At 65.4% G+C, this 54005-nt stretch carries 63 protein-coding genes and 5 pseudogenes; 38 read left to right on the plus strand and 30 right to left on the minus strand.

All coding sequences use genetic code 11. The annotated features are described in order from the left end of the window. Positions 1–363: transposase (locus ABIB45_RS11335; protein WP_354215962.1), on the plus strand; the 363-nt coding region annotated here is incomplete at its 5' end. Between the two features lie 179 nt (positions 364–542). Here the strand turns inward: ABIB45_RS11335 and ABIB45_RS11340 are convergent. The 3 genes and pseudogenes from ABIB45_RS11340 to ABIB45_RS11350 all read right to left on the minus strand — a co-directional run bounded on the left by ABIB45_RS11340 (position 543) and on the right by ABIB45_RS11350 (position 2511). Beyond that, positions 543–761 (minus strand): helix-turn-helix domain-containing protein, encoded by a 219-nt coding sequence (locus tag ABIB45_RS11340; protein WP_354215963.1) that lies wholly within the window; start codon positions 759–761, stop codon positions 543–545. 44 nt (positions 762–805) lie between these two features. After that, the gene (locus ABIB45_RS11345) at positions 806–1060 is read right to left on the minus strand and encodes a hypothetical protein (protein ID WP_354215964.1); all 255 of its coding nucleotides are present in this window, start codon (positions 1058–1060) and stop codon (positions 806–808) included. A 383-nt stretch (positions 1061–1443) separates the two neighbouring features. Then, positions 1444–2511: pseudogene (locus ABIB45_RS11350) on the minus strand (IS110 family transposase). Between the two features lie 513 nt (positions 2512–3024). Between ABIB45_RS11350 and ABIB45_RS11355 the strand changes: the two are divergent. The 5 genes from ABIB45_RS11355 to ABIB45_RS11375 all read left to right on the plus strand — a co-directional run bounded on the left by ABIB45_RS11355 (position 3025) and on the right by ABIB45_RS11375 (position 6237). After that, positions 3025–3432, plus strand: coding sequence for a hypothetical protein (locus tag ABIB45_RS11355; protein ID WP_354215965.1), 408 nt, complete (start codon positions 3025–3027; stop codon positions 3430–3432). A gap of 219 nt (positions 3433–3651) precedes the next feature. Beyond that, positions 3652–4407: a hypothetical protein gene (locus ABIB45_RS11360; RefSeq protein ID WP_354215966.1), complete on the plus strand. Its 756-nt coding sequence runs from the start codon at positions 3652–3654 to the stop codon at positions 4405–4407. A gap of 24 nt (positions 4408–4431) precedes the next feature. Further along, complete coding sequence (locus ABIB45_RS11365; RefSeq protein ID WP_354215967.1) at positions 4432–5154, plus strand: class F sortase; 723 nt, start codon at positions 4432–4434, stop codon at positions 5152–5154. A 109-nt stretch (positions 5155–5263) separates the two neighbouring features. Beyond that, entirely contained in the window at positions 5264–5728 is a 465-nt protein-coding gene (locus ABIB45_RS11370) for a cupredoxin domain-containing protein (protein ID WP_354215968.1), read from the plus strand. A gap of 29 nt (positions 5729–5757) precedes the next feature. Next, positions 5758–6237 (plus strand): hypothetical protein, encoded by a 480-nt coding sequence (locus tag ABIB45_RS11375; protein ID WP_354215969.1) that lies wholly within the window; start codon positions 5758–5760, stop codon positions 6235–6237. 289 nt (positions 6238–6526) lie between these two features. Here ABIB45_RS11375 and ABIB45_RS11380 read toward each other — a convergent pair whose 3' ends face one another. The 3 genes and pseudogenes from ABIB45_RS11380 to ABIB45_RS11390 form a co-directional block, all read right to left on the minus strand. Continuing rightward, positions 6527–6778 (minus strand): MDR/zinc-dependent alcohol dehydrogenase-like family protein, encoded by a 252-nt coding sequence (locus tag ABIB45_RS11380; RefSeq protein WP_354215970.1) that lies wholly within the window; start codon positions 6776–6778, stop codon positions 6527–6529. 156 nt (positions 6779–6934) lie between these two features. Next, complete coding sequence (locus ABIB45_RS11385; protein WP_354215971.1) at positions 6935–7177, minus strand: MDR/zinc-dependent alcohol dehydrogenase-like family protein; 243 nt, start codon at positions 7175–7177, stop codon at positions 6935–6937. After that, positions 7174–7508, minus strand: a pseudogene (locus tag ABIB45_RS11390) (alcohol dehydrogenase catalytic domain-containing protein). The gene ABIB45_RS11385 and the pseudogene ABIB45_RS11390 overlap by 4 nt, the downstream one beginning before the upstream one ends. Positions 7509–7748: 240 nt before the next feature. Here ABIB45_RS11390 and ABIB45_RS11395 point away from each other — a divergent pair. Beyond that, a pseudogene (locus tag ABIB45_RS11395) lies at positions 7749–7853 on the plus strand (YnfA family protein); the annotation flags it as partial. On the opposite strand, the gene ABIB45_RS11400 reads toward ABIB45_RS11395, so the two are convergent. The 3 genes from ABIB45_RS11400 to ABIB45_RS11410 all read right to left on the minus strand — a co-directional run bounded on the left by ABIB45_RS11400 (position 7822) and on the right by ABIB45_RS11410 (position 10788). Then, complete coding sequence (locus ABIB45_RS11400) at positions 7822–8574, minus strand: YkvA family protein (RefSeq protein ID WP_354215972.1); 753 nt, start codon at positions 8572–8574, stop codon at positions 7822–7824. The pseudogene ABIB45_RS11395 and the gene ABIB45_RS11400 overlap by 32 nt on opposite strands. A 71-nt stretch (positions 8575–8645) precedes the next feature. Continuing rightward, the gene (locus ABIB45_RS11405) at positions 8646–8777 is read right to left on the minus strand and encodes a hypothetical protein (RefSeq protein ID WP_354215973.1); all 132 of its coding nucleotides are present in this window, start codon (positions 8775–8777) and stop codon (positions 8646–8648) included. A 508-nt stretch (positions 8778–9285) separates the two neighbouring features. After that, positions 9286–10788, minus strand: a complete 1503-nt coding sequence (locus tag ABIB45_RS11410; RefSeq protein ID WP_354215974.1) for an esterase/lipase family protein — start codon at positions 10786–10788, stop codon at positions 9286–9288. A gap of 357 nt (positions 10789–11145) precedes the next feature. Between ABIB45_RS11410 and ABIB45_RS11415 the strand changes: the two genes are divergently transcribed. Together ABIB45_RS11415 and ABIB45_RS11420 are read left to right on the plus strand one after the other, a co-directional pair. Further along, positions 11146–12279, plus strand: coding sequence for an alkaline phosphatase family protein (locus tag ABIB45_RS11415; protein WP_354215975.1), 1134 nt, complete (start codon positions 11146–11148; stop codon positions 12277–12279). Positions 12280–12310: 31 nt separating this feature from the next. Then, positions 12311–13903 (plus strand): S53 family peptidase, encoded by a 1593-nt coding sequence (locus ABIB45_RS11420; protein WP_354215976.1) that lies wholly within the window; start codon positions 12311–12313, stop codon positions 13901–13903. A gap of 299 nt (positions 13904–14202) precedes the next feature. On the opposite strand, the gene ABIB45_RS11425 is transcribed toward ABIB45_RS11420, so the two are convergent. Next, the gene (locus ABIB45_RS11425) at positions 14203–14340 is read right to left on the minus strand and encodes a hypothetical protein (protein ID WP_354215977.1); all 138 of its coding nucleotides are present in this window, start codon (positions 14338–14340) and stop codon (positions 14203–14205) included. On the opposite strand from ABIB45_RS11425, the gene ABIB45_RS11430 reads away from it, so the two are divergent. After that, positions 14275–14436 carry a hypothetical protein gene (locus tag ABIB45_RS11430; RefSeq protein ID WP_354216103.1) on the plus strand — a complete coding sequence of 54 codons (162 nt, stop codon included), beginning with the start codon at positions 14275–14277 and terminating at the stop codon, positions 14434–14436. The genes ABIB45_RS11425 and ABIB45_RS11430 overlap by 66 nt on opposite strands. Before the next feature lie 333 nt (positions 14437–14769). Then, positions 14770–15075 (plus strand): transposase, encoded by a 306-nt coding sequence (locus tag ABIB45_RS11435; RefSeq protein WP_502909116.1) that lies wholly within the window; start codon positions 14770–14772, stop codon positions 15073–15075. 217 nt (positions 15076–15292) lie between these two features. Here the strand turns inward: ABIB45_RS11435 and ABIB45_RS11440 are convergent, their stop codons facing one another. After that, positions 15293–15883 (minus strand): dihydrofolate reductase family protein, encoded by a 591-nt coding sequence (locus ABIB45_RS11440; protein ID WP_354215979.1) that lies wholly within the window; start codon positions 15881–15883, stop codon positions 15293–15295. Positions 15884–15895: 12 nt separating this feature from the next. Further along, complete coding sequence (locus ABIB45_RS11445; RefSeq protein WP_354215980.1) at positions 15896–16270, minus strand: hypothetical protein; 375 nt, start codon at positions 16268–16270, stop codon at positions 15896–15898. A gap of 110 nt (positions 16271–16380) precedes the next feature. On the opposite strand from ABIB45_RS11445, the gene ABIB45_RS11450 reads away from it, so the two are divergent. Continuing rightward, positions 16381–16707 carry a hypothetical protein gene (locus tag ABIB45_RS11450; RefSeq protein WP_354215981.1) on the plus strand — a complete coding sequence of 109 codons (327 nt, stop codon included), beginning with the start codon at positions 16381–16383 and terminating at the stop codon, positions 16705–16707. A gap of 48 nt (positions 16708–16755) precedes the next feature. Further along, entirely contained in the window at positions 16756–16944 is a 189-nt protein-coding gene (locus tag ABIB45_RS11455; protein ID WP_354215982.1) for a hypothetical protein, read from the plus strand. A 40-nt stretch (positions 16945–16984) separates the two neighbouring features. Here ABIB45_RS11455 and ABIB45_RS11460 read toward each other — a convergent pair whose 3' ends face one another. Continuing rightward, on the minus strand, positions 16985–17185 hold the full coding sequence (locus ABIB45_RS11460; protein WP_354216108.1) for a hypothetical protein: 201 nt from the start codon (positions 17183–17185) through the stop codon (positions 16985–16987). Here ABIB45_RS11460 and ABIB45_RS11465 point away from each other — a divergent pair. Together ABIB45_RS11465 and ABIB45_RS11470 are read left to right on the plus strand one after the other, a co-directional pair. Further along, positions 17099–17335, plus strand: coding sequence for a PadR family transcriptional regulator (locus ABIB45_RS11465; RefSeq protein ID WP_354216104.1), 237 nt, complete (start codon positions 17099–17101; stop codon positions 17333–17335). The two genes, ABIB45_RS11460 and ABIB45_RS11465, sit on opposite strands and share 87 nt — an antisense overlap. Then, positions 17332–17724 (plus strand): hypothetical protein, encoded by a 393-nt coding sequence (locus ABIB45_RS11470; protein WP_354215983.1) that lies wholly within the window; start codon positions 17332–17334, stop codon positions 17722–17724. Before ABIB45_RS11465 ends, ABIB45_RS11470 begins: the two co-directional genes overlap by 4 nt. Here ABIB45_RS11470 and ABIB45_RS11475 read toward each other — a convergent pair. Beyond that, the gene (locus tag ABIB45_RS11475; RefSeq protein WP_354215984.1) at positions 17685–17891 is read right to left on the minus strand and encodes a hypothetical protein; all 207 of its coding nucleotides are present in this window, start codon (positions 17889–17891) and stop codon (positions 17685–17687) included. The two genes, ABIB45_RS11470 and ABIB45_RS11475, sit on opposite strands and share 40 nt — an antisense overlap. A 95-nt stretch (positions 17892–17986) precedes the next feature. Beyond that, positions 17987–18505: a DUF4386 domain-containing protein gene (locus ABIB45_RS11480; protein ID WP_354216105.1), complete on the minus strand. Its 519-nt coding sequence runs from the start codon at positions 18503–18505 to the stop codon at positions 17987–17989. On the opposite strand from ABIB45_RS11480, the gene ABIB45_RS11485 reads away from it, so the two are divergent. The 3 genes and pseudogenes from ABIB45_RS11485 to ABIB45_RS11495 all read left to right on the plus strand — a co-directional run. After that, entirely contained in the window at positions 18504–18731 is a 228-nt protein-coding gene (locus tag ABIB45_RS11485) for a hypothetical protein (protein WP_354215985.1), read from the plus strand. The genes ABIB45_RS11480 and ABIB45_RS11485 overlap by 2 nt on opposite strands. A gap of 25 nt (positions 18732–18756) precedes the next feature. After that, positions 18757–19537 (plus strand): annotated as a pseudogene (locus ABIB45_RS11490) (rhodanese-like domain-containing protein); the annotation flags it as partial. Between the two features lie 28 nt (positions 19538–19565). Beyond that, a pseudogene (locus tag ABIB45_RS11495) lies at positions 19566–19763 on the plus strand (hypothetical protein); the annotation flags it as partial. Here the strand turns inward: ABIB45_RS11495 and ABIB45_RS22615 are convergent. Then, complete coding sequence (locus tag ABIB45_RS22615) at positions 19737–19970, minus strand: hypothetical protein (protein ID WP_502909117.1); 234 nt, start codon at positions 19968–19970, stop codon at positions 19737–19739. The pseudogene ABIB45_RS11495 and the gene ABIB45_RS22615 sit on opposite strands and share 27 nt — an antisense overlap. 270 nt (positions 19971–20240) lie before the next feature. On the opposite strand from ABIB45_RS22615, the gene ABIB45_RS11505 reads away from it, so the two are divergent. Both ABIB45_RS11505 and ABIB45_RS11510 read left to right on the plus strand, forming a co-directional pair. Continuing rightward, entirely contained in the window at positions 20241–21497 is a 1257-nt protein-coding gene (locus tag ABIB45_RS11505) for a GmrSD restriction endonuclease domain-containing protein (protein WP_354215986.1), read from the plus strand. A gap of 46 nt (positions 21498–21543) precedes the next feature. Next, complete coding sequence (locus ABIB45_RS11510; RefSeq protein ID WP_354215987.1) at positions 21544–22215, plus strand: excalibur calcium-binding domain-containing protein; 672 nt, start codon at positions 21544–21546, stop codon at positions 22213–22215. Positions 22216–22402: 187 nt separating this feature from the next. Here ABIB45_RS11510 and ABIB45_RS11515 read toward each other — a convergent pair whose 3' ends face one another. The 5 genes from ABIB45_RS11515 to ABIB45_RS11535 all read right to left on the minus strand — a co-directional run bounded on the left by ABIB45_RS11515 (position 22403) and on the right by ABIB45_RS11535 (position 28404). After that, positions 22403–23497, minus strand: coding sequence for a glycerophosphodiester phosphodiesterase family protein (locus tag ABIB45_RS11515; protein ID WP_354215988.1), 1095 nt, complete (start codon positions 23495–23497; stop codon positions 22403–22405). Positions 23498–23708: 211 nt separating this feature from the next. Beyond that, positions 23709–23945 (minus strand): hypothetical protein, encoded by a 237-nt coding sequence (locus tag ABIB45_RS11520; RefSeq protein WP_354215989.1) that lies wholly within the window; start codon positions 23943–23945, stop codon positions 23709–23711. A 150-nt stretch (positions 23946–24095) separates the two neighbouring features. Next, positions 24096–26918 (minus strand): DEAD/DEAH box helicase, encoded by a 2823-nt coding sequence (locus ABIB45_RS11525; RefSeq protein WP_354215990.1) that lies wholly within the window; start codon positions 26916–26918, stop codon positions 24096–24098. Continuing rightward, positions 26893–27585, minus strand: coding sequence for an SWIM zinc finger family protein (locus ABIB45_RS11530; RefSeq protein ID WP_354215991.1), 693 nt, complete (start codon positions 27583–27585; stop codon positions 26893–26895). Before ABIB45_RS11530 ends, ABIB45_RS11525 begins: the two co-directional genes overlap by 26 nt. A 66-nt stretch (positions 27586–27651) precedes the next feature. Next, positions 27652–28404, minus strand: coding sequence for an ArsR/SmtB family transcription factor (locus tag ABIB45_RS11535; RefSeq protein WP_354215992.1), 753 nt, complete (start codon positions 28402–28404; stop codon positions 27652–27654). A gap of 132 nt (positions 28405–28536) precedes the next feature. Here ABIB45_RS11535 and ABIB45_RS11540 point away from each other — a divergent pair, with 132 nt between their 5' ends. From ABIB45_RS11540 to ABIB45_RS11555, 4 genes are all read left to right on the plus strand, one after another. Beyond that, entirely contained in the window at positions 28537–29142 is a 606-nt protein-coding gene (locus tag ABIB45_RS11540) for an SOUL family heme-binding protein (RefSeq protein WP_354215993.1), read from the plus strand. A 388-nt stretch (positions 29143–29530) separates the two neighbouring features. After that, positions 29531–30922 carry an OFA family MFS transporter gene (locus tag ABIB45_RS11545; protein WP_354215994.1) on the plus strand — a complete coding sequence of 464 codons (1392 nt, stop codon included), beginning with the start codon at positions 29531–29533 and terminating at the stop codon, positions 30920–30922. Position 30923: 1 nt separating this feature from the next. Next, positions 30924–31067, plus strand: coding sequence for an MFS transporter small subunit (locus tag ABIB45_RS11550; protein WP_354215995.1), 144 nt, complete (start codon positions 30924–30926; stop codon positions 31065–31067). Between the two features lie 46 nt (positions 31068–31113). Further along, the gene (locus ABIB45_RS11555) at positions 31114–31296 is read left to right on the plus strand and encodes a hypothetical protein (protein WP_354215996.1); all 183 of its coding nucleotides are present in this window, start codon (positions 31114–31116) and stop codon (positions 31294–31296) included. A gap of 39 nt (positions 31297–31335) precedes the next feature. Here ABIB45_RS11555 and ABIB45_RS11560 read toward each other — a convergent pair whose 3' ends face one another. Both ABIB45_RS11560 and ABIB45_RS11565 read right to left on the minus strand, forming a co-directional pair. Beyond that, a complete protein-coding gene (locus ABIB45_RS11560) occupies positions 31336–32181 on the minus strand; it encodes a fumarylacetoacetate hydrolase family protein (RefSeq protein WP_354215997.1) in 846 nt (281 codons plus the stop codon). Positions 32182–32516: 335 nt separating this feature from the next. Further along, a complete protein-coding gene (locus ABIB45_RS11565; protein ID WP_354215998.1) occupies positions 32517–33101 on the minus strand; it encodes a histidine phosphatase family protein in 585 nt (194 codons plus the stop codon). 24 nt (positions 33102–33125) lie between these two features. Between ABIB45_RS11565 and ABIB45_RS11570 the strand changes: the two genes are divergently transcribed. Beyond that, positions 33126–33341, plus strand: a complete 216-nt coding sequence (locus tag ABIB45_RS11570; RefSeq protein ID WP_354215999.1) for a nitrilase-related carbon-nitrogen hydrolase — start codon at positions 33126–33128, stop codon at positions 33339–33341. Between the two features lie 48 nt (positions 33342–33389). Here ABIB45_RS11570 and ABIB45_RS11575 read toward each other — a convergent pair whose 3' ends face one another. Continuing rightward, positions 33390–34358 carry a LacI family DNA-binding transcriptional regulator gene (locus tag ABIB45_RS11575; protein WP_354216000.1) on the minus strand — a complete coding sequence of 323 codons (969 nt, stop codon included), beginning with the start codon at positions 34356–34358 and terminating at the stop codon, positions 33390–33392. A 121-nt stretch (positions 34359–34479) separates the two neighbouring features. Between ABIB45_RS11575 and ABIB45_RS11580 the strand changes: the two genes are divergently transcribed. The 9 genes from ABIB45_RS11580 (at position 34480) to ABIB45_RS11620 (ending at position 43110) form a co-directional block, all read left to right on the plus strand. After that, positions 34480–35298, plus strand: coding sequence for an ABC transporter permease (locus ABIB45_RS11580; protein ID WP_354216001.1), 819 nt, complete (start codon positions 34480–34482; stop codon positions 35296–35298). Then, positions 35295–36179: an ABC transporter permease gene (locus ABIB45_RS11585; protein ID WP_354216002.1), complete on the plus strand. Its 885-nt coding sequence runs from the start codon at positions 35295–35297 to the stop codon at positions 36177–36179. The genes ABIB45_RS11580 and ABIB45_RS11585 overlap by 4 nt, the downstream gene beginning before the upstream one ends. Continuing rightward, positions 36176–37192 carry an ABC transporter ATP-binding protein gene (locus ABIB45_RS11590; RefSeq protein ID WP_354216003.1) on the plus strand — a complete coding sequence of 339 codons (1017 nt, stop codon included), beginning with the start codon at positions 36176–36178 and terminating at the stop codon, positions 37190–37192. Before ABIB45_RS11585 ends, ABIB45_RS11590 begins: the two co-directional genes overlap by 4 nt. Before the next feature lie 27 nt (positions 37193–37219). Next, complete coding sequence (locus ABIB45_RS11595; RefSeq protein WP_354216004.1) at positions 37220–38293, plus strand: ABC transporter substrate-binding protein; 1074 nt, start codon at positions 37220–37222, stop codon at positions 38291–38293. Next, the gene (locus ABIB45_RS11600) at positions 38290–39279 is read left to right on the plus strand and encodes a nucleoside hydrolase (protein ID WP_354216005.1); all 990 of its coding nucleotides are present in this window, start codon (positions 38290–38292) and stop codon (positions 39277–39279) included. Before ABIB45_RS11595 ends, ABIB45_RS11600 begins: the two co-directional genes overlap by 4 nt. Continuing rightward, positions 39276–40403: an adenosine deaminase family protein gene (locus ABIB45_RS11605; RefSeq protein WP_354216006.1), complete on the plus strand. Its 1128-nt coding sequence runs from the start codon at positions 39276–39278 to the stop codon at positions 40401–40403. The genes ABIB45_RS11600 and ABIB45_RS11605 overlap by 4 nt, the downstream gene beginning before the upstream one ends. A gap of 459 nt (positions 40404–40862) precedes the next feature. Then, complete coding sequence (locus tag ABIB45_RS11610) at positions 40863–42026, plus strand: methyltransferase (RefSeq protein WP_354216007.1); 1164 nt, start codon at positions 40863–40865, stop codon at positions 42024–42026. A 191-nt stretch (positions 42027–42217) separates the two neighbouring features. Further along, positions 42218–42529 (plus strand): helix-turn-helix domain-containing protein, encoded by a 312-nt coding sequence (locus ABIB45_RS11615; protein ID WP_354216008.1) that lies wholly within the window; start codon positions 42218–42220, stop codon positions 42527–42529. A gap of 41 nt (positions 42530–42570) precedes the next feature. Then, positions 42571–43110 carry an IS630 family transposase gene (locus tag ABIB45_RS11620; protein ID WP_354216009.1) on the plus strand — a complete coding sequence of 180 codons (540 nt, stop codon included), beginning with the start codon at positions 42571–42573 and terminating at the stop codon, positions 43108–43110. Between the two features lie 94 nt (positions 43111–43204). Here ABIB45_RS11620 and ABIB45_RS11625 read toward each other — a convergent pair whose 3' ends face one another. Together ABIB45_RS11625 and ABIB45_RS11630 are read right to left on the minus strand one after the other, a co-directional pair. Beyond that, positions 43205–44569, minus strand: coding sequence for an integrase core domain-containing protein (locus tag ABIB45_RS11625; protein ID WP_502914531.1), 1365 nt, complete (start codon positions 44567–44569; stop codon positions 43205–43207). A gap of 211 nt (positions 44570–44780) precedes the next feature. Further along, on the minus strand, positions 44781–45248 hold the full coding sequence (locus tag ABIB45_RS11630; protein WP_354216010.1) for a hypothetical protein: 468 nt from the start codon (positions 45246–45248) through the stop codon (positions 44781–44783). 303 nt (positions 45249–45551) lie between these two features. Between ABIB45_RS11630 and ABIB45_RS11635 the strand changes: the two genes are divergently transcribed. Beyond that, entirely contained in the window at positions 45552–45986 is a 435-nt protein-coding gene (locus ABIB45_RS11635; RefSeq protein ID WP_354216011.1) for an endonuclease/exonuclease/phosphatase family protein, read from the plus strand. Here the strand turns inward: ABIB45_RS11635 and ABIB45_RS11640 are convergent. Next, positions 45983–47641 carry a thiamine pyrophosphate-binding protein gene (locus tag ABIB45_RS11640; protein ID WP_354216012.1) on the minus strand — a complete coding sequence of 553 codons (1659 nt, stop codon included), beginning with the start codon at positions 47639–47641 and terminating at the stop codon, positions 45983–45985. The two genes, ABIB45_RS11635 and ABIB45_RS11640, sit on opposite strands and share 4 nt — an antisense overlap. 120 nt (positions 47642–47761) lie before the next feature. Beyond that, positions 47762–48265, minus strand: coding sequence for an Lrp/AsnC family transcriptional regulator (locus ABIB45_RS11645; RefSeq protein ID WP_354216013.1), 504 nt, complete (start codon positions 48263–48265; stop codon positions 47762–47764). A gap of 93 nt (positions 48266–48358) precedes the next feature. On the opposite strand from ABIB45_RS11645, the gene hisC reads away from it, so the two are divergent. Then, positions 48359–49456 (plus strand): histidinol-phosphate transaminase, encoded by a 1098-nt coding sequence (gene hisC / locus ABIB45_RS11650; protein ID WP_354216014.1) that lies wholly within the window; start codon positions 48359–48361, stop codon positions 49454–49456. Between the two features lie 47 nt (positions 49457–49503). After that, positions 49504–50916 (plus strand): amino acid permease, encoded by a 1413-nt coding sequence (locus ABIB45_RS11655; protein WP_354216015.1) that lies wholly within the window; start codon positions 49504–49506, stop codon positions 50914–50916. A 79-nt stretch (positions 50917–50995) separates the two neighbouring features. On the opposite strand, the gene ABIB45_RS11660 is transcribed toward ABIB45_RS11655, so the two are convergent. Next, positions 50996–51607, minus strand: a complete 612-nt coding sequence (locus tag ABIB45_RS11660) for an alpha-amylase family glycosyl hydrolase (RefSeq protein WP_354216016.1) — start codon at positions 51605–51607, stop codon at positions 50996–50998. Positions 51608–51673: 66 nt separating this feature from the next. Further along, entirely contained in the window at positions 51674–52834 is a 1161-nt protein-coding gene (locus ABIB45_RS11665; RefSeq protein ID WP_354216017.1) for a hypothetical protein, read from the minus strand. A gap of 378 nt (positions 52835–53212) precedes the next feature. Here ABIB45_RS11665 and ABIB45_RS11670 point away from each other — a divergent pair, with 378 nt between their 5' ends. Beyond that, on the plus strand, positions 53213–53839 hold the full coding sequence (locus ABIB45_RS11670) for a DUF4230 domain-containing protein (RefSeq protein ID WP_354216018.1): 627 nt from the start codon (positions 53213–53215) through the stop codon (positions 53837–53839). The last annotated feature ends 166 nt before the right edge of the window (positions 53840–54005 follow it).

Genomic DNA, 54005 nt, shown 5'->3' on the forward strand with positions numbered 1-54005 from the left:
GGGTACTGCTCGGCGGCGAACCTCGAACACGTCAAAGACCTTGAAGCCGATGGCGCCACGGAGTTCTTCATCTCCACCCGGCGGATGAAACACGGACGCCCGGTCCCCGAATCACCCAGGGGCAGGATCCCGGCGAACGCGACACCGGCCGAGCGGATGGCCCGGAAACTGAAAACGAAGAAAGGCCGGACGGTCTACGCCCGGCGCAAAGCCATCGTGGAACCGGTCTTCGGACAGATCAACACCCGGCAAGGCAAACATGTCCTGCTTCGCGGGCTCGAGAAGGCAGCCGGGGAATGGAAGCTGATAGCCGGCTGCCACAACCTGCTCAAACTCTTCAGTTACCGCGCCGCCACCGCCTGAACCCGACCGGGGACGGCGCCCCGGGATCGAACCGCGCCCCGCATGAGCCTTCCAGCCCATTCCTTCCGCGAGAATGCCAAAAGGCCGGCCCCTTTCCAAGACAAGGAAACCGGCCTCGGGCCGTTACGGCTCAAACCTGAGGAACCCTCAAACAATTACCGACCCACGCACCTAGAGGTCTATGTTTTCGGAGGTGTAGTTCCTGGGGTACGGGAGGTGCCGGCCTTCTTGATGTACTCTTCGACGGCTTTTTCAGGAATGCGGTAGGAGTTGCCGAAGCGCATAGAGGTCAGGGTGCGGGCCTGGGCCAGTCGATATACGGTCATCTTGGACACACGCAGAATCGAGGCCACCTCGGCGATGGTCAGATACTGGGTTGGGACGTTTGCAGTGGACATGTCATTCTGACTCTCGCGGGTTCGGATCTGGTTTGGGCTCGTTGCTAGTCTGGGCGCCTTAGTTGCCGATAGTCGTAGAAGACGATGTGGTCTGCGGTCTGCAGCCCTACGAATGTGCGGTTTTTGGAGGCCACGACTCCTTCATTGCGGCCGTTGAAGGGATCGTCGCCGATGACTACGTCGCCGATTTTGTAGGGGACAGGCGCCGTGCATGCGCGGGCCAGGGTTTGGTGGACGAACGTGGACAACCGCCGGACTCGCCCGCTGGATGCCGGTGCGCTGGCCTGAATTTCCCCCATTGGAATTCTCCTTCTGATATGGGTGCCGGCCCGGTGGCAGGGGGAGGTGGGATCCCTGCGCATGCTAACACCATATAAGCTAGAGTAATTGCAAGTCACAGGCGTAACAATAGGTAACACGCGCCTCATGGGTCACTATTCGGTAAAGGCTAGAGCGGTTGCTTGGCTTCTGGGCAGCTTGTTACGAGTATGGCGACCGGTGTGTGGCGGCAAGGACGGCGAGGTCGTGAATGAGCTACTGCGCCTCCCGTTCACGCCCCTTGGAAGGTTCTGCCCGAGGTGTGGTGCGTTTGTTCCTCCTCTTTTGTCCTTCTGACATGAAAATTGCGGTGACGTTGTCCCTCTGACTGGATGATCTGAGGGGTCAACATCGTGAGGCTGGGTTATCCGGTCTGTTCCAGGGGCTCGAAGGTGACTTGGTAGCCCAGGGATTCGAGCTGTCTGATGGCGCGGGTCTTGGTTTTGGCTGGTGCCTGCCGGGTGAAGTAGTCGGCTCCAGGGTCTTTGTAGAGTTCGCCGGTAGTGAGCATGTGCCAGGCGGCCGTGAGCATGGCGGGTTCGATCGCGACGAGTGCTTTGGACGGCCCGCGCCGGGCGGTGAGGCGGGAGTATTTCGCGGTGAAGTAGGTGTTTTTCGACCGTGCTGCCGAGAGCGCGGCGATATCGAGCGCTCCTTTGAGGTAGCGGTTGCCGGGGCGTTTTTTGGTGGATTTAACCCGTGCGGCGGATTCGTTGGATCCCGGATCCCGGGGACGTGCCGGCCCAGGACGCCAGGTGTCCGGCGGTGGGGAACACGGTCATGTCGGCGCCGGTTTCGGCGATGAAGATCTCCGCGATGGTGGTGCTGAATCCCGGGATGCTGATCAGGAGTTCCGGGGCGAGACGAAAGGGCTCCATCGCCGCCTCGATCCTGGCGCTCAGGTCCTTGATATCGGCGGTGTGGGCGTCGACCCGGTGCAGGTAGAGTTCCGCCATGTAGCGGTGATGGCTGCTGAACCGGCCAGTGAGCGCCTCGGTGAGCTCAGGGATCTTTGACCGCATCCTGGCCCGGGTCAGGTCCCGCAGTTCACGGATCGGGGGCGGGGGCACGAACGAGGCTCGGACCAGCCCGTGGGCGCCCAGATCCGCGAGCCAGGCAGCGTCGGAGACATCGGTTTTACGGCCCGGGACGTTTCTGGCATCACGGGCGTTGACCAGGATGACGTTCAATCCCTCGCCCTCGAGCAGGCAGTAGAAGGGACGCCAGTAATCACTGGTCGCTTCCATCACCACCAGACTCACCCGCTCCGTCAGCGGGTGTTCCTTCAGGTCCAAGGTCTGTCCGGTCATCGCACCCCACGTGGTGACCGTCGACGCGGTTGCCCTGGCCCCCGCCCCTGCACACGGATACAGACCTTCGCGTCCTTCTTCGCAATATCAATACCCGCGCACCGCGGGTGGATCACTTCCATCTCGGATCACACTTCCCAGTCGTCCTGCAGGAATCAAGGTGCATGCGTTCCGGGGAAGGCGGATAAAACAACAAATCTGACATTCGTGCTCAAGGCAACAATCCACGGTCCCGCGGACAACAAAGCTGTGCCCTCCACCACCAAACTAACCCACAGGCTCACCGGCACCATAGACGAATCGGGGTCGACCGAAACACACACATCAAGTGTGTCCCCAGACCGACTGTCCGCACCAGAGATCCCGGGAACAGACGTGACGCGGACAAATTTTCCGTCCTCAGGGCGGAGCGAAGCGCCCCTCAGAAACTAACCCGGAATGAGCCCAGAAATGATGGCCGCGACCAAAATTGCTCTTCGTCCCCGACGAGGGGCTCTCTGGCGCTGGGATTCCCGCTCTGACCCGCCCGGGCCTATGGCGCTCCCGCCGCGGCTGGCGGTGGTTCCCTGGCAACGCCGCCAGCTTCTGATGTTTCGGGCCTGCCGGCAGATGGTTCGCCCTCGGCGTCGGCGCGGATGGTCTGCGGGGAGGAAACTCGGTCCAACATCGTCCGGATCCTGTCCCTGCCTCATCCGCCCCGGACCACCGACGCCTGGGTGGACAGCCTCTACACCTGCACGTATGCGCTCCCGGCCGGGTCGCTCGTGCTCTCGGTGAAGGAGACACCGGACCCTGCCGGCGCACGCGACCACTGTGACGCACTGCAGCGCAGAACCGCCTCAGCCCAGCCGATCGAGGGCATGGCGAATCTGGGTTTCCCCGCTTTCCAGACACCGGCCGGGGCCGTGGTTTTCGTCAAGGACAACTTCGTCCTCACCGTCGACGCGACGGCCCTGCCGGCGAGCCTTGGCCCGCATGGCGTTACCCCCAGCGCTTTCGCCTATGAGGTGGCCACCACCATCCTGGCCTGCTGGTCCGAATAGCCGCTCCATACCGTGAAGGAACCGGCCCTGTTGGCCGCCGATATGAATAACCTGACAACTCATCCGGCGTCTATCCTCCGCCTTCCCGGGCGTCGGCGTTTCGTGAAAGGTGTTTCCGAAACCTCCCCATCCGTGACGTAGACCACAACGAACCGTTAGTGTCAGCCCTATGGATGTGCCCATCAGGGGAACGTTCATTGTCATCGGAGGAAACCCGTCATGAAGAAATCCGCTTTCCTGATCGCCCCGGCCCTGGCCCTAGGCGCCCTTACACTTGCCGCTGGGGCCGCTTCGGCGCACGACGCGGACACCACCACGTACCAGGCGAACCTTGCCGCGATCAACGGCAGCAACGCCTCGGGTACGTTCATGATTGCCCTCCACGGTGATCAGGCCACTGTCACCGAAAAAGTCTCCGGGCTTGCTGCCACTTTCAGCGGCAATCCCTACCCGCACGTCCAGCACATCCACATCGGCGCGAAAGGCACCTGCCCGGACATGTCCGCGGACACCAACAATGACGGCGTGATCAGCACCACCGAAGGTGCCCCGTCCTACGGCGGGATCGGCACCACGCTGTCCACGAGCGGCGACACCAGCCCTGCTGCCGGCACCGACCTGAAGGTCGCCGGGATGGGTGCCTCCTACACGTACAACCGGACTTTCACGCTGGACGCGAAAACCGCTGACTCGCTCAAGGCCGGTACCGCCGTTGTCGTGGTGCACGGTCTGGACCCGGCAACCTTGTCAGAGGCAGCGCAGAAGGCTCCGAGCGATTTGGTTCCCTCGCTGCCGCTGGCCGCTACCTCGCCTGCTCTCTGTGGCCCGGTAAAGGCCATGCCTGCCGGAGCGCCGGGCACCGGCATCACCACCCCGGCTCCTGCCGGACCTGACCTGGGTCTCCTGGCCGCCGGCGGCGGCCTCCTCCTGGCAGCCGGCGGAGCCTACGCGGCCCGCCGCAAGATGGCCGCATAGGGTCTGAGAAGACGCGGGAACCTGGTGGAATCTGAGAACAGCAGCCGCCGCGGACGCCTCATCGCGTCCGCGGCGGCCGCCCTGCTCCTCGCCGGCGGGATCACCACCATCGGCCTCGGACTCCACGCCGAACCCCCCACACCAGGGACAAACGACACAACGTCCGCCGCCGCCCCGGCCACCCCCGCGGCTGACCCGGCAAAGGTTCGGGCCCCGGCCCCGGCACCTGTCAATTCCACACCGCCGTCCCAGGTTCTTCTTCCCGCACCGGGCGCGGCGCTGACCGCCTCCCTACCGGTCAGCGTTGAGGTGCCCTCCATCGGCGTCAGCTCAACCCTGCTGCAACTGGGCAAGCAGGCCAACGGCGAAGTCGAGATCCCGCCCGGTGAACCCGGCTCCCCAGCGGGCTGGTATAAAGACTCGCCCACCCCGGGCCAGAGCGGCTCCGCCATCATCCTCGGCCACGTCAACGCCATCAACACCCCTGTAGGGCTCTTCTACCGTCTCCACGAACTCACCCCGGGCCAGAGCATCACCGTCACCCGCGCCGACCACACCGCCGCGGTCTTCACCGTCGATAAAGTCGATGTCTACCACAAAGCGACCTTCCCGACCGTGGAGGTATACCAGAACGCGGACCGGCCCGAGGTCCGCCTGATCACCTGCGGCGGCTACGACCCGGCCACCAGGGAATACCTGGACAACACCGTCGTCTACGCCCACATGACCTCCAGCCACCCCGCCTAACAAACCCCAGAGCTGGCCCCCAAAACGCCAAGGCAGGACGGGCAGCCGGGATCTCCAGCACTCCCCCGCCAGCTCCCATAACCCGTCAGCTCTGTGAAAAGGGAACACCATGAAGACGACCCGCACCCCGCAACCCCTCGTTCTTGCCCTGATCTGTGCAGCGACCCTTCTGGGTGCCAGCGCCTGCGGGACCACCGGTACCGGGACAGCCACACCATCAGCCACAGCAACACAGCCGGCCGCCACAACGGCCAGCCCCACCACAACCATGGACCCCAGCACGGGAGCCTCCCCGACTGGGTCCTCAATGGGATCCACGGGCACCGCAGCCGAAACGACCATCCACATCAAATCCTTCGCCTACACCGGCCCCGACAGCGTCCCGGGCGGCGCGACGGTGACCGTGATGAACATGGACACCGTGGCACACACCCTCACCGCCGACGACGGCTCCTTTGACGCCGTCGTCAAACCCGGCACCAGCGCCACATTCACCGCCCCGGCCAAACCAGGCACCTACACATACCACTGCACCTACCACTCCAACATGCACGGGACCCTGAACGTCAAATGACCACGGCCGAAAGCTCCAGTCAGGACCCCATGGAACCATCAGAGCCGACCAGGCACCATGGCCACTCAGCCGCGGCCGTGGTGCTACGGGTCCTGGCAGCAGCCGCCCTGGCCGTGGACGCCGTCGTCCACGCCCGGCTCGCCCCGGGCTACCAGTCCGCAGCCCCCGACGGTCTCGGAGAAGGCAACCTCTTCCTCGCCGAAGCCGCGGCCGCCGCACTGGTGGGGCTCTACGTCCTGATCCGCGGCAGCCGCCCCGCCTGGGTCCTGGCCCTGCTCACCGGCGGAGGCGGCCTGGCCGTCCTGCTCCTCTACCGCTACATCGACATCCCCGCCATCGGGCCCTTCCCCGCCATGTACGAACCCGTCTGGTTCTACGACAAAACCCTCACCGCCCTAGCCCAAGCCGCCGCGGTCCTCCTCGCCGCCGCCGCCCTGACAATCCACCGGCGAACGCGGATCGCTCCAATTCACACCACATCTGCCCGCACCGCCCGGGACGACCCGTGACGCCGGAAGCCCACCGGCTTACGGCCGCTGGCCCCGGGCCCAGCGTCGTGGTCCCCAGCGTTTGATCCGGCTGAAGCTGGCCCCTACGGACCGCTGTCAGTCATGAAAAACGGGGAGAATACACCTCGTATTCTCCCCGTCTAGTGAAGACGGTTCGGCAAACGTGGACGAATCAGCCTAGGAAGCCAACCATCGGTGTCTGACGGACACGCCCGAGAACGCTGCAGGCACCAGTTACCGAGGGCACCGGGCGCCACCGGAAGATTGATGCGCTGAATTCCCATGCGTGTCAGGGAAAAATCACTGCCCGGCAACGGAGTTGTCCGGTGTGCAGTTTTAGGTACGGTTTCGGGGCCTCGTCGAGGGAGAAGACTTCGGTTTCCACTCGGACAGGGCCAGAGCGAGCGAGCTCCAGGACCTCGAACAGCTCCGAACGGTAGCCCCAGTAGGGCGCGCGAATGGAGGACTCCCAAGGTTTGTCAAGCATGCCCACCAGGAGGCTGCCCGAGCCAACACCGACGAGCACTTGGTCTCCGCCCACTCGGATCATGCATTTCCCAGCTCCAGGGTCGGTTGTACTCCCACGAAGTCGAACACAGCGTGTACGCCGAGACCCTTGGTTAGTTCCTGGACCTTGTCCACCGCGCGCTGGCGTCAGAGATGAACGCGTGGTGAGCGCCCACGTCTTTTGCCAAGGTCAATTTTTCCTGGAGATGTCCAACGCCACGACGAGGGATGGGGTTACGGCGCGCAGTATTTGGATGGCCACGTGGCCCAGGCCGCCAGCTCCGATGACGACGGCGAGGGAGCCCGGCACGAGCTTATCGATGGACGCCTTGATTGCGTGGTAGGGCGTACGACCGGCGTCGGTTGAGGAGACGATTTGCACCGGGTCGAGGCCGTTCAGGGAAACTAGGTGTCGAGGGTTGTCAATGATCATGTACTCGGCCATGGACCCGGGGAAGCCCAGCCCCGGAGGAGTGATGCCGAGCTTGCAGCGTTTTCGCAGTAGTTCTCGTGCCCTTGGGAGCAGGGGTAGCACTGCCCGCAGCCCCAAGGGCCGTAGACGACGACGGAGTCACCGACTTGAAAACCGAGCGCACCTTCGCCAAGGTTGTCAACAACCCCGCACCTTCGTGACCCAACGTCATTGGCAGGGGGTAACTGGCCCGGTAGGCAGCGTCCGGCAAACCCATGATGAATTCGTCCGAATGGCAGACACCGGCCGCCGTGACCCTAAGCCGAATTTGTCCTGGCCCGGGCTCAGGTATCGACTTCGACGACTCCTAGAGGTGCGCCGATAACATTGTATTGGAGGGCCTTCATCGGCAACTCCTGAATCGATTCCCGCCATGCTGGCGCGGCCCATTTAAGGACCGATGCGGGCAATGGTTCCTTCCGCCCCCGCCCCTTGCGATGTGTTGGCGGTGCCACGGGCAGAAAGGGCACCCCCGCCGGGTTGTGGAAGGAAGTGCCCCTGCCCTAGCCGTTGGTGACCTGCGGCACGCCGAGTGCTCGATGGGTTCCGCCCTGATCGCTGGGACGTTATCGGCTCCCTGATTTGTGTTGCGGGGGTGGCGGTGATCATGTTCGCTCCCCGTGGGCCCGTTTCCTAGGATTCCGCCTGGGGGCCGACTGCATCGGCGGGCACAGTGTGTCGGCCAGTCGTTGGATCAGGGTGAGGCCGGCGGGTCTGCCGGGCCAGTGTTGTTCCAATGGTCCGTTGCCGGTTTTCCGGATGACGGAGCGCAGGACGAGGGCGGTGATGATGGCGTCATCGGCGTACCCGATGACGGGCAGGAAATCCGGCACCAGGTCGATGGGCGAGGCGAGGTAGATCAGCAGCAGCACGAGCCGGACGCGGATCCCGCGCGGCAGCGTCCGGTCGGCGGTGAGCCGGCGCAGCAGGGTGAGTAGGTCAGGCAGCAGCCGCAGGGCCTCTTTCATGCCCACGGTCTCCGGGTTTCTGCGGGCGTAGAGGGCCAGAAGGACCAGCAGCACGGCGTCGATCAACACGATACCGCCGGCGACGGCGATCAGTGCGTCCCACCAGTTCACGCCGCGGCCGCTTCGCTGGTGTGGGTGAGGTGGTGGTGTGCTTCCCGTGCGGAGTAGTAGATGATCACGGCCCCGGCGGGCGTGTCGGCCCACCACCACCCGAATAGGGCATTTAGGGCCACGCCGGCCAGCCAGGGCCAGCATGACAAGGAACGTCAGGGCCGTCCAGATGATCCCCAACAGTGATACTGCGGGCTGCCCGCCGGTGGCAGAAATGAGGATGAGCTGGATGATCAGGTACGCGACCAGGACGGCGAAGCCGGCCCCGATCAGACGCATCGCCCGGGCCTCCTGGCCCGCATGGACTACCTTGAGCTGCCACACCAGAACACGGGAGGCGAAGATCTCAATCAGTGAGTCCAGGCCGAAGCCGGCCAGGGCAGGGAGCCCGCCTGGACCGCAGCGGCGGCCAGGACCGCGAGGCCGATGACGTTCCAGCCGAGGGTCGCGTATTCGAGGCGCAGCACGCGGCGCTGCAGCATGCCGGTGCCGGTGTTGGTGGCCGTGGGTCGGTGCTGGTCATGGCGGGTATCCGTTTCGTCAGTGGGGGGAACTGTTCCTGGTCGCGGTGAGTGGCCGGTTCGAGCTGGAAGGTGGAGTGTTCGACGGAAACGTCAGTGCTCCGCCACGCATTTTTGCACGTCCGCGAGGATCGGGGCCGCGTGCCCGTCCGTGAGGCACGTCTTCGAGGGTAACGTGCCCGGTGATCATGGGAGTGCCGGAGCCGATGAGGCTGACATGAAGGTCATGGAAATCAATCATGTGCGGCAGAGCCAGGTTGTAATCCCGGACGGACGTCAGGTCGGTGCGGGACCCTAACGGGCGGCACCCAGCCTAGGACCCAGGAATGGTCCTATGTCTGTGGGCATGGGAGTGTCGGATATGCCAGGGGCAGCACCTCGGAGCAGAACGTGGATCTGAATCATGCGGCGTTGAATGCCGCGGGCTGCCACCGGGTCTTCACCGACCCGCCGAACGCCGTCGGCGGTTCTAGTCCCATTGGCTGACGTCGAGTTCCAGTCGGGTGTCGGTGCCGAGCAGGGTCCGGCCTACGTCGGTGACCGGGATGCTGACATGCCAGTGGCTGTCGCTGGTGTTTTCGGGTCCCCAGTCGAGCCGGTTTGTCAGTTCTGCCTGATCGGCGATCCGTCCGGATAGGGTGCTGTTCCATTGCCAGGTAACGGTTCCCCCGGCACCCTCAGCGTCGAGCACGACATCCACGACCAGGGTGTCTTCCCAGTCGCCGATCTGCTCGAGGTGGTCGTCGAAACCCAGGATGCCGCCGGATTCTTTGAGGGAGAGGACCTTCAGGTCCAGTGCGTACCGGCAGACGGGCTGTTCCCGGGGTTGCAGGAAGATCGTTACCAGCGGCACCGGAGACAACGGTGTGGCGAGTTCTTTCGCTTCGGCGTTGAGATCTACGGGACAGTAGTGATCTGCTGTCTGTTCATGGATTAACACCGGGACCCCGCGCAAGGCCAGACGGACTTCCGCCTGCCAGATGCGGTCTGCCTGGTTTCCGAAGTCCAGCCCGTGCAGACCGATGTCCACACGTAGGGCGCCGAGAAGAAACCGGCTGAGGTTCTGGTAAGCCTCTTCGGAGTTGACCAGCCCGTAACGGCCGGAATGGGAGCGGTGAACGTAGGCGCGCGCGGACCCGTAGACGTAAGCGTTGCGGATGGCGACAAGACCATCGCTTTGGACGCCCATCAGCGCTGAGGACAATCCCCGCGCCACGGCGTAATCTCCTGCGTTGGTGCCCACAATGCTCAGCACACGGGCGGGCTTGAACGGACCGGTCATGCGCCGCGGGTCCCATCGACCCGTCCGGGGATCAGTCTCACCGGCAGGGTCATGACCGGGCGGCAGCATGTATTCCTGCATGTGATCGGGGGTGAAGACAGCAGAACCCATGGGCCCGAACGTGTTCATGATCCAGCCGCCGACCGGACCTCCCAGCTGCGGATCGATACCCCCATGAGGAGTGCCGATGGTGCACAACTTCGATACGGTTCCGACGGGATCTTCCAGTTCGCGCTGCAAGGCAGTTCTGCAGATCAGGCCACCCATCGAATGCGCAACCAGGTAGACCAGGGGCTCGCCCTGTGTTTTCGAGCGCACCAAGGCAATGAAATCTGCCAAGCCTGTCGCGGCCTGCCCGATATCGTACGGTTGTGGGTCGGCGCAGAAGGTCCCGGAATCGGCATCATAGAACCTGTATATCCAGATTGAATCCGGGGCGAGTTCACCCGGAGCGGCGTCGAGCAGGACTTGCTGCTGGCTGCCGGCCGTGGCCAGATTGTAGTTGTGTTCCTTCATTAGCCGCAGGAGCGGTCCCTCAAACTGATAGAACCGGGGCTGGCCTGCGGCGCCGACCCGGATGTGGGTCGATCCTTCATTGAAGCCGTAAAACGGATCGTCGACGGCGTCATTGATAGCATTCTGACCACCGGCGAACCCCCGGACATAGACAATTGGAAGTCGCTCACTCATTAGTAGCTCCCGTCCCGCATCATCGCTCATTTTGGCATTGCCGACTGACCCGCACAAGGGACCGCGTTGACTCAGAGAAGATGCGCGTAGGTATTGAAGAACCATCAGAGGAGTTTCGTCGCGTAGGCCACTGGCGGGGCATTCTGCAGCGGCCGGAACTGGAGGCCCTTAATTTTTTCTTTGCGTCCGGGGCGTGAGAGTTGGGTGCCGGGTAAGGTTCTGCTGCTCGGGACCACTCGGACGTGAACACTTTCTAAAAAGGCGGCCACCGTCAGGGCGCAAGGGGCAGCTTTCGGCATAGTGTCGTTTGTGACCGATCAAGCGCCCGGGTGACCCGGACGAGGAAACGGGGATGTCATGGCGAACAGCAGGGTCAGCCGCGTTGTGGTGATGGTCCAGGAAAACCACACCACCGACAATTACTTCCGGGGTCTGGCGCCGTACGGTGCCAACGTCGCGCCGGACTGGCCTATTCAGGTCAACCCGCCAGCGTCGGATCAGCCCCACGACCGGCACGCCTACTACCGCTGGCTCACCGGGCTGCACAAGGCCACCGGCACCCAGTTCGACACCATGAACATACTGCCGTTCTACGCCTACCTGGCCTTGACCGGGGCGTTCCTGGAGAACCATTGCAGTGGCTTCGGCACCAACTCTACCCCGAACCATCTGCTGATCGTCGGCGGCCAGTCACCGACGCTGCGCAACCCGTCCCGAACCCTGCCGCCGCCGTTGTGGGACATGCCCTCGGTCCCGGGCCTGGCAGCCGACGCGGGAATCGGCTGGGCCTGCTACACCGGCAACAGCAACTACCCAGTCGGGTTCTACCAGCAGCTCAACGGCACCAAGAATTTGATTCCCAATTCGCACTTCGTCGCGGATGCCGCCGCCGGGAAACTGCCGCCGCTGACCTACCTGTGGCACAACTCGCCCGAAGACGAACACCCAACCGCCGACGTTACGATCGGGATGAACAAGATCTGGGAATCCGTGGACGCTGTCGTCAGGTCCGGCGGCTGGGACGAGACGGTGTTCCTGCTCACCTGGGACGACTGGGGCGGGTGGGACGACCACGTGGCCACTCCTAATGTCGAACACACCCCGGACGGGGTGCAACTCGCCTACGGTCCGCGGGTCCCGCTGATCATGTTCGGCGGCCCGGTCAAGCGGGGCATCGACAGCCGCTGGTCCAACCACGCCGGCATCCCGAAGACCGTGATGCAGCTGCTCGGGCTGCCCAGGCTGGGTGTGGATCGCGTCGACAACGACCCCGGGTTGGCCGACCTGATTGATCCGGCCCTGCACAACCCTGCACCGCCTGCCTACGGGTCGAAAGTCACCCTCCCTGCTCAGCCGCAGCAGGCTCCCAAACCTAAGCCGTTGCCGGCACCTCCCGCACCGGCATCAACTCCGGTGGCACCGGTGGTGATGCGCGGCGGGGGCACGCTTCCGCCGCCGAACGACGTTCCCCTGGCAACAAAGAAGCCCTGAACGATGACCGTCCTACGAATGGAGCACTGTCATGTCTGACCAGAACACCACCCCGAACTCCGCCGAGCGGAGTGTCCCGCTCGCGGGCTCGGAACGCCCTGCGGCGGCGAGAATCCAGGCCACGCACGGGCCCGTCAATCCTTCCCGCAGGATTGAGGTGACCGTGATCCTGCGCCGGCAGGAACCGCTGACGGAGATGCCCGCCGGACCGATGTCCAGCGACGAGCTCGGAGCACGGCACGGAGCCTCCAACGGGGACGTGCATCTTGCCACCGAGACGTTTACCCGGCTCGGAGCGGAAATCCTCGAAGCGGACCCGGCCTCCCGCCGGTTGCGGCTGGCCGGAACCGTCGAAGAGCTGAGCCGGATCTTCGGCACCAGCCTGGAAGAAGTGACCAGCAGCGGTCCCCACGGCCACGACATCACCCACCGGCACCGGACCGGAGGCCTGCAGATCCCGGCAGAGCTGGAAGGAATCGTCACGGCCGTCCTGGGGCTGGATGACCGCCCCCAGGCCCGCGCGCAATTCCAGGCGATCCCGCTCGCCGCAACGGGTACCAGCTACACCCCGCCGGAACTGGCCAGGATCTACAACTTCCCGGCCGGCGCAGACGGCAGCGGCCAGGTCGTTGCCATCATCGAGCTGGGTGGCGGCTTCGGCCAGGCAGACCTGGACGCGTACTTCGGAGGTCTGGGGATCCCCGGACCGAAGGTGACGGCGGTAAGCGTGGACGGCGCCGTCAACCAGCCCGGACAGGACCCGACCGGGGCGGATGGGGAAGTGCTGCTCGACGTCGAAGTGGTCGGCGCCCTGGCACCGAAGGCGGACATCCTGGTCTACTTCGCCCCGAACACCGACGCAGGCTTCCTCGACGCGATTATCAACGCCTCCCACGCGACCCCGGCACCTGCCTCCATCAGCATCAGCTGGGGCCAGAACGAGGACGCCTGGACCGCTCAGGCACGGACTGCGTTCGACCAGGCCCTGGCCGACGCCACGGCACTGGGCGTGACCGTCACGGCAGCGGCCGGCGACAACGGCAGCGCTGACGGGGCCACGGACGGCAAAGACCACGCGGATTTTCCGGCCTCCAGCCCGCACGTACTGGCGTGCGGCGGCACCCGTCTCGATGCCGACCCGGCCACCGGAATAATCAGGTCCGAAACCGTCTGGAACGATGGACCGCACTCAGCCACAGGTGGCGGCTACAGCGACACGTTCCCCGCCCCGGCCTGGCAGAGCGGCCTGCCCGCCCACGCCAGACACCACAAACCTGCTCCGAAGCCCACACCAGGGGGTCATGGCCGCGGCGTTCCGGACGTCAGCGCCGTCGCCGACCCCCAGACCGGTTACAAAGTCAGAGTTGACGGCAAGGACATGGTCATCGGCGGCACGAGCGCCGTCGCACCCCTCTGGGCAGCACTGATCGCCCTGTTCGCCCAGACGACCGGGCGGCGCTTCGGCCAAATCCAGCCCCTGCTATACACCCGGAGCGCCGGGTTCCGCGACGTCACCACCGGAAACAACGGCACCTACCAGGCCTCGGCCGGTTGGGATCCCTGCACCGGGCTCGGCAGCCCCGACGGGACGGCACTGCTCGCGGCGATCAAATCGGGCCTATAGTCGCGGCCGGCGGCAGCAAGCAGGCAGTCCGGGTCAGGACGCGCCGGAAATGACCCGGCTTCACCTGGACCAGAATGGGCAACGCCAGCTGGACGGGGGCGGCGCAGACTGGTTCCTCGAGCAGCTCGTTGATCGACGTCTGCCCTTCCAGTTCCCGGACGCGTCCCTTTCCATGCTTGAACGAACCCTGGACACGACCGAGCGGCGGCGGGATCCCTGGACACGCGGCGCGGCAGGAAAGCGGGGGAGGTAGTTCCTGGCTGTCGGATCCGGGTACCACGAAATCGCAGCCTACCTGACTAGCTTCGGGCCCCGTCACCGCCGTTGGCGTCGAGGGCACCGGATCCTACGGTGCCGAGCTGACTCGGGTTCTGGCCGGCCACGGTTTCACCGTCCGGGAAGTGAACCGGGCCAACCGGGCCGAGCGCCAATTGCATGGCAAATCAGATCCGTTGGATGCGTACCAGGCTGCCGAATCCGTGCTGGCCGACCGGGGCACCTCCACGCCCAACAGCCGTGACGGGTTGGTTTAGGCTCTGCGCGTCATCCGCACCGCCCGCACCAGCGCTGTCAAGGCCCGCACCGCCTTGCTGACCAGATAAAGCGGGGCCCTGACCTCAGCCCCGGAGCAGCTCAGAGCCAAGTAGCGCGGCATGGCCAGTGAAGCACGGGTGAAGGCCGTGGCCATCAGCCGGCCCGCCGGGGACCCTGCGGATCCGGCGGTGGCGACCCTTTTAAGGTGAAAGCGGCCGGGCGCCCGGCACCGGTTCCTGAGTGAGGAGATCGCCGAGATTGATGCCGAGCTGTCAGTCATCGTTTCCACCCACGCCCCAGAGCTCTTGGATGTCAACGGGGTCGGCGCCGTCGTGGCATCCCAGCTGCTGGTGACGTTCGGGGACAACCCCGAACGGATGGCCAGCGAGGCCTCCTTTGCTGCCTTGGCCGGGGTCGCCCCCATTCCCGCGTCCTCCGGCAGAACCAGCCGCCACCGACTCTCCCGCGGCGGGGACAGGGAAGCTAACTCCTCGCTCTACCGCGTCGTTTTGGTGCGCATGTCCAAGGACAAACGATCCCGCGATTACGTGGCCGAACGCACCGAAGAAGGCAAAACAAAAAGGAAATCATCCTCTGCCGTAAACGCTACGTCTCCCGGGAAATCTATTGGGTCATGAGCAACCCACGGCCGGCACCACTGATTCTGCGGATCCTTCCAGCCAGGAGGAATGGAATCGCACGTCAGGACCGATGAGGTGGCCACCACAAAATCTTATGCGAAGGACTGGTGACTTCCCGCCGGCGCTGGCGCGCACGAATGCCTGCAGCGGACAATTAGACCACCTTGCAGTGACTGAGGCAGGCCCTCAGGCCACGTAGCCGAGCTTCAGTATTTCAGCGGATGACCCGGTAGCTCACGTGCGTGACGTAGCGGGTGCCACGCACTTCGGTCGGCTCCAGCGCGAGGTTGGCGACGCCGTCGAGCGGCCTTTCGCCCGCTCCCAGCAGGACGGGCGCGGTGTGGAGCCGCAGCTCGTCGATCAGCCCCGCCGAAAGGTACTGCTGGACCGTCTGCGCTCCGCCGGCGATGGCCACGTCCTTGCCGCCGGCGGCCTCCCGGGCCTGGGCCAGCGCGGATTCGATGCCATCGGTCACGAAGTTGAACGTGGTGCCGCCCTGCATCTCCAGCGGCCTGCGTGCCTGATGGGTGAGCACGAAGACGGGTGCGTGATAGGGCGGCTCCCCACCCCACCATCCCCGCCAGTCCTCGGCCCACGCCCCGGGACCGGCGAACATGTTCCGCCCCATGATGTAGGCGCCGGACGTCAGGATGCCTTCCAGCTCGGCTGCGTTGTTTTCGGCGTCTTCGAACATCCACCGGTGCAGGCGCCCGCCGTTCTCGCCCAAGGGGTCCGTCATGGTTTGGTTCGGACCGGCGACGAATCCGTCGAGGGAGATGGTGAGATCACAGGTGACTCTGCTCATGCGCCCATCCTGTCACGCCTCGTACGGTTTCGGGATTGGCTGGCCGTACTTGCCGGCGAGTAGGCGTTCGACGCGGGGTTTGACCTCGGTGGCGAGCAGGGTCAGGGATTCCAGGAAGTGTTCCTGGGGCAGGCCGCCGCTGTCCATCTGGAGGAAGTGGCGCATGTGTCCCATGTGGCCGTGCAGGTCCGCGATGCGTCCGGCGATTTCCTCGGGGTCACCGACGTAGTAGGCGCCGGGGAACTCGGTCTGTGCCAGGAACTGGCGCTTATCGGGTGCGCGCCAGCCGCGGAGCTCGCCCCATTTCGATGTTGAGGTTGTCCCAGCAGGGGTAGAACCGCTCCACCGCTTCCTTTTTGGAGGGGGGACCAGGCCGAGGGCCGCCACGGAGACCTTGATTGTCCTCGACGGTGTGTCCGGCTTTCGCGGCGGAGGCCCGGTAGAGCTCTGCCAGCGGTGCGAACCTGGCGGGTGCCCCGCCGATGATGCCGTAGGAAATGGGCAGGCCGAGCTCCGGGCGCGAACCGAGGACGCTGCGCTCCCGCCGGTTGCCATCCAGAGGGGCAGCCGTTGACCGGCCGGAGCACGACGGCGGGATCGTGGAGTGCGGGCCTGACGGTCCCGGACCAGGTCACGTTTTTGGTCTCGCTGTTGTTGAGGAAAATGCCGCCGAAGTGGCGCGCCTGCTCCGGGCACCGCCGTCGGATCCCGGCATGCCGTCTGAAGCAGAGCCCACCGAGGGAGCGGACCGGCCGATGAGCCCGGGCGGCGGCCTGAACGGCCGCTTCGTCTACCGGCTTGTCACCACTGCGACGAGTCCCTGAGAACGAATCAGTCCCCAAGAATCAGCAGCGCCAGCGGCGGCTCTGGCCGTGTCATACGATTCGCGGCACCCGCGCCTCACATATTGTCGTGTGGTGGGCAGGGAACAGAGCAGCGAACTGGAGGGGCAGACCTCCATCAACGAGCTGCTCGACGAGCCCATCGGCGACTCCCACATCCAACTGGCTCTGCCGTTCCATGTCCAGCTGCGGCCCGGAGAATTCCGCCGCGTGTCCTGACGCTGAGCCGCTTGTGCACCTACCTAGTTAGTGACACTATCTAGTTGTGGATGATGTCGAGCTTGACCAGGAGCTGACCCGGGCTGCGCTTCAGCAGGCAGTGCTCGGGGTGCTCAGCCAAGGCGAAAACCATGGCTACGCCATCGCCGAGGTCCTGCGGCATCACGGTTTCGTCCGCATTAAGGGCGGAACGCTGTATCCCCTCCTCAAGCGGCTGGAAGACCAGGGCTTCCTTCAGCACGCGTGGCAGCATGACCAGGCAGGTCCGGGCCGGAAACTGTTCACACTCACCGGGCAGGGGCGCGACGAACTGGAGCGTTCGGCAGCGGCCTGGCACCGGATGAGCCAGGCACTCACCGACATCCGAACGAACCGACAGGAACAACCATGAGCTACGAGCGAAACCTGACCTTCAAGCTCAGGGTGCGTGGGTTGTCCGAAGCTGAGATCGCCGAAGTCCTGAACGAGGTGCGGGCGCACGAGGCCACCGCCGGGACTAATGTCGAAACTGAATTTGGCGCCGCCGAGGAGTACGCGAAGCAGTTTCCCAGGACGAAGAGGCGGACGCGGGGCAGGACCATCACCATGGTGGGACTGGTGTTGGCGATCGCCTATGTCCTCCTTGTAGTGGTGCTGATGCTGTTCTTCAGGATCGACCTCCGCGAAGTGGTGGGCCCGCTGACGCTCCTGCCGGCGGTGGCCGTGATCCTGGCCGGTGTTCTGGCCGGGTTTCTGACCGACTACTTCCAGCCCGCAAAGCGCTCCCGCGCCGCCCAATAGCTTGAACTGCTGCTGACCTGCTGGACGGAGAGGCGGTGGTGGTTGGTCCGGGTGAGATCGTTTGCGGTGGCGGCGAGTTTCCGTAGTTCCTGATCGTGGGCCTTGAAAGCGTCGCGAAGCACGCCGAACTCAGCGATGGTGATCACCGCGAAAGAAACCAGATACACCGGCCCCAGCCCGCGGCTTCCCCGGTGCGCACGCAAGCCAGCGGCCGCCGTCGTAAATTACGACGGCGGCGCACGGCTTCCCGTCGCGGGTCGCCTCAGGCGTGGCGTGCTTCGGGGGTGGCGAGCCTGCGGCCTTTGATCAGCAGCCAGAAGTTGCAGCTGGTTTCGCCGACGATGGCGAACAGGCCGTACATCGGGGTGAATGCATCCACGAAGGCGACACCGAAAGCGTCGATGATGTACCCGGCGCCGGAGGTGGCCAGGAGGACTCCGAAGACCGTGGGGACGAAGGTGGAGCGGAGCTCCAGGTACCCGATCAGGATGAGGCAGAGGCCGAACAGTCCAAGGCTGATCAGCCAGAGGGTGCGGAACGATTCGATGGCGTGCAGGGCCTGGTCCGGATCGTCCAGCAGGGTGTAGGCGTACACCAGATGGCCGGTGGCTACTGCGAAGAGCCCGGCGAAGGTGATTCGCGGCCAGGCCGCGGCCGCCGAGATCCGCCGGTTGACGTTCTTGAAGAGGGCGTACCAGGCGCCTGCAACCACCACGTCGAGCAGAATGACCAGGAAGATGCAGGCGACGCCGGCGAGATAGACCGCCCCCGACTGCGAGATGTCCTGGGCTGTCCTTGGCGGCCTCTCCGGGGGTGATGAGTGGCACGACGCCGCCGAAGTAGCCGGCTGTCATCAGGACCACCATGACCAGCAGGCCCAGCCCGGACACGTAGTTGCGCCGCCGCACCTGGATGAAGTCCAGGACCAGGCAGGCCACCATGGCGGACCCGAAGACCAGGGGAAGTACCAGAAGCAGGGGACCGTCCAGGGGGTTGTTCGAGGATAGGCGGTTCGAGCTAGGGAGAGGAAAAGCTTTCTCCGGCGACCTCGGCCGCCCGGACCTGCTGGATGAGGCAGCCGGCGGAGTGGACACGCGGTTCGGGGGCGCAAAGCAGCTCTTCGCCAGCTTGCGGGACAAGTTTCTTACCCTGCCGGACTACGTCCAGGTCCACCCCGCCCACGGCGCCGGCAGTGCCTGCGGCAAGGCACTGGGCGCGATCCCTTCCTCCACCGTGGGCTACGAACGCCTCTACGCCTGGTGGGGCCCGTACCTTGCCACGAACGACGAGCAGGGATTCATTGATGAACTCCTCGACGGCCAGCCGGATGCGCACGCGTACTTCGGCCGCATGAAGCGCGAAAATCGCAAAGGTCCGGCCGTGATGGGCGAACGTGCCCCGCTGCCGGAGTTGGACACCGCGGACGTCGCCGGGACCTGGCCCAGGACGCCGTCACCTTCATCGACACGCGTTCCAACAGCGAAGTCCACCAGGGCACGGTGGTCCGGTCACTGAACCTCCCGGCCGGCAGGTCCGTCGCCAGTTACTGCGCTTGGGTGGTCAACCCGGAGACGGACAAGAACCCGCTGGTGCTCCTGGCCCCGGACCAGGAAGCTGCGCAGGACACGTGGGACCACCTGGTCCGTGTGGGCATCGACAACGTCGCAGGCTACGTCACCGGCATCGACGGTCTGCCACCTTCACCCCCAAGCTGATCCAGCCCGAGGAACTCGACGGTTTCGACGCCGCCATGGTCCTGGATGTCCGCAACAGGACCGAGCACGGCGCCGGGCAGGACCTCCTCCTGCCCGGGCACCTTCATGTCCCCACCACGGGCTAACCGGCTCTGGCGCGACGGCGGGTTCGCCGTCGGCGCCTTGCTCTCGAGGCTTCTCGCCGGCCTGTACGGGATCCCGGCGGCCATCACCGCCGTCGCCGTCCTCACCGCCGTTTCCGGAGCAGTCGTTGCGGTGCGGATGAGGGGCGGCGACGATCTCCAAAGGGATGGTGCCTCAGACTCCGCTCCATACGGAAGCTGAGCCGGAATGGCCGGTCACCACTGATTCGTAGAGCAGGAAAATTCCTGCGAGCATACCCATGAACAACGTGATTGGTACAAGCCACCGGCCGCCCAAGCTACCGCCGAGGTTCGCACTGACCGAGCCGATGATCGACAGGGCGATCACCACGGCCACGAAAGTGAGCGGAATCCGCACCTCGGCGGGCGGAAGGAGTACCGCCAACATTCACAGATCAAGATCGGCTCAAGACTCAATCAAGGTTGTCCGAGGTTCGTCGCGGTTTCGGATTTCCCGGCTCTGCGGGTAATAGGCTCGGCATTTACGTGAAGTTTCAAGGAAAGGGTTGGGCTAAACGCCGGGCCCTTGTATTGGGGAAGAATGTCGAACTATCAGACCCTTTTCGGGTCAGCACCATCTGCCCCTGCGCCCGGGCCAAAACTGCCCCGCAGGCCACGCGCTTCCACATTCGTCGTCGGAGGCCTTACAACACTCTTCATGATTATTGGCGCCTTCAATGTTGGGTTCGGGGGCGCGCTCGTTTTCCTGGCCATCTCGGCAGCCATCACCGGCCTGTACGTTCTGGCGACCGGACGCCGATCCTGGGCGTGGCTCCCGGCGAAGCGGAAAGCAGGGGCCATCGCCCTCGCCGTCGCTTTTGGTCTCTTCACCGCCGGTGCCGCCGCGTTGCCGCGGACCAGCGCGGAGGACCTTCAGGCAGCCTCCTCGGACTGGAATGCCTCGCCAGCAACCGCCACAGCGAGCGCCTCCTCCAAGGTCCAGCCGACGCCGTCGTCCGCTGAACCCGCCCAGGTGACGGGCGCGCCGCTCGATCCGGAGACCACTTACGTCCTGGCGAACGGCCTCAGCGCAACGGCTCCGAAGACGCAGCCTGCCTTTGCTACCAAGGCAATCGATCTGCTGGCTACCCTCCCCATCAAGGGCAGGGCGCCCAAGACGGGATATGACCGCGCGCTTTTCGGACAGGCCTGGGCAGACGTCGACCGTAACGGCTGCGACACCCGGAATGACATTCTCAAGCGCGACCTGACGGGCACCATCTACGCGAACAGTGTCCCCTGCAAGGTGCAGTCCGGAACCCTGGCGGACCCGTACACCGGCACAACCATCAGTTTCCTACGGGGGAGTGCAACGAGTAGCGCTGTCCAGATCGACCATGTGGTTGCCCTCAGCGATGCCTGGCAGAAAGGTGCGCAGCAGCTGACCGCGGAACAGCGGACGGCGTTCGCCAACGATCCGCTGAACCTGCAGGCGACGGACGGTCCCACGAACATGAAAAAGGGCGACGGCGACGCAGCCACCTGGCTGCCGCCGAACAAGGGCTTCCGGTGCGAGTATGTGGCCCGGCAGATCTCCGTGAAGGCAACGTACAGTCTCTGGGTCACCCAGGCGGAGCACGACGCGATGGCCAGGATCCTGGCCGACTGTACCGGGCAGCTCGCGCCGACGGACCGGCCGGCTCCTGCTCCTGTTGCGGCTGAGCCAGTGCCCGCTCCCGTTGTCCCGGCACCTGCCGCCCAGGCTCCCGCGCCGGTGGCTCCGGCCCCTGCTCCGGCAGCACCTGTGGCTCCGGCAGCGGTGGCACCTGCTCCCGTTCCCGCGGCTCCTGTGGCCGCTTACTACGCCAACTGCGCCGCGGCGAAGGCCGCCGGTGCCGCACCAATCTTCGCAGGACAGGCCGGCTACCGTGCTGGTCTGGACCGCGATTCCGATGGCGTTGCCTGCGAAAGCTAGGCGACGTCCCATCACTCCACTGTTCAAAACTTTCCAAGGGGGAAAATTGAAGAAGACGCTTACATTAGTTGTGCTGGCCGGCCTCATGCTGACTGGATGTGGTGGCAAGCCCACTGCACCTGCATCCGCCGTTGCGGTGGTTGAAGAAGCTGTCACGGTTCCAGACGTGCTGGGCCTGACGCTGGACAAAGCCACGGACCAGCTGAAAGATCTCGGGCTCAAGGTCGAGGCTGTGGACACCGCCGACGGCAAGTCAATCATTTCAAAGAAGAACTGGCAGGTGACGTCCCAGGACCCTGCCCACGGTGCACAAGTGGCCAAGGATTCCACCGTGCGCCTGGGTGTCAAGTCCGTTGAGAAGCTGGCGGCGGAAAAGGCTGCGGCGGATAAGGCCGCCGCTGACAAGGTGGCAGCAGAGGTTGCTGCAGCGAAGGCTGCGGCTGATAAAGCTGCTGCCGATCAGGCCGCTGCCGGTGAACAGGCCGCGCGGGACGCGGCAGCCCGGCAGGCCGCCGAGCAGGCAGCGGCCCAGCAAGCCCCCCAACCGGCGGCGAAGCCCGCCCCGATTCCCGCACCGGCAGTCCAGGCGCCGGCAGCCGTGTCCTACGCGAACTGCACGGCTGTACGTGCAGCCGGAGCTGCGCCGATTTATGCTGGTACGCCAGGGTACGGGAAGCACCTCGACCGGGACGGCGACGGCATCGGGTGCGATAAGTAAGCGGATCGGAAGCTTGCACGGAACAGCTCCGTCGTCCTGTGATTGACGGACGCCGCGGATACCTTCACCTGAAGGTCTCCGCGGCATTCGGCTTTAATCAGGCGACGCCGCGGGGGGCGCAGCGCCAATCGTGCACGGCCGCCACCAGATGTGGGCACGCAGTGTAATTGGCATGGAAGTGAGGGGATCAGCCCTTGAGTTCGTAGGCCTTGGGCAGCTTCAGGCCCCGGTCTGCCATGAGCGTGCGCAGGCGGGTGGGGTAGTCGGTGATGATGCCGTCCACGCCCATGTCCATGAGGTTTTTCATGTCGGCGGTGGTGTTCACGGTCCACGGGATGACGGGCAGGCCCAGGTTGTGGGCTTCGGTGATCATCGCGGGGGTGACTGAGCGGAACGTGGGGGAGACGGCGTCGTAGCCCTGCGCGGCTGCTGCCTTGGGCAGCGAACCGTCGTAGTCATCGATGTCGATGCCGCCGAGGTTGCGGCTGGCGCCGGGCTGGCCGACGCCCATCCACGCGTCGCCGCTGGAAAGGGCAACCAGGGGAAGTTCCGGCGCGAGCTGCTTGGTGAGGTTCAGTGAGGACCAGTCGAAGGACTGGATGGTGGTGCGGTCGGCGGCGCCGGAGGCCTGGACTTCCGCCACCACGGCTTTGGTGAGGGCCACCATGCCGGCGCCGCCGGCCATGCCATCTTCCACCTTGGTCTCCACGTTGAAGCGGACCTTCTTGGCGTTGTCGTCCGCGGCCAGCTGGTAGACGTCCTTGAGCTCGGCGATGCGGTTGCCTTCGATGACGTCCTGTTCCGGGTAGCCGGCCAGCTGCGTGAAGCCGCAGTTGAGGGTCTTGAGCTGGGCGAGGGACAGCTCGGCGACGCGGTCCCCCACATAGGGGAACTCGGGGTCCCCGGCGGCGGCGGGTGCGGTGTCCAGGCATTTGGTGGCTGAGATGGTGTCGTCGTGCCAGACCACAACCTTGCCGTCCTCGGTCAGGTGGGTGTCCAGTTCGAGGGTGGTCACGCCGAGCTGCAGGGAGTTGCCGAGGGCTGCCAGGGACTCTTCGGTCCATTCGCCGCGGCCGCCGCGGTGCGCCTGGAGGTCGAAGGAACCGTTGCGCTCGTTCACTTTCAGGCCGGTAGTTGGCGCGGTGGGTGCCGCGCCGGCAGCGTTCGACGACGGCGTGCCGGCCTCCGTGCCCGGGTCCCCGCTGGTGGGGGCGGCGGCGGCGGGGCTCGCCATTGAGGCGATCAGGGCGGCGGCTGCCGCGGCGGTCAGGACTTTGCGCATGGTGGTGGATCCTCCTGGGTAAACGGTTCCGGCAGGTTCGCCGATGACCCGTCCACCGTAGGGAGGGCATATGGCCAGTGAGGTGCCTGGAGTTGGCGGGGAGGTTAACGGGGCGCCATGAAGCCGCCGCTGCCCCTGGGGCGCGAGGCACCGGGCCCCAGGTTCCGCGGATACCATTCGCGAGGTATCCACGGCACCCCGGGACCAGCCACTACAGCTGCGCCGGGTTCAGGGGCAGGGGAGTGATGGGCTGGTCGTTCGCTGCAAGATCGATGCCCAGGTCCTTGGCGAAAACCAGCCGTGTCTCTTTGTAGATGCCGGCGTGGTTTTCGTCCAGCTCAAAGACGCGGGCACCGCGGAGCCTGTTCTTGTCGGCGCCGGGCAGTCCGCAGGCGCCGAAACCTGTCCCGGGCCCGTAGCCGAGTTCCACCCCGTAGTAGTTGCCCACGTAGGTGGTGACGTGGTCATGGCCCAGGCGGGGTCCTTTGACTTCGAGGACTGCACCAGCAGCAGCGAGTTGGAAGTACCCGTAACGCCGCCGGTGGTGTCGCCGTTGACGTTGAACCGATGACCCAACGCAGAGTGAACAGCCGCTGAGTCAGCCGTCGAACAGACCCCGGACATCCTCCGCGGACAGCGCCGAGGAAAACATGGCGTCGTCGTCCAGTACAGCGGTAAAGAGCTTGGCCTTCTTTTCCTTGAGCGCCATGACTTTCTCCTCGATGGTGTCCTTGGCCACCAGGCGGTAGACCATGACATTCCGGGTCTGGCCGATCCTGTGGGTGCGGTCCACAGCCTGTGCCTCTGAAGCGGGGTTCCACCACGGGTCCAGCAGGAAGACGTAGTCTGCCTCAGTCAGGTTCAGCCCGAATCCGCCGGCTTTGAGGCTGATAAGGAACACCGGTGCGCTTCCTGACTTGAACCGCTCGATCACCTCAGCGCGCCGGCGGGTCTTGCCGTCCAGGTAGGCGTAGGGGATGCCTTCCGCGTCAAGCCGAGCGGCCGCCTTGCCCAGGAAACCGGTGAACTGGCTGAAGATCAGGGCCCGGTGTCCCTCGGCCACGATGTCGCCGAGCTGTTCCATCAGGGCGTCGAGCTTACTGGACGGGACGGAGGCATATTTCTCGTCCACCAGTGACGCGTCCAGGCTGAGCCTGCGCAGCATCGTGAGGGACTTGAAGATCGCGAAGCGGTTCTTGTCCATGTCATCGAGCAGCCCCAGAACCTTCTGCCGTTCGCGCTGCAGGTGCCGCTGATAGATGGTGCGGTGCCGCGGCGCCAGTTCCAGTTCCAGCACTTGTTCCTGCTTGGCGGGCAAGTCCTTGGCCACCAGCTCCTTGGTGCGCCGCATCATCAGGGGCCGGATGCGCCGTCGTAATTGCGCCAGCTTGTCCGCGTCCCCTTCCTTCTCCACCGGCTTCCGGTAGTAGTCGGTGAAATGATTCGACGACGGGAACAGCCCGGGGGCGGTGATCGAGAACATGGACCACAACTCCATCAGGTTGTTCTCCATGGGCGTTCCCGTGATGGCCAGCTTGAACGGGGCCGGGAAACGGCGGGCATTCTGGCTGGCCTTGGTGGCCGGATTCTTCACGAACTGGGCCTCGTCCAGCACCAGCCCGGCCCACCGCTGTGCGGCGTAGGCCTCGTAGTCGAGCCGGAAGAGCGTATAGGAAACAACCACGACGTCGGACCCGGCGGTAAGTGCCGCCGGATCCGTCCCGCTGCGCTGCAGCGTGTCCGAAATGGCGGTGAGGCGCAGCGCGGGCGCAAAACGTGCGATTTCCGCGGCCCAGTTGGGCACCACGGAGGTAGGGGCCACCACCAGGAAGGGGTGGCGCGCGGTTTCGTCCCGTTCCGGGGCGCCGATGCCATTCTTGGCATGGCAGATCAAGGCGATGGCCTGCACGGTTTTGCCCAGGCCCATGTCGTCCGCGAGCACACCGCCCAGGCCCTGCTCCCACAAGAAGGCCAGCCAGTTGAAGCCGTCCTGCTGGTAGGGGCGCAGCGATGCGTTGAGTCCAGCCGGCAGCGGAGAGTCCCGAAGCTCCGAGAACCGCAGCAGCCCGCCGACACTCCGCCGCCAGGACTCGGCCTGCTCCGCGGTGGCAGAGAGTTCCTCCAGCTCGTCCCAGAGGCCGGCCTGGTACCGGCTGATCCGCAGCGGCCCATCGTGCTCCTGCAGTGACCGGGCCTCTTCAATGAGCCGGCGCAACTGTTGGAACTCGGGCTGGTCGAGCCGGAAGTAGTTGCCGTTGGCCAGCATCAGGTGTTCTTCGCCGGCGGCCAGGGCCCGGAAGAGCTGCTGGAAGGGGATGTCTTCCCCGCCGAGGGTGACCGTGACGCCCAAATCAAACCAGTCGCCGTCGGCCGTTCCCGTGGTGCTGATGCCGATCAGGGGTGTTTCCGTGAGCTCGGAGTAGTCCGGCACCGTGCCTGTGGTGACTACGCGCACGTGCTCAAGCAGCTCCACTGCCGGGAGTGCGTCGGTGGTGAAGCGGGCGGCGGCGACGTTCCTGAGCTCGGCCGGCCGCGTGCTGCCCGGGTGGCCGGACGGTGCGTCCGGGAACTGCTCCCGCCAGGCCGCCGAAAACGGGGACAGGGCAACGGCCACCTTAGCCAGGAGTTCTGATTCGAAGGTGTGGTCGCGGAAGCCGGTGCCGGCGTCGGGCAGCGGCTGGCGGGTCACGGTACCGGCGGAAACGTACTCCCAGTGCCATTGAAGGTCCAGTTTGCCGATGCTGTGGGCGGCTGTCAGCACTAGCTCCGGCGGCAGGATCTGCGGCAGCTCCACTGACTCATCGCTGCAGATGACATCCGCTGCCTGGGCCAGCTGCGGAAAGGTGGCGCCCAGGAAGGACTCGCGGGCCGCCGCCGGAATGAGCAGTTCCGTGCGGTGATGGATCAGCGGACGGACGGCGTCGGGAACCGGGGCTGTGGTGGGGGCAAGGTGCAGGCCGCTGGTTGCCGTGGAGGTGCCCGGGCCCGTGGCGGAGTCCCACCAGAACAGCCCGTGGCCAGGCTGGCCGATCACGCCCATGGCGGTGTGGTTTGCGGCGGTATCGCCGGACTCACCGTCGGCGTCTCCACGGCCGACGCCGAGGTGCGGTACCAGCATCAGCCCGCCGTCGTGTGCCCGGACGTCCAGTGCAACGCTGACGGGGTCATGGACGGCCACGGCGTCGCCGGACTTTGCGGCCACCAGCGCCACGCCGATTGCGCTTGCTTGGCCGAGAAGCTGCCAGAGCAGCGGGCTATGAAACAGTTCCAGGGGCAGATGCGCCGCTGGTGCCTGCGTGCCCGCGATTGCGTACAGGGATCTGAAGGTCCGCATCCAGCGCACCTGCTCTGTGCTGAATTCGTCAGTTTGATACCCGTAATATGACTGGCCGAAACTATCCCAGCGCAGCTGGCCAACCACCCACTTCCCCTTGGCATTCTGCTTCACCGGTCTGGCGGTCAGGCTGATGCCGGGGGCGGATGAGTTTTGCCAGGGGTCGCTGCGTCCCCGCTGGTGCCAAAGCGGCTTGCTGGGCATGGATTCTATAAGTTCCAGTTGCACGCCGAGCCTCACTGCCGGCGGGCTTGCGGACCTGCCGGGACCGCTGGCGAAACCTTGGTACCTTTGCTGCCGGTTGGGGGTGGAGAAGGCTGTGGATCTGCTCCTGCCACAGGGCGGGCGGTGTCTTCTTCTGCGCAGGGGGTTTCTGGACAGTCTTCCGGGCCTCGGGTGGAGATAGCTTCGGCGCCGGGGGAATCTCCAGGAGTGCCAGCTGTTCCATCACGGGCCCGCTGCTGATTTCCAGGAGCAAAGCGGCCACATGCTTGCAGTTAAATTGCATGGGGCAGGAGCAAAAGCCCCATTCAAGGCGCAGTCCGCCCACACCGTTCTTGAACGCGGCCCTGGTCCGGTACGGGGCGCTGCGGTTGCCCTGGACCATTCCTTTCAGCTCCAGCTTCTTGGGGTTCCATTCGACGCTCGAGACCGCGCCTTTGCGCGAGTAGGTGCGGCCGCGGCTGAGCGAGGTGCCACCCACGAGGGAGCTGATCACGGGGTCGGCGAGCTGTGGCGGGTTCGTGAGAGTCACAGGTTAACGCTACCGGGTGGGGGTTGTGGAACGCAGCTTGCCCGGGTGTGGGTGCCGCACCTCGCCTCAGGTGTACAGCAGGGAGCCGGGGGTGGTGAGGAGTTCCCCGGTTTCGAGCCAGGTTTTCAGGCCGGAGAGGATCATGGGCCAGCCGCCGTAGAGCTGGTCGTTGGCGCCTTCGCGGAGGTGGTCGTGGGTGACGGTGAGGTGGCAGGAATCGCCCACGGGTTCGATCTCCCAGGTGATGCGCGAGGTGCCTTCGGCTTTGACGTCCTCGCCCCAGAGCGCGGTCATGGTCTGGACGAGCTTCCGCGGCGGGTCAACTTCGATGTTCTCGCCTTCGCCCAGAAGCGCCCCGGCTTTGGGGTTGCCCATTTCAAACCGCCCGCCCGGGGTCCAGTCGGAGTTGATGGAGTTCCCGAACTGGTATTTGCTGCGGATCTCGCTGTCCGTAATGGCCTCCCAGAGCCGTTCCGGGGTGGTTTTAATGTAGATTTCGAAGATTTTTTCCATGGGACTTTCCAATCTGGATTTGAGGTCGCTGAGGCCAGCGGCCCATGGTTCGGCGTATTTGCTCACCCAGCGGTCGTGGATGAGGCGGATGGGCACCGGATTGAGGAAATGCAGTTTCTCCCGGCCCCGACGGCGGGTGACCACCAGGCCGGCGTCCTCCAGCAGCTTGAGGTGCTTCATGACCCCGAAACGGGTCATGCTGAACCGCGCCCCGAGTGCCGTCAGCGATTGGCCATCCTCGCGGAAGAGCCCATCGAGCAGGTCCCTGCGGGTGGGGTCGGCGAGAGCCTTGAACACGGCGTCCATGGTTCCATGATAGGTGACTGTATGGTCACATATCAATGGTTACGACGGCAGACTGTGCTTGGGTGCGTCATCGGCAGCCGGTGCGCTGACAGGGTGGCCGCACGGACCGGGGCGGCGTAGGCTCGGGGGACCATGACCGAACAGCAGCCTTACGAACTGGTTCACCGCTACCCGCACTTCGAGTTGCGCCGGTATCCGGGGCACGTCCTCGCCGAGGTGGTGGTCAATGCCACCTTTGACCGTGCCGGTTACGCCGCCTTCCGGCATTTGTTCAACTACATCAGCGGCAACAATACGTCGCGGCAGAAAATGGCAATGACGGCCCCGGTCATCCAGGGGACCGGAGCTCCACAAAAGCTGGCGATGACTGCACCGGTCATCCAGAGCGGGCCCTTGCCGGGAAGCCGAGGGATCGCAGATTTCGTGGTGGCCTTTGTGCTCCCCGCAGGCCTCACGGCCGCGACGGCGCCTGTCCCGTCGGACCCTCAGGTCAAGCTCCGGGAAGTACCCGGCTCCCTGGCCGCGGCCCTCCGCTTCTCAGGCAGCGGCACCGCGGCAGCGTTCGCTCGGCGGAACAACGGACTGCAGGCCGCACTGACACTCGCCGGACTTACCGCGGCGGGGCCGCCGCGGTTCGCCCGCTTTGACCCGCCGTTCAAGCCTTGGTTCCTGCGCCACAACGAGGTAGTCCAGGACGTGCAGGAAAGCGCGGCAGCTGATGGGTCGCCGGCGGTCTGACGCGGCCGGGACTTCCGTGATCCGCACTGCGGCGAAGCCGTCGCGGACGCGGATGCTGGATGTCGACGTCGGCCTCTACCGTGGCGCACGGCTGTCCCGCAGTAACGCGCGCAGCTGAACTCGGGTGCGGCGTTGGCGTAGATGGTCCACTTGCCGCCGGGCGTGCGGTGCCAGAGGGAGCGGTAGCAACTGCCCCATTTTGTTTCACAGGGCCCCGCGCGGGACCTGCCGTCACACCGCTCCCCGTAAATTACCTACCGCTCGGCGCGCAATTAGTACGTTTGCTGATGATCTGGCACATGATTGCTGGAGGTAACGGAACCTGGTGGGGTCTTTCGCCTCTGGATCGAACGGACATCGACGTCGTCGACAAGCAAGAGGAGCACTTATGGGCTGGCTGGATCGTGACCACACAATCGCCCCGCCGGGATTCAACCGCTGGCTCGTACCGCCCGCGGCGCTCGCCGTCCACCTTTGCATCGGCCAGGCCTACGCCACCAGCGTGTACAAAACGGCGCTGGTCAAGCATTTCGGTGCCAGCCTGACCGAAATCGGCGTGATTTTCTCCATCGCCATCGTGATGCTGGGCCTCTCGGCGGCGATCATGGGCACCTGGGTGGACACAAACGGCCCGCGCAAGGCGATGTTCACCTCGGCCATGTTCTGGGCCAGCGGCTTCCTGATCGGCTCGATCGGCATCTTCACCCACCAGCTCTGGCTCGTCTACCTCGGCTACGGCTTCGTGGGCGGCATCGGCCTGGGCATCGGCTACATCTCGCCCGTGTCCACCCTGATCAAGTGGTTCCCGGACCGGCCGGGCCTGGCCACCGGCATGGCCATCATGGGCTTCGGCGGTGGCGCGCTGATCGCCAGCCCCGTCTCCACGGCCCTGCTCAAAATGTATGATCCCAACTCCGGCGCCCAGGGCTGGGTGGCCAGCGGCGACGCCGTCGGAAAGCTCTTCCTGACCCTCGCCGTCGTCTACCTCGCGTACATGCTCTTCGGCGCCTTTACCATCCGGGTCCCCGCCGACGGTTGGCGCCCGGCCGGGTTCGACCCCGCCAAGGTCAAGGCTGCAAAGCTTGTCACCACGGAGAACGTCAGTGCCAAGAACGCCATCAAAACCCGGCAGTTCTGGCTGGTGTGGGTGGCGCTGTTCTGCAACGTCACCGCCGGCATCGGCATCCTGGAACAGGCCGCACCGATGATCCAGGACTTCTTCCGCCAGGCCGACGGCGTGTCCTTGGTCAGTGCCGGCGTCGCCGCAGGCTTCGTGGGACTGCTCTCCATCGGCAACATGGCCGGGCGCTTCGCCTGGTCCGCCACGTCCGACGTCACCGGGCGCAAGCGCATCTACATGGTGTACCTGGGCGTAGGCGCTGTGCTCTACACCGTCCTGGCGCTGGCCGGTTCAACCACCACCATCCTCTACGTGGCACTGGCATTCGTCATCATTTCCTTCTATGGCGGCGGCTTCGCGACCGTCCCGGCATACCTGCGGGACCTCTTCGGGACCTTCCAGGTGGGCGCCATCCACGGCCGGCTGCTGACCGCCTGGTCCGCTGCCGGGGTGGCGGGGCCGCTGATCGTCAACGCTTTCCTGGACGCCCAGGGCAAGCCCGGGCAGCTGAACGCCGCGTCCTACCAGCCGGCGCTGCTGACCATGGTGGGGCTGCTGGTGGTTGGCTTCGTGGCCAACCTGTTGGTCAAACCGGTGGACGCACGGTTCCACGAATCCAGCGCCGGCCGCGGCCGGCACGAATCTGCCATGGAGGCCTGAGATGAGCACTGCACACACCCCCGGCGCACAGGCGCCCGTGAAAGCGTCCACCGGCAGGCTCGCCGTGGCCTGGGCCCTCGTGGGGGTGCCGCTGGCCTACGGAGTCTACGAAACCCTGACCCGCGTGGCGGCGCTGTTCGGCTAGCGGTTGGCGAGCGTCAGCAGGTTGCCTTCTGTCACGGGACAGCACCGTGATCAGTGGTGCCGTTCACCTCCGACTCACTGCGGCCGGAATTATTGGCGACGGCGGACTCCCCGCCCAGCGTCTCCAACAGGCCGTCCACCTGGTCCTCCTGCAGGGCGATCAGCGGGGAATAATGACGGCGGGACCGCGCCTTGCGCTGAACGGCGTCGAGGTCATCGGGTGGCGCTGAGGAGCGCTTTCCAATTCCGTGGTCTGACCGTGCCCTTCCTTAGGCCTGGATGAATTCCTGGCGCTGGCGCCCGAGGCCTTCCACTTCAATTTCGAGGACGTCGCCGGCTTTCAGGTACGGGAAGCGCCCCGACAGTGCCACGCCTTCCGGGGTGCCGGTGCAGATCAGATCCCCTGGCTCCAATACAAGATACTGGCTGAGGTGGTGGATGAGGGTGGCGACGTTGAAGATCAGGTCCCCCGTGGTGGAATCCTGGCGCGGTTCGCCGTTGACCCAGCTGCGCAGCCGCAGGTTGCCGGCGTCGACCTCGTCAGGGGTGACCAGATACGGGCCGGTGGGGCAGAACCCGGCGCAGTTCTTGCCCTTGGACCATTGGCCGCCGGACACTTCGAGCTGGAAGTCGCGCTCGGACAGATCGTTGACCGTGACGAAACCGGCGATGTGGTCGACGGCCTCCGACGGGGACGCGAGGTATGAAGCGCGCGCGCCGATAACGACGCCGAGCTCGACCTCCCAGTCCGTTTTGCTGGAGCCGCGGGGAATCGCGACGGCGTCATGGGGCCCTGAGACGGTGTTGGGGGCCTTGTGGAAGAGGAGGGGGAAGGCGGGGGGAGCGGAGCCGGATTCGGCGGCGTGTCCTGCGTAGTTCAAGCCGATGCCATACACCGCGGAGGGCCTGGTGATGGGGGCGCCGATCCGGAGGCCGTCGGCCTCCAGCTCGGGCAATTCGCCGGCGGCCAGGGCTGCGGCGGCGCGGGCGGGCCCGCCGGACGACCAGAAGTCGGCGTTGATATCCGCCGTCAAGGACGCTAGGGAGTAGCACTTTTCGCCATTCATGATGGCGGGGATTTCGGAACCGGGTGTACCAAGACGTGCGAATTTCATTGATTCAGCTCTTTCTCGGAAGGCAGGATCAGTCGTTGATGCCGCATCTCGGCCCAGGCCTTGACGGCGAGGGGATGGTCAGCCGGCCGGATGGCCCGGCCAGCAGTTCCAGAGGTGCTTTTTGTCATTCTAGGTGGGGCCAGCCGTAGTAACCGAGTGTGACTGTGGCTCGGTTTTCAACACACCGACGTTCACCGCCCCGCCTGCCGTTGTCCCAGCCTGACAGCAACGCGGGGTCACTTTTCGCCCATCCTGATGGCCGGGATGGCGAGAAGTGACCCCGCGTTGGTTTGTGCTGCGAGGAAAAACCCGGAGTCAAGTGGACCCCGGTGCGGTCAGCTCATGGCCGCGGCCGCCAGCTGCACGCCATTGAGGTATTCGAGTTTCCAGCCGTCGGCGGGGTGGTGGTGGGCCAGGTTGAGCACAGCGTTGTCGATGCGCTCCAGCTGGCGCCCGATCGCACGGTTGAGGCTGAGCCGGATGAGCGTGCCGTGGGCGACGACGAGGATGCGGCCGCCGCGGAACTCCTCGGCCAGGGCTTCCAGCGCCGTGAGTCCGCGGAGCGCGGCTTCGTCCTCGCCCTCCGCGCCACGGAAGCCGCCGGGGATGCGCAGTGCATCCAGCTCGGGCCCGTCCTGGAGTCCTTCGGCGCGGCCCAAGCTGCGCTCGGTGAGTTCAGGCACATGCCGGTGGACACCGAGCCCTAATTCTGCGGCAATCAGGTCCGCAGTTTCCGCGGCGCGGCTCAGCGGCGAGGACACGACGGCGTCCCATTCATGGATGGACAGGGCGTTGACGGCTTCCCGGGCCTGGCCGCGGCCGACGTCGTTGAGGGGAATATCGGTGGATCCCTGCAGCCGGCGCTGTGCATTCCAGTCGGTCTGGCCATGGCGGATGAGAGCGAAGGTTGTGAGGGTCATGCTGTCCATTGTCTCTGAGCTTCGATGGGCGCGGGAATCGTCCCTTCACGCCGTCTGAAATTCGTCCGCAGCGCGGACGGGTGCTCGTCCTGGGTGCCGGGAGAGCACAAGACAGAGCAGTGGCTGGCCCTCAACGCCGCCCGCGCCATCGAGAACAGCGTGTACGTGGCCGGGGTATGCCAGGCCCCGCCGATCTCCGTGGGACGAAGCGTGCTGGTGGATCCGAATGGGGGTTGTTGAGACTGACTTGGGCTTGAAACCGGGTGTGCGTGCCTTGGAGGCAGGGGGTCAGCCGAACTCCGGAGCCCACTGCAGCGGGACTTCAACACGGCGATGGAAGGGCCGCGGTTCAAGGTTGCCGTCCAGCAAACCCAGCAGGGTCTTCATGGCAGTTTCCCCCACCAGATCGGCGTCCACTTTCAATGCTGTGATGTTAAGTCCGGAGAGTGTTCCGATGGCCAGGTCGTCGGCGCTGGCCACAACGAGCTTTCCGGGAACAGAGGTGCCCTGGCGCTGCAGCTCGAATAACAGGCCCAGCGAGATGGCGCTGGCATAGATGACAACGGCGGTGGCGTCGGAACCGGAAAGCAGCCGGGCGACCTCCGTACCGGATGCGAACGTCGGCGGAAGCGGGCCGATAACCTCCACCGTGCAGGTCTCGCCGGCCGCCTCGCGGACCGCGGCAAGGCGCCTTTGGTCCATCCAGGATCCAGCAGGTCCGCTGACGTAGGCAATGCGTCGGTGCCCGGCGGCAACCAGTCCGGTAACCAGCTCCAGCAGGGCCGTTGGGGTATCTGCCATGACCGAGGGGATGCCCTCTTCCTGCCGGTCCACGGTCACCAGCGGCTTGCGTTCCGAGAGCGTTTTCAGGAAGCCGGCTGAGGCACGCGGGGAGGCCAGGACAAAGCCGTCCACCTGTTCCGCGAGCCGCAGCAGGCGCTGCTGCTCGGCGTCGTTCTCTGCCTGCAGGACCGTGATCGTCGCCTGGAGGTCTCCGAGTTCCGCCGCGCGCTGGGCGCCCTGGATGATGGGGGTGAAGAAGCTGTTTTCCAGTGTGGGGACCACAATCGCCACGAGTCCTGTGGAGCCCTTGGCCAGGGCGCGGGCTGCCCGGTTGGCGGAGAAGCCCAGGCTGGCGGCGGCTGAGATCACCCGTTCACGTGTCTCGGGGCTCAGCAGCTGCGGCTGGTTCATGGCGCGTGACGCCGTTGCCTTGGAAACGCCGGCTAGCGCCGCCACATCTGCCAACGTCACCATATCGTCATGACCTTCCCTTATGGACTGCTTGTGTGATGTACTCTACGTTGTAGCGATGTAACCGGTTGTACAACCGGTTACATCATCAGTCGAATCGTACCTCGAAACGGAGTGCCGTCGGGTGCTGTCAAAGAAATCTTCGCTCCTCCTGCTGGGTCCGGGCCTGATCTTCATCCTGGTTGGCTTCTGCCTGCCTGCCCTGATGCTCCTCCTGGCGCCCCCCGGGATCTCCACCGGCCAAGTGTTCGCCCGCCTGGGCCGCATGCTCCAGGACCCGTATGACCTGGCCATCATCGGCCGGACCATGGGCCTGGGCCTGCTGGTCACTGTGCTCTGCCTGGCCCTCGGCTTTCCCATCGCCCTGCTGCTGGCCCGTTCCACCTCCCGCTGGTCCGGAATGCTGCTGGCCCTGGCCATCTTCCCGCTCCTGCTCAGCAACGTGGTGCGCACCTATGGCTGGCTGGTCCTGCTGGGCCAGAACGGCGTGATCGGGCAGGTTATCTCCGCCATGGGGCTGCCCGCCCCGCAGCTGCTCTACACGGAGTCGGCGATCGTCCTGGGCCTCCTGCAGCTCTTCCTGCCGCTGGCCATCGTGTCCTGCTATTCCGCGGTGGCCCAGGTGGATGCAGGGCTCGACGACGCCGCCCGCGGCCTGGGTGCCTCCCGTACCAGGGTCCTGTGGACAGTGACGCTCCCGCTCTCCCTCCCCGGGGTGATCGTGGCCGCAACGCTCGTGTTCGCAGGATCCACCACCGCCTACACCACGCCCTACCTCCTGGGCGGCAGCAACCAGCGGATGCTGGCTACGCAGTTGTTCAACTACTCCACGGTCAGCATCGACTGGTCTGCGGCCTCCGCCGTGGCAATGATCATGACCGTGTTGGTGTTCGCAGTCTCGGCAGTAGCCGCCGCCGTCGGCAAGAAGGGAAGGATCTCATGACCATCCGTACAGTCCTGCGGCTTCCCGGTGCGCAGCCCGAAAACAAGAACCCCAAGATGACGCCGCCACGAACCGTGCAGCCAACAACCGGCCGACGCCCCATCCTCGGAGCCCTCGCGATTATCGGCTACATGGTCATGATCGTGCCCATCCTGTTCGTAGTGGCCGCGGCCTTCTCGGGCGGGGACAGCCTGCAGTTCCCGCCCGAAAGCTTCTCCCTGAAGTGGTTCGCGGCGGCCGCTAGCTACAAGCCGTTTATGACGGCACTGGTCTCCAGCGCCCAGCTGGCAGTCCTGGCCACCGTCCTCGCCCTGATCATCGGCGTCCCCGCTGCACTGGCCCTGCAGCGCAGCACCTTCGCCGGCAAGGGCTGGGTACAGGGACTCTTCCTCTCGCCGCTGATCGTCCCCGAACTGGTGGTGGGCCTGGCCCTCTACCAGCAGCTGATCGCCGGGCTGGGCACGGCCGCGTTCACGGCCCTGCTGGTGGGCCACACTGCACTGCTGATCCCGTACGCCGTCCGCGTCACCGGGGCGTCCCTGGCGCTCGCCGATCCGTTCGTGGAGGAAGCGGCCCGCGGCCTGGGCGCACGCCCGTTCAAGGTCTTCACCTCAGTGACCCTTCCCCTGCTGCGCCCGGGCATTGTCTCCGCGGCGCTGTTGAGCTTCGTGACCTCATTCAACAACGTTCCGCTCTCCCTGCTGCTGCAGGGCCGCACCTTCAACACGTTGCCGGTCTCCATGCTCGACTACGTCCAGAAATCCTACGATCCGATGATCGCGGCCATGTCCACACTGATCCTGGCTGCCACCATCGTCTTCGCATTCACCGCTGAGCGCGCCGTCGGCTTCGCCACAATCTTCGGAGGCATCAACAAATGACCATTGCAGCGCAACTGCGCGACGTCAGTCAGGTCTTCGGCGACTTCACCGCCGTCGACGGCATCAATTTGGACATCGCGAGCCGGAAGCTGACCACCCTGCTGGGCCCAAGCGGCTGTGGCAAGACCACCACATTGCGGATGATCGCCGGTTACTCACAGCCGACGTCGGGCTCCATCCTGATCAACGGCAAGGACGCCACGCGGCTGCCGCCGGAGAAGCGGAACCTTGGCATGGTGTTCCAGAGCTACGCGCTGTTCCCGCACATGAGCGTGGCGGACAACGTGGGCTACGGCCTGAAGCTGCGCAAGGTGGCCTCCCCGGAGCGCCGCAAGCGTGTCACCGAAGCCTTGGACATGGTGGGGCTCGGCCACCTCGCGGAGCGACGGCCCAAGGCACTCTCCGGTGGGCAGCAGCAGCGCGTTGCCCTGGCCCGCGCCATCGCCATCCGCCCCGATATCCTGCTGCTGGACGAACCCCTCTCCAACCTGGACGCGCGGCTGCGCCTGCAGATGCGTGCGGAAATCCGCCGTATCCAGCAGGAAACCGGCCTCACGGTGGTCCTGGTCACGCATGACCAGGAAGAAGCGCTCGAAATGAGCGACGACATGGTCCTGATGCGCAGCGGAAAGATCATGCAGCAGGGCTCCCCGCAGGACGTCTTCCAGCGTCCCGCCAACCGCTTCGTGGCCGAATTCATGGGCTACGAGAACTTCTTCGCCACCCCCGAGTACGCCCAGGCCACGGTCCGCCCGGAAAACCTGCAGCTTATCGGCCGCGGCGCAGCCCTCAACAGCGGCGCACACAACCTCCCGGCGGTCATCACCCAGATCGCTTACCGGGGCGTTGACGTTATGGTCCGGGCCACCGCCACGGACAGCACCGGAACGGTAGTGGACCTCCTCGCCTCAGTCCGTGCCGACTCCGGCGCCACCTCCGGGCTCCACCTTGAGCCCGGTGCCGAAATCACCGCAGCCATCCGTCCGGCCGATCTTGTCCCCCTGGCCGATTAGCATCCTCCCCAACCCGAAAAGGCAATCATGAGCAACAACAAGCGTTCCACGCGCTGGTCCGCCAGCGCAGCTGTACTCCTCATCTCGGCCGTGGCCCTGACCGCCTGCGGCGGCGACACCCAGGCCGGCGGCGACAACAAGACCCTGGTGCTGAGCACCTTCGCGTTTGGCGTCGACGACTTCAAGAAGTCAGTGATCGACCCCTTCACCGCCGCCACCGGCATTGAGGTGGAGGTGGAGACCGGCTCCAATGCGGACCGGCTGTCCAAGCTGGAGCTGAACAAGAACTCCGGCACCGACGTCATGCTGATCTCGGACTACTACGCAGCAGCGGGCCAGGCCAAGGACCTGTTCGAGAAGGCCGATCCGGCCAAGATCCCGAACATGTCCAAGGTGGCTCCCTTCGCCGTCGACGACAAAATCGACGGTCCCGCCTACACCTTCCAGCTCAACGGCATGATGTACCGCACCGATGTCATGGACGCGGCCACGGCCGCCAAGTGGGAGACCTTGAGCGATCCGGCCAGGGCCAACAAGATCGCCCTCCCGGACCTCGCGGCAACCTCCGGCCAGCTGACGCTCTCCGGTTTCGCCGCCACCTACGGCTCGGGCCCGCTCGACGTCGACAAGGGCCTCGAAACCATGGGTGCCCTGGCGCCGTCGGTGCTGAAGTTTTACACCGCCTCCACCGAGGTCACCAACCTGATCCAGCAGAAGGAGATCGTGGCCGCCCCGGCACTGGACGGCTTCGCCCGCAACCTGGTTAGCTCCGGCGCCCCCGTGGCCTGGACCCCGACGGCCACCGGCAAATACATGACCACCAACCGGGCCATGATCGTCAAGGGCACCAAGCACCAGAGCGCCGCCGAGAAATTCATCGACTACATGCTCTCCGCCAAGGCACAGTCAGCTTCCGCCGAGGTTCTGGGCGACAAGCCGGTGAACCCGGAGGCCATGGTTCCGGACATCCTGACGAAAGTCTCCGGACCGGCCGCCAAGGACCCAGTGGGCGCTGGCTTCGCCACGCTGGACATGGGCCCGATCGTGGAGAACCGTTCCGCGTGGGTTGAGCGCTACGCACGCGAAGTCACCTCCAAATGACCCTACCCGTCATCATCAGCTGCGACCCCGGCATCGACGACGCCGTGGCCCTGGCCGTGGCGTTCGGCTCACCCGAGCTGAAGGTGCTGGCGGTCGCAGCGACGGCGGGGAACGTCTCCTTGGAGAGGGCCACCGCCAACGCGGCGGCCCTGCTGGACCTGCTGGGCGTGGCTGCGGACTTCCCCGTTTATTCGGGGGCAGCCGCCCCGCTCGCGGGCGGCGAACGGATCGCGGACGAACCCGTCCACGGAGTGGGCGGCCTCGGCGGCGTCCTGTTGCCGGACTCTACCCGCAGCATTGAGCCCGACGCCGTGGCACACATGGCGGGCCTCATCCTGGACCGCCCCGGCGAGGTCACCCTCCTTGCCCTCGGCCCGCTGACCGACGTCGGGCACTTGTTCAACCGCTTCCCGGACACCATTGCGGCGATCGGCCAGCTGGTGATCATGGGCGGCGCCGTGTTCAGCCAGGGCAATGTCACGCTGAGCGCCGAATTTAACTTCTACGCCGACCCCGAGGCCGCCGCCCTGGTGCTTGAGCGCGGCCAGCGGATCCGCCTGGTTCCGCTGGACGTGACCCGCAAGGCGGTAGTGGACCGCCCGACGGCGACCATGCTCGCCGGCCTGCCGTCCCCGGCAGGGGAGATTGGCGCGATGCTCGTGGACATGTGCAACACCATGGTGGCCCGCGGCCGGCCGGACGGCGCCGTGATGCACGATCCCCTGGCGGCCGCGGCCGTGATTGAGCAGTCCCTCATTACCTGGCAAGCAGCCACGGCCACCGTGGAACTGCACGGCGCCCTGACCCGCGGGGCCGTCGTCGCCGACGTCCGTGGAGTCTCCGGCCGCGAACCCAACATCCGCTACGGCCGCGACGTCGCGGCGGCCAACTTCCTGACCATGCTGACCGAACGGCTCAAGGGCCTCGGCCTGCCCGGCACTGCCCGGCCCCGCCCTGCCCGCCCCGAAAGGGAAACAACACCATGATCGACAGCGCTGCCTATGGCGCCTACCTGGACCGCATGCCCAAGACCGATATCCACGTCCACCTGACGGGGACGGTCCGGGCCTCCACTTTTGCCGAACTTGCCGCACGGGAGGGTCTGCAGCTTCCCGAGGATCCGCTGGAGATCTTCGCGAACATCAACTCCCGGCCGCCGGACCCGGCACTGTACGTCAACACCCGCATTCCCGTCCCGCAGGGACCCTCGGACGATGAGCCCGGGGTCTCCTACTCTCTGTTCAAGGCCTCCGAGTGGGCGCTGCAGTGCCTGCGTTCCGCCGATGACGTGACGCGGATTGTCTACGAGGCCTTCGAGGACGCTCACGCCAGCGCCACCCGCCACCTGGAGCTGTTCTTCGACGAACTGCCGCCCAGCCTTACCCACCTGGGCTACCACGGCTATGTCCAGGCCATGGCGGAGGGCATCCGCCGGGCCGAACAGGACTTCGACATGACGGGCCTGCTTATCGCCGGCATCGACCGCAGCCAGTCCGGTGAGCATGCCCTCGCGCTGGTCCAGAACCTGATCGACAACCCGCACCCCGACGTCGTGGGAATCGGTCTGGACAACCTGGAGACCTCCGGCCCGCCCGAGCGATTCGAAGCCGCCTACCAGCTGGCCGGCCGCCACGGGCTCAAGCGCACGGCGCACTCCTCGGAGCATGCTCCGCTGGCGAAGAACACCATCACCTGCCTGGATGTGCTGGGCTGCGACCGGATTGACCACGGCTACTTTGTGCTGGAAGACGACGACGTCGTGGCCCGGGTCCGCGACGAACAGGTGGCCTTCACGGGCATCTTCACAACGTCGCGCCGCTCCTGGCGCCCGTGGCGCCGGGCCTCGATCAAGGCCATGGCCGACGCCGGGCTGAAGATGGTCATCGCCTCGGACGACCCCGGGATGTTCCCGACGACGCTCGCGGCCGAGTACCGGATCGCGGCTTTCGAGCTGGGCTTCCCGGCGGCGAAGATGCGCGAGATCGCCCTCAACGGCGTCGACGCCTGCTGGCTGCCCGAAGCCGCCAAGGCGAAGCTGCTTGAGCGTTTCGTGGCGGAACTGGACGCGCTGGAAGCGGAGCTCTTCGAAGGCAGTCAGCTGCCGGGGTAGCCACCCCTGCCACCTGAACAGCATGCCAGCATGCTGTTCAGATGGCAGCCGTCAGGAGGTGCTCCGTGCCAATGTCGTGCTAAACCTGCGCTTGGTGATCCTCTTTGTCACGCTCCGCTACAGGCCGGGGCCGTTTCCACACTGACTCGCGGGGACCGGGCTGGTAGGCCGCCAGGTTTTGAGGCCGGAGAGGATCATTGGCCAGCCGCCGTACAGGTGGTCGAGGTCTTTGCCGGGTCGGGCGGCGGCGGTTGGGAGCCACGGCACCCCTGTATCCTGAGAATGTAGGTTCAAGGGCCCCAGCGGCCATCGGCCAAGCTCGGTTTGCGGCCGGATGACGGTCTGGGATCTTGGGCCGTAGCCTTGGACGTCGTGGAATCGCGGCCGCAATCGTCACTCCCTTATCGGCCCCCCGGACTCTTGGAATGGATCTCTATCAGTACCGATACGCCAGCTCCCGTGGGAATCCCGACGCCGGCTCTCAAGCCCTCGCGCACAGCTGCGGTGGATGAGCCCGCCGTCGTGACCTGGACCGAGGCTGGTGAGGGCATGACCGCGCGATGGCGTTCGGCGAACGGCAGACCGGCGCCGACGCGCGTCGAAGTGGTCGACGACTCGCTCACGGCCGATGAGGCGAACCGGATGGCGTCACAGGGGATCGCGATGCTCTGGCACGGCGACTTCCACAACGCACGGCAGATCCTCAACGCCCTGGACCGGCGGCTCGGCGCCGGAAAGAAGATCGCAGGAACTCCGGCCGATAGGTTTTATCGGCATCGCCAGTCCCGCTCGCATCGAGCACGCGTTCTCGGCCTGCTGCTGATTCCTCTTGACCCGGGCCCGGTGGTGCCGCTGCGCCGCGCACCGGATATCCGGGAGGCCGCCGTGGAAGCGTACGGTGACATCGGCGAATCTTCCGTTGTGTCCGTGCACGAGCTTGTCGGGGCAATTGGCGCCCACGAGTGGCGGCGGAATGGTGTCTACGTCGATGCCCTGCAGGGCCGCATCCACCCGCACTATGGCACGTTCTTCCCCACCCGGAGTGAGTATGTGGATCTCGTGGCCGCCGCTGCGCTGCCCTCTGACACGCTGGCGTTCGACGTCGGAACCGGCACCGGGGTGCTCGCTGCCGTCCTCGCGCGCCGTGGCGTCCACCGCGTGGTGGCGACGGACAATGAACCGCGTGCAATTGCCTGCGCCGGTGAGAATTTCCGGAACCTCGGTGTCCAGGACCGTGCTGAGGCCGTCCTGACCGACATGTTCCCGCCCGGACGGGCGCCGCTCGTCGTGTGCAACCCGCCTTGGATTCCGGCCACGCCGCATTCCAGCCTTGACAGCGCCGTCTACGACCCCGGGAGCAGGATGCTGTTCCGCTTCCTGAACGGACTCCCCGACCACCTGGAGCCGGGCGGTGAGGGCTGGCTTGTCCTCTCCGACCTGGCCGAGCACCTTGGCCTGCGGTCGCGTGAGGATCTGCTGGCCGCCATCAAGGCGGCCGGGCTGAAGGTGGTGGAGAGGCTCGACACCAAGCCAACGCATCCGAAGGCCTCGGACCGCGACGATCCTCTGTCCGAGGCGCGCGCCGCCGAGGTGACCTCCCTGTGGCGGCTTGTTCCCCGATAGTCCGGGCAATGTGGCGTCGCCGGCGGGTCACCTGGCCAGCGGCCGTCGTCGCGGCAGTCACCAGCGCGAGCATGGAAACGGGGTCCTGCTGCTGGGTTTCGACGGCGTGCCCGCCCTAGCCGGCCGGATGCGGCATCCACGGAGCCGCCGCCGGAGAAGCGGACACGAAGCCATGGTGCAACGAAGGAGACGTGAAGTGGCGGAAGCGGTATCTCCTCGAAGGTGTTGAGGGGCTGCGTGATGCGCCGCGTCCGGGCCGCGAGCCGGAGATCGATGAGTTGGCGCTCATCGCCGAGACCCTCGTCAATGATGGGAAGCCGCGGGCAGAGCTGGGGATCTCGCGTTGGTCCGCGCGCATCATGGCTGAGCGGTTCGGGATTTCTTTTTCCTCCGTGGCCCGGATCTGGCGCAGATGGAAAATCCAGCCGCACGGGATCGAGACGTTCAAGTTCTCCACCGACCCGCAGTTGGAGACCAAGCTCCGCGACGTGGTCGGCCTCTAAATGTCACGGCCCGAGAACGCCGTGGTGGTCGGCGTTGATGAGTGGACCCAGATCCAGGCCCGGACCGCACCCACGAGAACCAGCCGCTCTTCTTGGGCCATGCATCCCAGCAGACGCACGATTACAAGAGCAACGGGACCACGACCCTGTTTGCGGCCCTGGATGTGCACACCGGCAAGGTCAGCGCCAACGCCTTCTACCAGCGGCACACCAACTCCGAGTTCGTGGACTTCCTGGGCCAGGTTGCGGCCGTCCATCCGGATGTTGAACTGCACGTCATCTGTGATAACTACGCCACGCAAAAGCACCAAAACGTCAAGGACTGGCTGGCCGCGAACCCGCGGGTGAGCCTGCACTTCACCCCAACAAGCTGCTCCTGGCTGACCATGGTCGAGATCTTCTTCGGGCTGGTTACCCGCCAGGCCATCCGGCGCGGATCCTTCCACTCGGTCCAGGACCTCGGGCAGACCATCGAGACGTACATCGCGAACTACAACGACCGCGCCAAACCATTCCGCTGGATCAAAACCGCCGACTACCTACTCGGCAAGATCAAACGAAAACAAACCATTAACACATGACTGTGATGTCTCGGGACATCGGTGACAGTTCGGCCTCAGGACATTGGTGACACTCGATGTCTCAGGACATCGGTGACGCTTCCCCGTGCATGCCTTATTTGCGGAAGCGGGTGCGGGCCTTGCTGATCCCCACGTAAGCGGTGCCTTCGGGCGGCCAGAAGTACTCCGCAATGACCTCACCTTCAGTACTGGCGAACAGGATGCCTTCAAGGTCCCAATCAGCGATGACGATTCGCCCACCCATCCGCTTGGTCAAAGAGAACAGGGTCCTACCCATACTGACGACGCCGTTGGGATAGACCCGTAGCTTCTGGCTACAAGTGACTGCCGGGTGGGCAACGCTGCCGCTGATTTTCTGGGACCGGTCGGTCTCCTGAGGTGTCGGTGCCGACAGCGCTGTGGTGGTGCGCCCTGCTGTTTCCGTACCGGCGGCCACCACGGGTTCGGTAGCGCCCGGAAGCTGAGCTGTCGGCCCCGGGCCCCGAGGTTCGGGAAGAACCGGCACAGGTTTCGGCCTGGGTGCTTCGGCAATTGCTGTGGCGTCCCACGACTGCTTTGGGGTGATGCGCCCGGGCAATCCTTGGTGCGGACGCTCGGTGTTGTAGATCAGGTCAAACCGGTCGACCTGGGCTTGGAGCTCTCCGTGGGTCTGGGCCAGGGGCTGCTTGTCCAGCCATCGGAACAATGTCTGATGGAACCGCTCGTTCTTTCCCTGAGTGGTCGGTTTGTATGGTTTGCCGGTGATCGGCTCGACGCCGAGCGAGGACACGTAGGTGACCAACTGGCCTTCCCACCCGCGACGCGAGGGGTTCAAAGCCATGCCGTTATCGGTCAGCAACCTTTGCGGCACACCATGAGCATCGATGCCCTTTTTCACGACCGCCAAGGCCGCCTCACTGGTTTCGCCGGACGCTACGTGGGTGGCGAGTGCGAGGCGTGAATGATCATCTTGTAGTTGGAAGATCACGCACTTGCGCCCACCGGTGAGCACGTACTCGGTGGCGTCCAGTTGCCAGCACGCGTTCGGGGCCGGATAGACGAACCTGCGGTACGCGGCCCGAGGTTTCTTCTTCGGCTCGAGCCGGGCCACGTTCTTCTCCCGAAAGATTCGTGCCAGCGAGGCTATGGACGGGGCCTGCATCTTCAGGGACACCATCTTGTCGTGCACGCTGATCGGCCCATGATCCAGCCCGGAGGATTCCAGAGCGGCCCGCACCTTCAGCGCGTCGTGCTTGAGGTCCTCGGTGAGTTTCGTGGGTGAGGTTTTCGGGCGGCGTGAGCGTGGCTCCAGGGCTGCGGCCTGGCCTTCATCGCGTGCCCTGGCCCGGATCGCATAGAACGTCTTGCGGGTGATGTCGTGCTCGTCGCAGAACGTGGTGACGGACCCGCGTGGTGCATCATCGGGCCACTGGGCAATCGCAAGGCGGATACGGGCGTTGACGGGATCATTCTTATTCACCCGCTACATTGGCGTCCCATGCCATGCAGGTCAAAGCCGTGTTACCCCTCGAAAAGTGTCACCACCAAGACCCGCCGAAGTGTCACCGATGTCCTGAGGCAGAACTGTCACCGATGTCCTGCGACATAACACCATTAACACATGACATTAGTGACCCGTCGCGTCCCGTGCATACGCGTAGTCCTTGGCGTGCTACCTGCGGGCGACTGGTTCAGCGGCTTGCCGTGCCGTCCACGAAGGATACCCGACCCGCGTACTGCTGGTATAACTTCACCGCCTCGTCGAGGTCGATATGGCCGATGTCCAATGAGACAGCAAGAGCGTCGAGTTGGGCGCAGCAGGTTTCCGCGGCGCTGACCCTGTCCGCGACTCCGCGGGAGGTGGCGAAGTTGGTGGCCAGGGCCGCGGCGACCGAGGAAATTACTGCGAGCAGGCACAGCACCCGCCACACGGTAGAGTCCTCGCTGAGCGCGAAGATGCCGGCCACGGCGTGGCTGAACCCGGTGCCGCCAACTGCGGGACCGGCGGTGAGCACGGCGGCCAGGCCGCTGCCGATGATGCTGATGTTGGAGAGCCTGTTCCGCCGGGGTCGTTCCCGGGCAAGGTAGGCGCGGAGGGCTTGTTGTTTATCGTCGATTCGGGTGGACAGTCGCTGCCGAGCGTCCGGTGTTGCGCTCATGATCTGATGCCAGCTTCCTTCACCGATCTCGGGTCCCGTGCGGTGACTAACGCGGACAGCAATAGCATGCTCCCGGAGAGGGGCCGTGTCCAGAGTCGGTGGTGCCCATTCCGCGGTCGATGACCCGTCGAGCCCCCGCTTACGCATGATCCTTGAGTTCGAAGGACCGGCGCTGCAGGTCATGGTCCGATGCGTGGGCGTGGACTCCGTAAATGTCCTGCAGGTCGGTGCCGATGTAGGCGAAGCGATGTTGCAAAGGTTCGACGGAGATTACCCCTGGGACGCAGAGACGGTTTGGAGCGCGTGCTCGTCGCGTGTCGCGTCGGGCGGGGCGGTCACGGACTCCTGCCGAGCGAACCGTTCGTCATCGTCGGTGACCGGAACGCGGACCCGTTCGACGGCGACTCCGTGGTAGCCGCGGTCAACCAGCTCCTGGATTCCAAGCAGATTGTCGACCCGTTGCCGGCCTCCGAGGGCGGCGTGGAGGCGGCGGCCCGGCAGGGCGGAGCCAACGCCACCCATAGAGGTGACCCTCGCAACGACACGGCCGACGTCGCCGACACCGCGCCGGGAAACCTCCGGACTGACTACGTGTTGCCCTCACGCAGGACCCCAGTACTCGGCTCCGGTGTGTTCTGGCCGCCCCAGGCGGACCCCCTCTCACGGCTGACCGGGGTCTATCCGTTCCCGAGCAGCGACCACCGTGTGGTGTGGGTGGACCTGCAGGTACGCAACTAGCCCGCCACCGCCGCCTTCGCTGCCTGCTTGGCGTTCATCCATTCGCTCAGCCACGGCGCACGGACACTGGACGTGATGCGGCAGTCGGCCACGAAGGTTCCCGCGGCGCCGGCGTCGATCCAGTCCTGCAGCGCGGTGAGATCCGCCAGTGAACGGATGATCGCGGACTCAGCACCCAAAGCGCGGGCAACACCGCTGAAGTCCACCTCGGGGATCAGCATGGGCTTTTCGGTCAGACCCTTGGAGCCGTACTGGTGGATTTCGGCCCCGTAGGCGGCATCGTTGTAGATCACCACAACGGCGCTGCGGGCCGTGCCAATGAGCGATTCGAGGTCGGACAGGCCCATCAGGAAGCCGCCGTCGCCGGAGGCCAGCACCAGGGTGCGGCCGTCCTCCACGGCGCGGGCTGCCCCGACGGCGCTGGCGAGGCCCAGCCCGATGGACTGGAAGGCGGTTCCCACCATCACTAGGTCCTGTGGCCTGGGGATGTTCCAGTACATGGGTGCCCAGCCGATGAAGTGCCCGCCGTCCTGGACCACTGTGCGGCGCTCCGGCAGCACGGCGTCCAAGGCGGTGGCCAGGGCCCGCGGATCCAGCCGGCCGTCCACAGTTTCGTCGGAACCGGAGTCGTGCCCGGGTCCGTCAGCCAGACGCCTGCGGGCTTCCCCGCGCCAGGCTTCCGCCGCAGCCTCACCATCGAGCAGCCCCAGGAGACGTCCCGCAGCAGCCTTCGCGTCCGCGCTGACGAACAGGTCCACCCGGGGGTGCGTCGGCTGCAGGGCGGTGTCGATCTGGATGACGGTGCTGTCCGGGCCGAGCAGGTGCCCGAACCGCATGGTGAACGGGCTCAGGCTCGCCCCGGCCACGAGGACCACATCGGCCTCACCCATGAGCCCGGCCGCGGTGTCGGTGCCGAAACCGCCCGCGACGCCCAAGTACCCCTCGCCTTTGAGGAGGTTGAGCGCCAGGGCGGTTCCGGCGGTCAGTGCGCCGAGGCGGTCGGCGAGCTCGCGGAGCTCCGGGCCGGCGCCGGCGAGGTGCGCGCCCCGGCCGGCCAGGATCAGCGGCCGCTTGGCCCCGGCGAGCAGGCGCGCTACCTGCCCAAGTCCGCCGTCGACGTCGTCCGTCACCATTGGTGCCGATGCCGCCGGAAGTTCTTCGTCCGCCGCCTCGAGTGCCGCGAGGTCGTAGGGAATGGCAAGCACGACGGCGGTGCGCCTGGTGAGTGCGTACTCCACCGCCTGCCGGGTGATGGAGCCCGGGGCGTCGCGGGTGACGGTGAAGGTGGCCGCGCCCAGTCCCGCGGCGATGGCGGCCTGGTCCACGTCCTGGGGCCGGGCGCCGGTGCTCGGTGCGTCCCCGGTGACCAGCACCACGGGGATCTGCGCCTGGACCGACTCGGCGAGGGCGGTGAGCGCGTTGGTGTAGCCGGGGCCGTAGGTGGTGGTGCCCGCGGCGAGCCGTCCGGACGTCCGGTAGTAGGCGTCGGCCGCGGCGATGGCGGCGCCTTCGTGCCGGACGGGGGAGAAGCGGAGGCCCTGCTTCTCCGCGGCGTCCAGGAAGTAGACGTTGCCGTTGCCCATGACGCCGAAGACATCGCTGAGGTAGCTGCTGAGAACCTGCGCCACGCGGCCGGAGACGGTAAGAGTGGTCATGCAGGAAGCTTGTGGCGTAGTTCACGGATAGGCAAGAGAGCCGAGTTTGGTTGGGATATTTGGCAGGGGACTGCCCGTAGAAGTGAAAATTTGCGCACTTGTGGTGTGCATCACTCGTAGTTAGTTGGAAGGGCGGGATTCCTGCTCGGAGAGCCGCGCCAGGAGGCCGTCGTAGCGGGGCGGCATGAGTTCCAGCACGGAAATGGCCGTGCTGGTCCGTTGGATCCCCTCGATTTCCAGGATCTGGTTGGTAATGCGGTAGAGATCGGCCGTGCTGCGTGCCACCACCTTGGCCATCAGGTCCGCGTCTCCGGTGGTGGCGTGCACCTCGATGACCTCCGGGATCGCGGCGAGCCCGTCTTCCACCGCACCTGTCCGGGTCTGGCTGATGGACAGTGAGAGGAAGGCCATGAGGCCATAGCCAAGCGCGGCGGGGTCCAGCCTCCGGCTGAAGGAGCGGAGGGCGCCGCTGTGCTCCAGCCGTGCCAACCGGGCGTGGACCGTGTTGCGTGCGACGCCGAGCGTGCGGGAGAGTGCCAGGGCGCTGGCTTCCGGATCCTTGTCGAGGGCCAGGATGATCCTGCCGTCGAGGGAGTCCAGGGTGCGCGGGTTCGGAATGGTCATATTTTCACCAGCGTTACTAGAAGTTGAGCAGAAGTCCCAATGGGTTGAGGGTATCTTGCATTGTGGGCCGGGTCACAACCATGATCGTTCCTCATGACCAGTGATCAGCTCCTCATCGCACCGGACACCGCGCTTCCCACCCTTCGTGGCGCCGTGGCCGGACTTCCGTCCTACGTCCCGGGCCGCCGCGGCGCCGGGGCTGACATCGCAGCCCTCGCCAGCAACGAAAGCCACTACAGTCCACTGCCAGCTGCCGCCGCTGCGGTGGCAGAAGCGGCCAGCACCATGAACCGCTACCCTGACTCGGCCGCCGTCGAACTCCGCGAACGGCTCGCCCGGCACCTGGGCGTCACCGCCGGGGAGGTCGCGGTGGGGCCCGGCAGCGTGGGCGTCCTCCAGCAGATCATCACCGGACTGTGCGACGCCGGGGATGAGGTGGTCTTCGCCTGGCGCTCCTTCGAGGCCTACCCCATCCTGGTGGAGCTGGCAGGCGCCCGGCCGGTCCGCATCCCGCTGGACGACGCCGAGGGGCATGACCTCGACGCCATGGCCGCGGCCGTCACCGAACGCACCAGGGTGATCCTGCTCTGCACCCCCAACAATCCGACAGGCGTGCCGATCAGCCACGACCGCATCGAGGCGTTCCTGCGCTCCGTCCGCCCGGACATCCTGGTGGTGATCGACGAGGCCTATGTGGAATACGCCGAAGCGGGCAGCGGCCCCGATTCCCTGACGCTCTACCGCCAGTACCCGAACGTCTGCATCCTGCGTACCTACTCCAAGGCCTACGGGCTCGCCGGCCTGCGCGTGGGATACGCCGTGGCGGTGCCGGCCATCGCGGAGGGACTGCGCCGGACCGCGCTTCCCTTCGCCGTGAGCGCGCTGGCCCAGAAGGCGGCCATCGCATCGCTGGATGCGGGGGAGGAGATGGAAGCGCGGGTGGCCGCCGTCAGGCAGGAGCGCGCCCGGATGGCCACGCAGCTGGAAGCCCAGGGCTGGAAACTGCAGCCAAGCCAAGGCAACTTCCTGTGGATCCGTGCGGATGAGAGCCTCCTGGCGAGGCTGGTGGACGCGTTCGACCGCGCAGGCATCCTGGTCCGGGCGTACCAGGGCGACGGCGTGCGGATCACCGTCGCCGATTCCGCCTCCAACGACCGCGTGCTCCGGCTCCTCGAAGCCCACGCCGCCTAGGAACTTCCTGAACCTTATCCATCCGTTCCACAACCAGAGGACTCCCCATGGAACAACAGACAAAGACGTCTGGCCGCCCGCTCGGCGCCACACTCAAACCCCGGCAGCTCACGATGATGGGCCTCGGAAGCGCCATCGGCGCGGGCCTGTTCATCGGCTCCGGCGCCGGCATCCAGGCAGCCGGACCGGCCGTGCTGATCTCCTACCTCGTGGCCGGCACCCTGATCATCCTGGTGATGTGGGCCCTCGGCGAGATGGCCGCCGCCAACCCGGACAGCGGAGCCTTCTCCGTCTACACCGCCAAGGCCTACGGACCGGTGGCCGGTGCCACGGTGGGCTGGCTCTGGTGGCTGCAGCTCGTGGTGGTCATCGCCGCCGAAGCGCTCGGCGCGGCCGGCCTGCTGGCCACCATCTTCCCGGCCCTGCCGGTGTGGCTGATGGCCTTCGTGTTCATCGTGCTGCTCACCGCCGTGAACCTCACCAGCGTGAAGAACTTCGGTGAATTCGAGTTCTGGTTCGCCCTGCTCAAGGTGGCAGCAATCGTCGGGTTCCTTGTGGTGGGCGCTGCGCTGCTCTTCGGCTGGCTGCCGGGCGTGCAGTCGCCGGGCCTGTCCAACTTCACGGGTGCAGGGTTCGCGCCCAGCGGTTTTGCCGGGATTGCGACGGCGCTTTTCGTGGTGGCGTTCGCGTTCGGCGGCACTGAGATTGTCTCCGTGGCGGCCGCCGAGACCGCAGAGCCTGCCCGCAGCGTGAAAAAAGCGGTCCGCACGGTGCTGTGGCGCATCCTGGTTTTCTACATCGGTTCCATCTTCATTATTGCGGCCGTGGTTCCCGTGGGTTCGGCGGGGCTGAAGAGCCCGTTCGCTGCCGTGCTGGAGGCCGCCGGCATGCCCGGCGCAGCCACCGCGATCACCCTGGTGGCCGTCGCAGCGCTGCTCTCGGCCCTCAACGCCAATCTCTACGGTGCGTCACGGATGGCATACTCCCTCGCGGATCGCGGTGAAGCACCGCGCCTGCTTGCCTCGGTGTCAAAGGCCCGGGTTCCGGTGGTTGCCGTCCTGGCCAGCGTCGCCTTCGGTGTTGTCACGGTGGTGCTGGAGCTGGCCTTCCCCGGCATGGTCCTTCCCGTCCTGCTCAACATCGTTGGGTCGACGTGCCTGCTGGTGTGGACGTCCGCACTACTGGCTCAGCTCGCCTTGCGCCTCCGCGCCGACCGTGAGGGCACGGAGCTTCCCCTGCGGATGCCTGGTTTCCCGTGGCTGACGATGTTTGGTCTGGTGATCCTCGCGGCGATCTTCACGGTGGGCTTCATCGGCGAGGATTCCCGTCCCCAGCTCCTGAGCACATTTGGGCTTGTCGCGCTTCTTGCGGTGGGTTGCTGGCTGAACCAGCGGAACCGGAAGGTTGCGCGGGTTGGGGAATCCTCGGAGCGTGCCAAGGAACCGGTGCTGATCGACTAGATCGCGTGCTGCGGACCCACCCCGCGGGTCCGGTGCACGCGTAGGGCGCGTCCGGTCTGGCCGGGCGCGCCCTACGGGTTCATCTGGGGTGGCTGGCCTTGGCTGTGTCGGCCACTCCAGAAAGATCCGGCGCTGCAGCAGGCTTCAGGATGTGAGGATCCATGCGGCGTTGCGACTCCGGGTCCCAGCCCAGCTTCACGAACGCGAACGCGAAGGCCTGCTGCATCTCGTCGGCCTGGGTGTAGCGGGCGGCGCGGGCCGGTTCCAGGTTGACCTCGCCCACCAGCAGGCGGTGCGGCTCACACTTCTCGGCCAGGGCGCGCCAGCGGCGGTACACCTCGTGGACCTCCTCCTGGTCCGAGACTTGCGGGTTGGACCGCAGCCCGTCCACCACGCCGCCCTCCGAGGGCGCATCCGGCAAACCCTCGGCCTTGAACAGCGCGTGCGCGACGTAGATGCGGAGCCCGTCCACGCCCTGGTCGAACCAGAAGCGCAGCACGCCGTCGAAGTAGTCGCCGACGGCCGGGTTGCGCCAGTTCCAGTCCGGCTGGCCGGCGGAGAAAAGGTGCAGGTACCAGTCGCGGTCTGTCGCGGATGCGGGATTGGCGCGGCTCCACGCCCGGCCGCCGAACACGCTCTGCCAGTTGTTCGGGGAAGCGTCACCCTCGGGACCGCGGATAAAGTGGAACATCTCCCGCTCCGGCGAGCCCGGTCCGGCCGCCAGTGCCGCCTAGAACAACGGGCTCCTCTGCCAGTTTTAGCCGCCCCGTTGGTGTTTAGCCCGGCTCTTACACCGATCTCGCAGTTCGGCGATTACTGCGTTCTCAAATTTGTTTGGCGCACCATCCACAGAAGCCACCCGTTCGGCGATACCGGGGATTTCACACAGATCCCCCGGCTCGTTGTCTAGGCGTCGCCACACCTCGGCAGGGTCGATATCAACTAGTCGGGCGAGCTCCTCATCCACCACCTGATGGTGGTCCCGGACCAGACTCACGAGGTTACGGAACAAGAGAGTCTCGTCGTCGGTAATTTTGCCGTCCGCCATAATCACCAGCCACGCAACCCAAAGCATCAGCTGAGGATGCTGACTGCCCTTGATCGTGTTCTCGGCGAGTTCAATCACACGCGCTTCGTTGCGGAAGACGGCTTGTGCGTGGCGACCCGCAAGCAGCGTCGAGTAGCGGTTCATGACCACCGAGAGGGGAATCCCAACTAGGGGGATGCCGATCTTGATGACACTTCGCTGCAGGAGAAACTTGCCGACGAAGGGAAGCCCCTTGGCGGCGGCCAGGACCGCGCCGGAGTAATAGCGCTTGATCAGTGGCCGCACAATAGCCGGGACAGCTCTGGTCACGCCGCCACGAACCAGTTCGCCACTCTTGATCGTGAGCGCCACGCGGATGAGTTTCCATGTGTCTTCAGGGTCGGACAAATCGAGCGGCACCCGATAGAGGACTGCGACGTCGTATGCCAGACGGAGCTGCAGTTGCGTGATGAACGCGACGTCGACCATAACGGTCGCGATGGCGGCCGGGACAGTCGCAGGCGAGGAGCCCCCAAGGCTCCCCATAGTAGTGATGACGGCCGCAGAGTAAGCGCTGGCGGAGAGCCCACCTTCAAGAGCGGCGTACCGAGTCGCTATCTTGATCCGCTGATCAACGATGGCATCTGCGGGCACACCTCGGTAGCGCTCTTGGAAGTACTGCCAATTGACCTTGTCAGTGTAGGAGCCTAGTGCGTGAGCGATGAGCTTGGTGAACCAGCCGCCCGACTTGATGTCGTCGGGGCTCAACCTCTTAATGAACTCCCGCAACTCGGCTCGCTCATCCTCCACGACCTTCCGGTCGCCGTCAGTGGGCTCGTCACTGTCGACGGTATCGAAATCGTCGACTACGTCAGTCGGAGTTTCAGGCATGGCGTAATCCCCCCGGTAGGTGCAATGATGCGCGCGGTTGCCGACAGACAGGCCGCTGAACTTTTATCAGGCTAACCCAACGAGGCGCTCATCCTTTGGTGCACGCCCCGAGGAGAAGATTTTCCCGGAGGTGCACCATCGTCGGACTTCCAAGTGCCGACCGACGGCGCCGTGGCCCTGGGTCAGCCAGTCGACAGATTCCTGCTCGACCCTCGGCGCTCAGACTAATTTCGTGGGCGGCTGGGCGTGCCACGACAGAGTGATCTTCGCCTATGTATAAAGTTCGAGGAGCCTTGAGGCGGCGGACAGCCGACGTCTTTCCAAAACACGGAATTCGAGGACCCCTCCGCGTCGAACGAAACTGGAGATTGAATCGTCATGAAGTTTTTCAAAGCCCGGGTGCTGCTTTGGCCGGCCGCGCTGCTTTTGGTGTTGCTGGGTGGGGGAGCGGCCGCCGCATTCGCATCCGGCGGACTTAACGCACTCGCCCTCAAGTCCCTGTTCACCAGCAGCTCCAGCGAACGTGATTCCCAGGTGGTTCAAGCCGTCACGCGAGTGCAAGAGGTCGCCTTGCTCAGCCTTCACATCGAGGGCATCGATAGGTACGAAAGCAATAGGGAAATTTTCGGCGTGGCTATCCCCGCGAGCGAGAAAACCACTCTGCTCCAGTACAAGTTCGACGCGAAATTGGGCGTCGACGGCGCGAAGGTGAAGGTCGAACGAACCGGTCCAGAGTCGCTGCGCGTGACTATCCCTGAATCCAAGTTCATCGGCTTTGACAATCCCGTGTTCGAGGATGCTCTCGAGAGCGGCAACCCGCTTAGCTGGCTGGCCGAGCCAGCCGTCCAAACGCGGATGGTCAACAACATTCTCAGTAATGAGAATAAGCAGAAGTACATCTCCCAAAATGAAGAAGCCTTGAAAGAGCAGGCCAAGGCGTACTACTCCGGGATTATCGCAAGTGTCGCTCCCGAAGTTACCCTCGACTTTGATTTCGCAGGGTAGAGGCCCACAGCGGACCCTCCTGGCCGGATGAAAGGCTCACGGAGGAGCGGAAAGCAGCTCTAACGACGCCATTACCCTCCCGGAAACGATCAAAGCCACGCTTGGCCGGCACCTCGCGCTAAGTTACAAAAATTTTTTAGGAGCTTAGAACTTTTTGTAAATCCCG

The organism is Arthrobacter sp. UYCo732, from assembly GCF_040547265.1.
Lineage (GTDB): Bacteria > Actinomycetota > Actinomycetes > Actinomycetales > Micrococcaceae > Arthrobacter.

What these genes read in the sequence shown, in the direction of transcription:
- ABIB45_RS11420 (WP_354215976.1), top strand. Translation starts at nt 12,311, where the DNA reads ATGTCTGACCAGAACACCACCCCGAACTCCGCCGAGCGGAGTGTCCCG.
- ABIB45_RS11565 (WP_354215998.1), bottom strand. Translation starts at nt 33,101, where the DNA reads ATGACCCTCACAACCTTCGCTCTCATCCGCCATGGCCAGACCGACTGG.
- hisC (WP_354216014.1), top strand. Translation starts at nt 48,359, where the DNA reads ATGACCAGTGATCAGCTCCTCATCGCACCGGACACCGCGCTTCCCACC.
- ABIB45_RS11660 (WP_354216016.1), bottom strand. Translation starts at nt 51,607, where the DNA reads ATGTTCCACTTTATCCGCGGTCCCGAGGGTGACGCTTCCCCGAACAAC.
- ABIB45_RS11600 (WP_354216005.1), top strand. Translation starts at nt 38,290, where the DNA reads ATGACCCTACCCGTCATCATCAGCTGCGACCCCGGCATCGACGACGCC.
- ABIB45_RS11550 (WP_354215995.1), top strand. Translation starts at nt 30,924, where the DNA reads ATGAGCACTGCACACACCCCCGGCGCACAGGCGCCCGTGAAAGCGTCC.
- ABIB45_RS11360 (WP_354215966.1), top strand. Translation starts at nt 3,652, where the DNA reads ATGAAGAAATCCGCTTTCCTGATCGCCCCGGCCCTGGCCCTAGGCGCC.
- ABIB45_RS11515 (WP_354215988.1), bottom strand. Translation starts at nt 23,497, where the DNA reads ATGCGCAAAGTCCTGACCGCCGCGGCAGCCGCCGCCCTGATCGCCTCA.
- ABIB45_RS11385 (WP_354215971.1), bottom strand. Translation starts at nt 7,177, where the DNA reads ATGATCATTGACAACCCTCGACACCTAGTTTCCCTGAACGGCCTCGAC.
- ABIB45_RS11540 (WP_354215993.1), top strand. Translation starts at nt 28,537, where the DNA reads ATGACCGAACAGCAGCCTTACGAACTGGTTCACCGCTACCCGCACTTC.
- ABIB45_RS11415 (WP_354215975.1), top strand. Translation starts at nt 11,146, where the DNA reads ATGGCGAACAGCAGGGTCAGCCGCGTTGTGGTGATGGTCCAGGAAAAC.
- ABIB45_RS11585 (WP_354216002.1), top strand. Translation starts at nt 35,295, where the DNA reads ATGACCATCCGTACAGTCCTGCGGCTTCCCGGTGCGCAGCCCGAAAAC.
- ABIB45_RS11590 (WP_354216003.1), top strand. Translation starts at nt 36,176, where the DNA reads ATGACCATTGCAGCGCAACTGCGCGACGTCAGTCAGGTCTTCGGCGAC.
- ABIB45_RS11640 (WP_354216012.1), bottom strand. Translation starts at nt 47,641, where the DNA reads ATGACCACTCTTACCGTCTCCGGCCGCGTGGCGCAGGTTCTCAGCAGC.
- ABIB45_RS11605 (WP_354216006.1), top strand. Translation starts at nt 39,276, where the DNA reads ATGATCGACAGCGCTGCCTATGGCGCCTACCTGGACCGCATGCCCAAG.
- ABIB45_RS11670 (WP_354216018.1), top strand. Translation starts at nt 53,213, where the DNA reads ATGAAGTTTTTCAAAGCCCGGGTGCTGCTTTGGCCGGCCGCGCTGCTT.
- ABIB45_RS11400 (WP_354215972.1), bottom strand. Translation starts at nt 8,574, where the DNA reads ATGCGTCTGATCGGGGCCGGCTTCGCCGTCCTGGTCGCGTACCTGATC.
- ABIB45_RS11505 (WP_354215986.1), top strand. Translation starts at nt 20,241, where the DNA reads ATGATTATTGGCGCCTTCAATGTTGGGTTCGGGGGCGCGCTCGTTTTC.
- ABIB45_RS22615 (WP_502909117.1), bottom strand. Translation starts at nt 19,970, where the DNA reads ATGTTGGCGGTACTCCTTCCGCCCGCCGAGGTGCGGATTCCGCTCACT.
- ABIB45_RS11425 (WP_354215977.1), bottom strand. Translation starts at nt 14,340, where the DNA reads ATGCAATTGGCGCTCGGCCCGGTTGGCCCGGTTCACTTCCCGGACGGT.
- ABIB45_RS11595 (WP_354216004.1), top strand. Translation starts at nt 37,220, where the DNA reads ATGAGCAACAACAAGCGTTCCACGCGCTGGTCCGCCAGCGCAGCTGTA.
- ABIB45_RS11560 (WP_354215997.1), bottom strand. Translation starts at nt 32,181, where the DNA reads ATGAAATTCGCACGTCTTGGTACACCCGGTTCCGAAATCCCCGCCATC.
- ABIB45_RS11440 (WP_354215979.1), bottom strand. Translation starts at nt 15,883, where the DNA reads ATGAGCAGAGTCACCTGTGATCTCACCATCTCCCTCGACGGATTCGTC.
- ABIB45_RS11570 (WP_354215999.1), top strand. Translation starts at nt 33,126, where the DNA reads ATGGGCGCGGGAATCGTCCCTTCACGCCGTCTGAAATTCGTCCGCAGC.
- ABIB45_RS11575 (WP_354216000.1), bottom strand. Translation starts at nt 34,358, where the DNA reads ATGGTGACGTTGGCAGATGTGGCGGCGCTAGCCGGCGTTTCCAAGGCA.
- ABIB45_RS11535 (WP_354215992.1), bottom strand. Translation starts at nt 28,404, where the DNA reads ATGGACGCCGTGTTCAAGGCTCTCGCCGACCCCACCCGCAGGGACCTG.
- ABIB45_RS11355 (WP_354215965.1), top strand. Translation starts at nt 3,025, where the DNA reads ATGGTCTGCGGGGAGGAAACTCGGTCCAACATCGTCCGGATCCTGTCC.
- ABIB45_RS11470 (WP_354215983.1), top strand. Translation starts at nt 17,332, where the DNA reads ATGAGCTACGAGCGAAACCTGACCTTCAAGCTCAGGGTGCGTGGGTTG.
- ABIB45_RS11340 (WP_354215963.1), bottom strand. Translation starts at nt 761, where the DNA reads ATGTCCACTGCAAACGTCCCAACCCAGTATCTGACCATCGCCGAGGTG.
- ABIB45_RS11410 (WP_354215974.1), bottom strand. Translation starts at nt 10,788, where the DNA reads ATGAGTGAGCGACTTCCAATTGTCTATGTCCGGGGGTTCGCCGGTGGT.
- ABIB45_RS11630 (WP_354216010.1), bottom strand. Translation starts at nt 45,248, where the DNA reads ATGAGCGCAACACCGGACGCTCGGCAGCGACTGTCCACCCGAATCGAC.
- ABIB45_RS11655 (WP_354216015.1), top strand. Translation starts at nt 49,504, where the DNA reads ATGGAACAACAGACAAAGACGTCTGGCCGCCCGCTCGGCGCCACACTC.
- ABIB45_RS11405 (WP_354215973.1), bottom strand. Translation starts at nt 8,777, where the DNA reads ATGCTGCAGCGCCGCGTGCTGCGCCTCGAATACGCGACCCTCGGCTGG.
- ABIB45_RS11485 (WP_354215985.1), top strand. Translation starts at nt 18,504, where the DNA reads ATGTCCTGGGCTGTCCTTGGCGGCCTCTCCGGGGGTGATGAGTGGCAC.
- ABIB45_RS11645 (WP_354216013.1), bottom strand. Translation starts at nt 48,265, where the DNA reads ATGACCATTCCGAACCCGCGCACCCTGGACTCCCTCGACGGCAGGATC.
- ABIB45_RS11375 (WP_354215969.1), top strand. Translation starts at nt 5,758, where the DNA reads ATGGAACCATCAGAGCCGACCAGGCACCATGGCCACTCAGCCGCGGCC.
- ABIB45_RS11665 (WP_354216017.1), bottom strand. Translation starts at nt 52,834, where the DNA reads ATGCCTGAAACTCCGACTGACGTAGTCGACGATTTCGATACCGTCGAC.
- ABIB45_RS11370 (WP_354215968.1), top strand. Translation starts at nt 5,264, where the DNA reads ATGAAGACGACCCGCACCCCGCAACCCCTCGTTCTTGCCCTGATCTGT.
- ABIB45_RS11545 (WP_354215994.1), top strand. Translation starts at nt 29,531, where the DNA reads ATGGGCTGGCTGGATCGTGACCACACAATCGCCCCGCCGGGATTCAAC.
- ABIB45_RS11450 (WP_354215981.1), top strand. Translation starts at nt 16,381, where the DNA reads ATGGGCAGGCCGAGCTCCGGGCGCGAACCGAGGACGCTGCGCTCCCGC.
- ABIB45_RS11345 (WP_354215964.1), bottom strand. Translation starts at nt 1,060, where the DNA reads ATGGGGGAAATTCAGGCCAGCGCACCGGCATCCAGCGGGCGAGTCCGG.